The following is a 56,467-nucleotide window of genomic DNA, read 5'->3' as shown; positions in this document are numbered from 1 at the left end:
CGAGACGGAGAGGAAGAACAGCGCCACCATCTGCGTCTGGAACGCGGCGGGCGCCAGCTTGGTGGCCAGCGACAGGCCCACGGGGGAGAGCAGCAGTTCTGCCACCGTGAAGAGCAGCAGAATGAAGACAATGGCCAGCATGGGCACCGCGGCCATGCCCGCAAACGGGATGAACGCCAGGTAGGCGGCGCCCATCACCATGAGCGACACGGCGAACTTCACGGGCGTGCCGGGCTGGCGGTTGCCCCATTTGGTCCACAGCGCGGCAAACACGCCGGCAAAGACAATGATGAACACCGGGTTGATCGAGCCCACCCAGCTGGCGGGCATCTCCCAGCCCAGCACGGTGCGGTCCAGGCGCTTGTCCGCGTACAGCGCCACCACCGTGAACTGCTGCTGGAACAGCGACCAAAACACGGCACTGGCAATGAACAGCGGGATGAAGGAATACACGCGGCTGCGCTCGGGGCCGGTCACGGTTTTGTTGGCCAGGATCACGGCAAAGTACGCCACCGCGGCCAGCACCACCACCGCCACAATGACCCACTTCAGGTTTTCGGCGGTGATCAGACCCAGGGCCACGGCTGCAATGATGAGTACGACGGCGGCACCCGCCAGGGCGCCCACCTTGCGGTAGTCCTTGGCTGGCAGCGGGTTTGGCACCTGGTGCGCCGATTCGGGCAGGTTTTTGCGGGTCAGGCCGTACTGGAGCAGGCCCAGTGCCATGCCGACGGCTGCGGCTGCGAAGCCGAGGTGGAAGCCCCACGTGACCTGCAGCCACCCGGTGACAAGTGGGCCCACCAGGCCGCCAATGTTGATGCCCATGTAGAAGATGGAGAAGCCGGCGTCACGGCGGCCGTCGCCCGAGGAGTACAGGGTGCCCACCAGCGAGGTTGCGTTTGCCTTGAGCCCGCCGGAGCCCACGCCTATCAGGATCAGGCCGGTGGCCAGGCCCGCCGCGCCGGGCAGCAGGGCCAGGGAAAGGTGGCCGGCCATGATCAGGATGGCGCTGTAGAAGAGCACCTTTTCGGAGCCGAGCAGGCGGTCCGCCACCCAGGCTCCCAGGATCGTGGACAGGTACACGCCGCCGCCGTAGGCACCCACAATGCCCAGGGCGGTGCCTTCGGCAATTCCGAGCCCGCCCTTGGTGACGGAGTAGTACATGTAATAGGCCAGGATGCCCTGCATGCCGTAGAAGGAGAACCGTTCCCACAGCTCAACACTGAAGAGGTTGAGCAGCATTTTCGGCTGTCCGAAGAACGATGTGTCGCGGTGGTCGGGGGTTGCCTCAGCCTCGGCGGCAGGGCTTTTGTATAAGCTCACTTGATCAATTTTTGCATTTATGACGTGGGACGTCACATTGGGGCGGGCCGCCGGGCGATACGCTTAACAGGATTGCACCCCTTTTAAGCAGGAGAAATGACCATGTCAGACATCATGAACGTCACGGTGGAGGAATTGGCTGGCGGCGCCGTGATATTGGATGTCCGTGAAGACTACGAGTGGGAGGCCGGGCACATTGACGGCGCCCTCCACATCCCCCTGGAGCAGCTCCCGGAGCGCCTGGACAGCCTGGACCCGGACGTGGACCTGAACGTCATCTGCCGCACCGGCGGACGTTCCTTCCGCGCCACGAATTGGTTGACCCAGAACGGCTACACGGCGTTCAACGTGGTGGGCGGCATGGGTGCCTGGCTTGAGGCTGGCAAGCCCATGGTCTCCGACAACGGCGAAACCCCGCGCGTCCTGTAAACCACATCCCTTCCACCTGACAGGCACCCCATGACTTCCGCGCCCGGCCCATCCACCCTGCCCTACACCTACCTGGGCCCGGAGGGGACGTTTACGGAGTCGGCCCTGCTGCAGGTTCCCGGCGCGGCCGCGGCGCCGCGCATCCCGTCCACCAACACTGCCGCCGCCCTGGCGAAGGTACGCGCCGGCGAGGCGCTGGCGGCCATGCTGCCCATTGAAAACTCCATTGAAGGCGGCGTTCCGGCCACCCTGGATGCCATTTCCGGAGGGGACGAACTGCGGATCCTGGCCGAGGCAGTGGTGCCGGTCAGCTTTGTCCTGGTGGCCCGGCCTGGCGTGTCCCTGGCTGACGTGACGCATGTGGGCACGCACCCGCACGCGTGGGCCCAGACCCGCGACTGGTTCCAAGCGAACCTGCCCGACGCCGTGCACGTGCCAAGCAATTCGACGGCGGCCGCCGCGTACGGCCTGCTGGAGGACCGCCCGGCCTACCAGGCAGCCGTTTGCGCGTCCCTGGTGGCGGAGCGGACCGGGCTGGCCGTGCTGGCGTCTGGCATTGAGGACAACATCGGGGCAGTGACCCGCTTTGTCCTGGTGGGCCGGCCCGGCCTGCTCCCGGCACCAACGGGAGCAGACAAGACCACGCTGTCAATTCCGCTGCCGGAGGACCGCCCCGGCGCCCTGATGGAGATCCTGGAGCAGTTTGCCAGCCGCGGCGTGAACCTCAGCCGCATCGAGTCACGCCCCACGGGCCAGTTCCTGGGCCACTACTCCTTCAGCGTGGACGTGGACGGCCATATCGGGGATGCCCGCGTGGCCGACGCCCTCCGCGGCCTGCACCGGGTGAGCCCGGGCCTGTCATTTCTGGGTTCGTATCCGCGGGCGGACCAACAGCCGCCGGTGGTCCACCCCTACAATGCGGACCAGGCGTTCGCGGAGGCCGACGCCTGGGTCAAGGCGCTGCTGGGCAGGTAGGGGCCGCCCCCTTTCAGGAAGTGCCGGGCAAGCCTATGCTTTGCATATCTGCGCAAGGAGTTTGCGCGGGTCGGGTGGAAACCACTGCGTTGCCACCCATGTCAGGGAAGGGGTGGCTCACAATGGTTTCTCCAGGAACCAAGGACAGCAGCGAGGAAGGCACCATTGTCAACCCGGGCACTATCGAGGGCCGGGACACCTCGGTGGGCGACGAGGGCGACGACGCCAATGAGCTGCGCTTTGACGAGGAAGAACGCCTGATCAAGGAGCAGTCGCTTCGCCCCGAAACCGACTAGCTCCGCGGCTGTTCGAACCGCAACAGCCGGAAAGTGCTACGCGGGCGTGTTGGGGGCCGCCACGCGCACCAGCACGGCCTTGTGCTCAACACTGACCTTGACCACGGTGGCCGTGCCCGACGGGTCGCCGTCGACCTGTGTCTCCACGGGCATCACGGTCCGGATGACCAGCTGCTGGGAGCGGTAAAAGTCAATGACAGGCAGGCGGTTATTGTGCTGGAAGACCACCTTGCCGACCATTGCCATCCAGCCGAGGGCGCTGCGCGGGCTGATGACCACCACGTCCAGCACGCCGTCGTCGATCAGGGCATTGGGGACAAAGTCGATGCCTCCCGGCAGCAGCCCGCAGTTGGCAAACAGCACCGAGCGGACCTTGCGCTGCTGGGCCGGCTGGTCGTCCAGGGCAATGCTGACCTTTTTGCGCCGGCCCGCCATGTGGCGCAGGCCGGCCTCGCTGTAGGCCAGCCAGCCCACGGACTCCTTCAGCTTGGAATTGGTGTCGTTCATGACTTCGGCGTCCATGCCCAGCCCGGCAATCACCATGAACGACTTCTTTGACACCGCCCCGGTGACTTCGTTCTCCAGCTCCATGAGGCCGGCGTCGATGTGCCTTTGGTGTCCGAACAGGGCCACCTGGACATTGCCGGCAATGTCGTTGACGTCCAGTTCCAGGTTGCGGGCCAGCAGGTTGCCCGTGCCCAGCGGGATGATGCCCAAGGGAACTTCGGTGTGCCGCAGGGCCTGGCCCACAGCGCGCACTGTGCCGTCGCCGCCGCCCACAATAACGACGTCGGCCTTCGCCTCCAGCGCCTGGCCCGCCATGGCGACCCCCGGGTCCTCCGCCGTTGTCTCCAGGAAGATGGGCTCCGGCCAGCCCGCCAGGCTGGTGGAGCGCAGCAGCAGGGTCTTGGCTGCGTCGGCACCTATCTTGGTGGGGTTGTAAATAAACGCCACCTTCTGCGCGTCCGCGCGGATTTTGTGGGGGGATTCGGCCACCGCGCTGCGCGTGTGCTTTTGGGCGAGCTTGCGCACACCCAGCCAGCTGAATCCCACAGCAAGCACGATGATGAGCACGATGATGGCGACGAGGGCTTCGGTAGGCATGATTCTCTAACCTTAGCCGTTCGACTTGGATTGATTCGATAGGCTTAGGGCGTGATCGATGTCAGAGACCTCAGCGAAAATCCCGAAAAATATCGCGCCAGCCAACGCGCCCGTGGGGCCGAGCCGTCAGTGGTGGATTCAATCATCGCCGCGGATGCAGCCAGGAAGTCCTCGATCAGCAGCTTTGAGTCCCTGCGTGCCGAGCAAAAGGCCTTCGGCAAGAAGGTGGCCGCAGCCAAGGGCGAGGAAAAGCTGGCCCTCCTGGCCGAGGTCAAAGAGCTGGCCGCCGCCGTCAAGGCAGCCTCCACAGCCGCCGACGACGCCGGTGCGGCCCAGGACGCCCTGGTCCGGGCCCTGCCCAACCTGGTCTCGGACGGCGTGCCCGAAGGCGGCGAGGACGACTTCATCACCGTCAAGACCGTCGGCACGCCGCGCGAATTCCCCGACTTCAGCCCGCGCGACCACCTGGAAATTGGCGAGCTCATTGGCGCCATTGACATGGAACGCGGCGCCAAGGTCTCCGGCTCGCGCTTCTACTTCCTGAAGGGTGTTGGCGCGCGCCTGGAAATGGCGCTGCTGCAGCTGGCCATGGACCAGGCCATCGAGGCCGGCTTCATCCCCATGATCACCCCCACCCTGGTCCGCCCGGAAACCATGGCCGGCACAGGCTTCGACGTCAAGCACGACGCCGAAATCTACCGCCTCGCCGAGGACGACCTTTACCTGGTGGGCACTTCCGAGGTGGCCCTGGCCGGCTACCACGCCGATGAGATCATCAACGTCGACGAACCGGTGCGCTACGCCGGCTGGTCCTCCTGCTACCGCCGGGAGGCTGGCGCCTCAGGCAAGGACACCCGCGGGATCATCCGGGTCCACCAGTTCAACAAGGTGGAAATGTTCGTCTACACCACGGTGGAAAAGGCCGCAGAGGAACACCTGCGGCTGCTGGCCTGGGAAGAGGAAATGCTGGCCAAGGTGGAACTGCCGTACCGCGTCATCGACACGGCCGCCGGCGACCTCGGCAACTCCGCCGCACGCAAGTTTGACTGTGAGGCCTGGGTGCCCACCCAGGACGCCTACCGTGAGCTGACCTCCACCTCCAACTGCACCACGTACCAGGCCCGCCGCCTGAACATCCGTGAGCGTGTGGCGGCGGACGACGGCGGCAAGGGCGGCACCCGCGCCGTGGCCACCCTGAACGGCACGCTGGCCACCACGCGCTGGATCGTCGCCATCCTGGAACACCACCAGAATGCAGACGGCTCCGTCAATGTCCCCGTGGCGTTGCAAAAGTACCTGGGCGGCATGGAAGTGTTCCCGGTCCTGTAGTCCCCGCGGCCCAAGATGGACGCCGGGTTAATACTCACACTGTGCACTTCGCTGTGAGTATTCACCCGGCGTTCATGGGTTTAAGGGCTCCTGCCTTGGCCTTATGCAGGCGGCGTCTGGTTCACTGGAGATATGACAATGACAGCAAATACAGCCGTCCCTGGCATCGATGACCAGGAAATCGCAGTCCCGGCAACTGCAGCAGCAATCAACCGCCACCTGGTGGCCCTGGATGTCGACGGCACCCTGGTGGACCACGACGGCAACATGAGCAGCGGCGTCCGCAATGCCGCCCGGGCCGTGGTGGATGCGGGCAACGAGGTTATTTTGGCCACGGGCCGCTCCCTGGGCGCGGTGCTTCCCATCGTGGAAAGGATCGGCCTGGAGCGCGGCTTTGCCGTCTGCTCCAACGGCGGGGTCACCCTCAGGCTGGACCCGTCCCTGGAGCGCGGCTACGAGATCACCGAACGGGTCACCTTCAGCCCCCGTGCAGCGTTGAACACCCTCCGGGCCAAGGTTCCCGGTGCCCGTTTTGCCCTGGAAGACGCCAACGGCAACTTCCTCTCCACTTCGCGTTTTCAGGACGCCAGCTTCGGCATCGAGGCCCAGGGAGTTGACTTTGCCCGCCTGCTCGACGCCGAAGCCGTCCGCGTGGTGGTCAACAGCGCCGAAGCCAGCATGGAGGACTTCTCCGCCGCCATCGAGGCCGCGGGCCTGCACGGCGTCACCTACGCCGTGGGCTGGAGCGCCTGGCTGGACATCGCCGCAAACGGGGTAACCAAGGCCACGGCGCTGGAAAAGCTGCGGGCCCGGCTGGGCATCCACCCCGCCCTGACCGTCGCCGTCGGCGACGGCTCCAACGACATTGAAATGCTCCGGTGGGCCGGCCGAGGCGTGGCCATGGGACAGGCCGACGCCGGCGTGCGGGCCGCCGCCAACGAGGTCACCGGCTCGGTGTACGACGACGGCGCCGCCACGGTCCTGCGCAGCCTCCTGTAGTTGGCCGCCACCGCTTATGGGGCGGGCCGTGACCTTGACGTTGGCCAGGCCCTTGACGGCGTTGGTGACGGTGTTGGAGGAGAACACGTTTCCGCAGCCCCACCCGGCGATCTGCGTGTGGATTTCGTAGCCGTTGGCAAACACGCCCGGCAGTGCGAAGGTGCCGGTGTTGCCCTCGATCAGGTAGTTGTTGCACTTGACGTCGATCCAGGAATCGCCGGAGTTCTCGCCCGTGATGCCCTGCCCGTCGAAGAAGTTCCCACGAATCACGCCGTCGTAGGTGCCTTCCTTGATGTCAACCGGCTCTGCGGCAATGAACGGCCCAAGGTGGTTGTTGAGCACCTGGACGCGGTCCGAGCCGTCCACGCCGTTGCTGCTGCCAAAGCACTTCCAGTTGGAGTTGGCCGAGCCAATGTAGACCGCCTCGCCGTAGCCGGGCTTCACCAGCCCCGTGTGGGCGATGGTGGAGTTCTTGAGGACACCGTCGCTGGAGGAATCGCGGAAGTGCACGCCTTCTTCCTCAATGCGGGTCATGGAAATGCCGTCAACCGTGACGAAGGGGGAGGCGTCGATGACCAGGCCTTCTTGGAATCGTTGATGGTGAAGCCGGACAGCTCCCAGTGCGGGGCGTGGGAGAGCCACAGCCCGTAGCCGGAATTCTAGCCCTCGGTGGGCGCAGGGCAGGCAGGGGCCGCGCCGGACGTCCCGGAGTTGATGAGAATGCTGTCCGCGGTGCCAACCAGGCGGATCGGCTTTTCCGCCGTGCCCGCCCGTGTGGTGGAGAAGTTGCCCACGTAGGTGCCCTTGGCCAGCTGGATGGTTTCACCCGGGGTGACGATGGACAGGGCCAGTTCCAGCTGAGCGGCGGTCTTGACGGGGATGGTGCGGTGCCCGTTGTCGTTTCCGTGCCGGTTGTCGCTGCTGAGGCTGCCGCTGGTGTTCGCGTTGCTGCTTGCGCTCGTGTTTGCGCCGGGTGCTGTGCCGGACTGCTCATGGCCCAACGGGGCATCGGACGGGGCGGCCCACCCCGTCCCGGAAGCCTGGTCCCGGCCCCGCACACCAGCGAAAATCAGCGTCACCGTCCCGGCCCTGACCCTCCTCGGCACCAGCGAGGAACCCGGCCACTTCGAAGGCTACGGACCCATCCCACCCGCACAAGCCCGCGAACTCGCCGCCGGCTCCCGCTGGTGGGAACGCCTCCTCACCGACCCCGCCACGGGCTGGACCATCGGACCCCACACACCCGGCCAAACCAAAACCACCACCCCCACCGGCCGCACCTACATCCACACCCAAAACACCGAACCCTACCCCTTCTAAAACCGGCACAAAACTGGGGGCGGCGGCCACAAACGCCTTTGTGCCCGGAGACGGCTCAGTCCAAAGCAGTCCGTTCTGTCAGGACACGAGGCGGCAGCGCCCTTGCACAGATCCGGGCCGCTCCCGGGACGCCCGACTTCATCATGGCCTGCTCGATGGTGCGGACCAATGGTGCGGGATCTTGGGAGGTCTCAAAGGTCCAGAAGCCAGGCGCTGACGTCTGTCCGGCCGCCGAAGCCTTGTTGGGCCGGGGGAGGCCCTCGAAGACCACGGCATACTTCCCCCGGACGCCGAGCTTGGTCAGCCGTTTGGCAGCCAACAGTGAGGTCGGGCCAGCTGGGCCGGCGGTCACAGCCATGACGGAGGCGGGGTTCACGTCGGCCCAGGGAAAAACGCGCGTCGTGGACTGCTGGGCATAGGTGGTGACCATTCCGCCGTCGAACACCAACAGTTTGCGGAAGGCGATGGCAAAGGTCAGGGCCCACAAAACCAAACCCGTGAGCACCGACGTCACGAGGAACAGCGGGATGTTCCCAAACCTGTCGGGCGTGGTAGCCGATGATCGCGGCGAGATGACGAACTGCCCGATCACGCCGTACACGAAACCCAGGACCATGCACGGCAGCAGCCAGGTCCAGCGGATCCGCCTCGAAGAGGCAATGTAGACCAGGCCCCCCATCTCCGTGGCCAGCCGGGCCTCCGCCCGCCGCACCAGCCAGTTACGCCCTTCCATCAGGGTCCTTCCCGTAGAGCTTGGGTAATTGTGCGTGCGCCTGGGCCTGCGCCTGTTCGCGCGCAAGAAGGGCGGCGTCCTCCACCGGCTGTCTTCCCTTGGCCAGTCCGGACTCGAGGTCAAGAGGCACGTACCCCGGCGTGTGGTCCACACCGCCGTCGAACAGGCTGGCGATCATGAAGAAGATGTAGAGGGGAAGGAAGGACCATGCAATGGCCCGCCATCCCCCAATCCAGGGTCCTGAAAGCGTGCCGTCGGCGATGCGGACGCTGCGCATGCGCGCCGCCCTATCTCCGGCCAGCCCCCATGTTCCCCAAACCATGCCGTAAACGTAGAGAAGCACAAACCAGAGGACCACCAAGGAAACTACCGGGATGCCGCCGCCTCCCGCCGCGAGCTGGCCGGCGGCCAGCAGCACGGCCAACAGCAAGTAGGCGGCAAGAAACACTGCGCCATCCAGGATGCGGCCCCAGAAATGCCGCGTGGCAGTGGCGCGCACGTAGTAGTGGCCACTGGCGGTGAACTGGCACACGGGGCGGCCATTGGCTGCGTCCACCAGCCGGGTGGGGCCGCCGAACGTATTTTTCTTGGCCATGTCGTCCTTATGTCTTGTGCTGAACGGTGCGGTGCTGATAGGCGCTGTGCAGAAGTTTGGTGCGGGGTGAAACGCGCTGGCCCCGTGGTGCAATGGCTGGCGTAGCCTTGGTCGGGACTACTTCGGCGGGGCGTTTACTGCGCGGTCAGAAGTCCGCTCAACGCTTCTTCGAGGGACGCCGAGGAAACTTCCCGCAGTGACAATGCCAGGGTGCCGTCCCGCAGTTCCGGGGTGAGGACGTGCACCGAGTCCGGGGCCGTGTAGACGGTCAGCGTCCGCACGTCACCGCGATCGGTCTGGAAGACGGCCATGTTGCTGGCTGCCTGTGTTTGTGCCAGCAACCCTGCCTCGCCCGCGGCCTCGAACTCCGCCTCGGTGTAAGCCTTGGGTGCAGACTCCTCGGCTGCGGCGCCGTTGGGATCGGCGAAGGCGGCGAGCCGTTGTGCGGACTGATCCGGGGAAACCACTGTAAAGCCGTGGAGGCCGCTCTCATCGATCTCCTCGAGGAGGGCGCCGTCGTCGTGGATGTAGATGAACAGCCAGCGCTTGCCGGTGGACACCGTCCGCTCCAGGGAAGCCACCTGCCGGCTGGTGCGGCGCAGGGCCAGGGTGCCGGTGATCTCCTCGGTGGCGTGCAGACGCGAAGGCTCGGTCTCGCCTTCGAAGATGACGGGGTAGGCCCATTCCTTGGCCAGCAGGCCTCGCAGGGCCACGCCGCACAACACGTCACGGTCCGCAGTCTGGGCCGAGAGCCAAGGAGTGGGGACGGCCTGTTCGCGTTGGACGCCGTCCAGGGCCGTAATTTCTTCGTCAGTCAGCGTGGGCAGGGCTGTACCTTCCGGGGATGCAAGGCCGAGCACGCCGGCTGCGCATTCCACGTCCCGTTCGGTCCACTGGACTGTGTTTGTGCTCATCAGAAGATCCCTCCCAGGAATTTGCCGACCGACTTGGCCGCACTGCCTATGCCATCCACCACTTTACTGCCGGCGTTTTTGGCCATGTTGCCAACATCCTTGAGACCCTCGCCCAGGTATTTGCCCGGATCCTTGGCGAAGTTGGTGATGCTGCCCCAGTTGTCGGCAACCAGGTTGCCCAGGGCCCAGGCGCCGGCCACGATGCCGGCCCCGATGACAATCGGCGCGCCGATCGGGCCCAACATGGCGGCACCCCCAGCGGTCATCAGCATGATGCTGCCCACTCCGCCCACCACGGACAGCCCCCCTGCCACGCGGTCGCCGTCACCCCGCCAGCCGCCGTGGGGAGGTGAGATCATGTCGTGGATGCCGCCGGCGATATTCAGCGGGGCGGCCAGGCCGCCCGCGAGCCGCATGCCCTTGGAGAATTTGGACGCTTCCTCAAAGGCCGCGCTGTACGGAATGCCCGCCTTGAGATCGTTCAGGACATTGCCGGCCTTGCCACCTGCGCGGAGTTCATCCAGGCCGCCCTTGAGCCACTTCCCGGCGTCGTCCCAATTGGTGAGGACCTCCCTGGTCTTGCCCCACTCATCCAGCCCCAGTCGGTGGTATTTCCAGGCCTGCCAGAGAGGTGAGCCGAGTCCCTTGGCTCCCATGCCGGTGTCGAAGACGTCCTTTAGGACGGGCAGGGCGGCACCCCCGCCGCCGGTCGCGCCGCCACCCAGGCCCGCAGCGGAGCTGGCAGTCTCCTGCTCCTGGGCGTTCTTTCGCAGCAGGTCCGAAACGGTCTGGAGGGAGCAGGCCGTTGAGGCCATGGTGGGCCGGTGGCTGGAATTCCAGGTCTGCCGGAAACGGTCGGCATCCGGGCCCCGCCAGCCGCGGATTGAATTGACGGCACCCGAGATCAACTGGGCCTCCTGCAGCAACGCATGGGAGGCCTTGTCCATGGTCTTGGCGAAATCGCGGAGGTCCGCAACATCCGCACCAATGAATCCGTCCATGTGGGTCCTTACCTTGTTCCGGGTTGCCCGCAGTGGTGCGGCGTGAACATCGTAGGCAGGGCCCGTTGCGCCACGCCATGGGCAGAACTGCCCACGGCCGGTGAACGCAAAAAGGCGGCGCCCCACCGGGATGCCCACCGACCCAATGGCCGGTGGTCCCACGGGGCGCCGCCGTCGTGCTTGAGGACTAGTGGCCTTCAGCCCCGAATCGCTTGATGGAGGCTTCCAGCTCCGCCTCGGCGGCGGCGCGGTCTGCCCAACCGTCGGCCTTGACCCACTTGCCCGGCTCAAGGTCCTTGTAGGTGGTGAAGAAGTGCTCGATCTCCTTGATCAGGAAAGGATCCAGGTCAGAGGCCTCCTGGATGTGGTCGAAGCGCTTGTCGGCGGGCACGCACACCAGCTTCGCGTCTCCGCCGGACTCGTCCTCCATGTTGAAGATGGCGATGGGGCGTGCATCCAGCACGATTCCCGGGAAGAGGTCGACGTCGGGGTACCAGACCAGGGCGTCCAGGGGGTCGCCGTCCTCGCCCAGGGTGTTGTCAAAGAAGCCGTAGTGCGTGGGGTACTGCATGGAGGTGAACAGCACGCGGTCCAGGCGGACACGGCCCGTCTCGTGGTCAACCTCGTACTTGACGCGTGAGCCGCGCGGGATTTCTATGGTGACGTCATGCTTCATGGGGTGCTCCTCATCAGGTGGACGGCGCGGCTTGGCGCGGCCGATCGCGTAAAATTTCCTCTAGTATGAGGATATAGGCCGATTTTGCTCCACAGAAACTGACTGCTGCGTGCACCGGCCCCACCCACCCCGCGTCATCCGGCCGGGACCCGACCTGCCTGCGCGCTCTGACTGCCGGGCCGCACAGCCCCGAAGGAACACACCAGCACCATGGGACGCACGTCTAAAGTTGTGACGGGCGGATTGCTGGTGCTTGCCCTGGCCGCCGTCACCGTTCCTGCCGGGCTGAACCTGTACCCGGCCCTGCTGCCCCGCGATGCGGCCACCGCCGCCGTAGTCCCCGCAGCCCAGCTGGCCCCCACCACCCTCCAGGGCATTTCCGGCGTCTCCGCGCTTTCCGCGGCTGCGCCGCTGCCGGACCCTGCCGCGCTGACCGCCGGGCTTGACGCGGCGCTGGCGTTCGACGGCGGCACATTCAGCGCCTATGTGGCGGACGCCGCCACCGGGAAGGTCCTCTATTCCAAGGACGGGGACGCCGCCCGGACGCCGGCGTCGAACCTGAAGCTGCTGACGGCGACGGCGGCACTGAAGTCCCTGGGCGCCAACACGCGCATGGACACGTCAGTGGTCCAGGGATCCGTGCCGGGGACCCTGGTGCTCAAGGCCGGCGGCGACTCCATGCTGGCCGCGGGGGAGAGCGATCCCCAGGCCGCCATGGGGCACGCGGGCCTGGCCACCCTGGCCCAAAAGACTGCCGCGGCCCTGGCCGCCGCCGGAACCACCGGCCCCGTCAAGCTGGCCATTGACGACTCCCTGTTTACCGGCCCGGCCCTGAACCCCGGCTGGGACATGGGAGACGTCGACGCCGGCGAAATCGCCCCGATCTACCCCATGGCCCTGTATGGCGGGCGCACCAGCCCCGGCAGCACCTCCGGCCCGCGCCCCCAGGACTCCGCCGTTGCCGTGGCCGAGGCATTTGCCGCAGCCCTGGAGAAGGCGGGGGTTCCCACCACGGGGACCATCACCCGGACCACCGCCGGCACCGGAACCGTCCTGGCCAAGGTGGAATCGGCCACCGTGGCGCAGCAGGTGCAGTACTTGCTGGCCGAATCAGACAACTACGTGGCCGAGGTCATGGCGCGCCTGGTGGCGGTGAAGCAGGGGCAGGAAGCGTCCAACACTGGCGCCGTCACGGCTGTCCGAGCCGTGCTCGCCAGCCTGGGCCTGCCGCTGGACGGCGTCTCCACGGTGGACAACTGCGGGCTGGCCGTGGGCGACCTGATCAGCGCCCACCAGCTGGTGCAGGTGGTTTCCTTCCTGGTGGCCCATGCCGGCACTGACGAGGGCCAGGCCCTGGGTGGGCTGCCCATCGCCGGGCTGACGGGCACCCTCGGCGCACGCTTCACCGGTCCCGTCACGGCAGCCGCGGCCGGCCTGGTGCGGGCCAAAACCGGCACCCTCCACACCGTGTCCACGCTGAGCGGATACGTGGTCAACTCAGAGGGCCGCCTGCTGGTCTTCTCCATCATGGGCAACAAACTGGCGGGCGGGCCGGCGTCGGCCATGCCGTCCATCGACACCGCCGCGGCCATCATCGCCAAGAGCTAAGTCCCATGCAGGGAAGTGTGATCTGATGGGAAACATGAGCCAGCCCAGCAGCCCAGCAGCCCCATCCGCCTCCATGATCAACTGGGAGCTGGCTGCCACGACGGCGGGCAGCCTCGCCCCGGCAGGCCCCGCCATGAACGGCGCCGAAATCGCCAAGGCCGTTGAGAACCTGCACCTCATGGCCGACAAGTCGGTGCCCTACGTCCACGACATCAGCCGCCTGGAGGCCGCTCGCGACCTGCGCGATTCCGAGGTGCTGGTGGTGGACAGGGCCTCCTGGGCCAAGGCCAACACCCAGAGCTTTTCCGTCATGATGGATCCCATCATGACGGCGCTCGCAGCCAAGCAGGCCGCGTCCCGGAACGGCACGTCCGCCGGCGCCCTGGCCGTCAGTTCCACCGTGACCGGGGCCCAGCTGGGCGCCGCACTGGCATTCCTCTCCAGCAAGGTCCTGGGCCAGTACGACCCCTTCGCCGCACTGGCCCCGGCACCCGGCCAGAGCGCGAACGCCCCGGCCCCCGGCGGGCGGCTGCTGCTGGTGGCGCCCAACATTCTCACGGTGGAGCGGGAACTCAAGGTGGACCCGGCCGACTTCCGCCTGTGGGTGTGCCTGCACGAACAAACCCACCGGGTGCAGTTTGCCGCGGCCCCGTGGTTGCGGCACCACATGCTGGGCGAAATTGAAAAGCTCGGTGAATTGCTGGTGGGGGACACTGAAAACCTGGGGGAGCGGCTGTTGCAGGCGGTGAAGGCCATGGGCGGGCGGAAGTCGTCGCCGAGTGGCGGCGACGCGATGCCAAGCCGGGGAGGCATCCTTGACCTGCTGCAGGATCCGACCCAGAAGGCCGCGCTGTCCCACGTCACCGCCGTCATGAGCCTGCTGGAGGGCCACGCCAACGTGGTCATGGACGGCGTGGACCAGGCCATCGTGCCCACCGTGCGGACCATCCGGCAGCGCTTCAACAACCGTGGGAAGGAGCGCGGCCTGATTGAAAAATTCATCCGCAACCTCATGGGCCTGGATGCAAAAATGCGGCAATACAGCGACGGCGCCAAATTTGTGCGCGACGTGGTGGCCCTGGTGAGCATGGACGGCTTCAACACGGTGTGGGTGCAGGCGGAAAACCTGCCCACCGAACCGGAAATCCACAGTGCACGCCTTTGGGTTGAGCGGATGGGACTCTAAATGCCGGAGGCCGGCATCCGCCCCCGCGGCCGCCTTGACCCGACGGTGGGCAAGGCCCGGAAACTGGTGGCCGGGCTCCTGGGCCTAACCACCACGGGCAGGCGCCATCCTGTGGACAACCCGCCGCTGGTGCTGGTGGGGTGCAGCGGTGGCCCGGATTCGCTGGCACTTGCAGCCGTTACGGCGTTCTTTGCCACCCGCGGCGAAATCCGGGCGGGCGCCATTGTGGTGGACCACCAAATGCAGCCAGGCAGCGCGGAGGTTGCCCAACGGACGGCGGCCCAGTTGCGCAGACTGGGCCTGGATCCCGTGCAGCTGCGGACTGTTGACTTGCACGACGGCGGCGACGGCCCGGAAGCTGCCGCCCGGGCAGCCCGCTTTGCCGCGCTGGACGCGGCCGCCCGTGAGCTGGGGGCGGAGACCGTGCTGTTGGGCCATACCCTGGACGACCAGGCGGAATCCGTACTGTTGGGACTGGCCCGCGGCTCCGGCACACGGTCCCTGGCCGGCATGCGCGAACGCCGCGGCGTTTACTGCCGGCCGTTCCTAGCCCTGCGCCGGGATGAGACATTGGCCATATGCGAGGCCCTGGGCCTGGAGCCGTGGCATGACCCCGCCAACCTCGACGACGCCTACCTGCGCGTGCGCGTGCGGCACCACGTACTGCCGTTCCTCGCGGCGGAGCTGGGCCCGGGAATCGTTGAATCACTGGCGCGCTCGGCAGCCATCCTGGGTCCGGATGCCGACTACCTGGATGAGCTGGCCGGCGCCGAATATGCCCGCATTGCCGAGGCTTCAACCCCAGCCGGCAGCGCTGAACCGGCGGAAATCAGGCTCGGTGAAAATGACTTGGCGGCCCTGGCCCCGGCCCTGCGGATGAGGGTCCTGGCGCTGGCCGCCGTCGCGCTTGGAGGCGTCCAGCCCAGCCAGGAACGGCTGCTGGCGGCGGCGGCCCTGCTGGATCGGAAAGGCTCCGCCGGGCCTGTGCAAATGGCGGGAAAAGTCAGCGCGTACCGAATTTCCCGCAGCCAGGCAGTTCCACACGAGGGCGCCGCCTATGGGAAGCTTGTCCTGAGACGCAGTGCAGGCGTGCCCTAGACTCGCCCGAATACACTGCCCAGCAGCAACACACATGTCACAAAATCCTTCACAAACAGGAGCAATTGGTGGATTCACAAGACGTCCAAGCCGATCTCAAGCACGTTCTCTACACCAAGGAACAAATCCAAACGCGTGTAGCCGAGCTGGCCGCGGAAATCGATGCAGATTACGCCGGCCGCGACGTCCTGCTGGTCGGTGTCCTCAAAGGCGCGGTGATGGTTATGGCCGACCTCTCCCGCGCACTCCACAGCCACATCACCATGGACTGGATGGCAGTGTCCTCCTACGGCTCCGGCACGCAGTCCTCCGGCGTGGTGCGGATCCTCAAGGACCTGGAAACGGACCTCATGGGCAAGCACGTGCTCATTGTTGAGGACATCATCGACTCCGGGCTGACCCTGTCCTGGCTCAAGGCCAACCTCATCTCCCGCGGCCCCGCCTCGGTGGAGATCTGCACGCTCCTGCGCAAGCCGGACGCCGCCAAGGTGGAGATTGACGTCAAGTACGTCGGCTACGAGATCCCGAGCGAGTTTGTGGTCGGCTACGGCCTGGACTTTGCCGAGAAGTACCGCAACCTGGACTTCATCGGCACGCTGGCACCGCACATTTACGAATAGCATCCGCACCGGCTGCGCCGGTTCCCGCTTTGCCCGCCCGTTCCAACGGGGGGCGGAAAGCGGGAACGGGCGCATTTTTGGCAATGCGCCGCAATTCGTTATGCCCTCAGGGAACTATTGCCGCTTCCCGTACGTGTTGGACTGTGAACGGTGTAAAGCTAGTATCGCGTGCAAGCGGCTGTGCCGCCGGTCGTTTTTTCACATTGGTTGAGCGGGAGGGACGGGGCCTGGCCCCGAACACATGAAAGTCAAGAAACTCTTCAAGGGTCCATTCATCTGGATCATTGTGGTGGTCATCCTCATTGGCGCAGGCCTGGCCACGCTGGCCGGCGGAGGCCAGACGAAGATCAACACCTCCGACGGCCTGGCCCTGCTGAAGAACGACCAGGTGGTTTCGGCGAAGATCTTTGGCTCCGAGGGCCGGGTGGACATGATCCTCAAGGACGACTACACCACCCCGGACGGCACCAAGGCCGGCAAAACCGTGCAGTTCTACTACGGCGGCTACCGCGCCACCACGGTGGCGGCCGTGATCGACGGCGCGAACCTGAAAAACTTTGACGACCAGCCGGCATCCAACAACTTCTGGTCCAGCATGCTGTCACTGCTGATCCCGTTCGTGCTGATCGGCCTCATCTTCTGGTTCCTGTTCTCCCGCATGCAGGGCGGCGGCTCCAAGGTCATGCAGTTTGGCAAGTCCAAGGCCAAGCTCATCACCAAGGACCACCCCCAGGTCACCTTCAATGACGTGGCCGGTGCCGACGAGGCCGTGGAGGAACTCCACGAAATCAAGGAATTCCTGCAGGATCCGGGCAAGTTTGCCGCCGTCGGCGCCAAAATCCCCAAGGGCGTGCTGCTGTACGGCCCTCCCGGGACGGGCAAGACCCTGCTGGCCCGCGCGGTTGCCGGCGAGGCGGGCGTGCCGTTCTACTCAATCTCCGGTTCGGACTTTGTGGAAATGTTCGTCGGCGTCGGCGCCTCCCGCGTCCGCGACCTTTTCGAACAGGCCAAGACCAACTCCCCGGCCATCATCTTTGTGGACGAGATCGACGCCGTGGGCCGCCACCGCGGTGCCGGCATCGGCGGCGGCAACGACGAACGCGAGCAGACCCTCAACCAGCTGCTCGTGGAAATGGACGGCTTTGACGTCAAGACCAACGTGATCCTGATCGCCGCCACCAACCGCCCCGACGTGCTGGACCCGGCATTGCTGCGCCCGGGCCGCTTTGACCGCCAGATTCCCGTGGAAGCTCCGGACCGACTGGGCCGCGAGCAAATCCTCAAGGTCCACTCCAAGGGCAAGCCCATGGCACCCGGCGTCGACTTGAACGCCGTGGCAAAAAAGACGCCAGGTTACACCGGCGCCGACCTGGCCAATGTGCTCAATGAGGCCGCCCTCCTCACGGCCCGCTCCAACGCCCAGCTCATTGACGACCGTGCCCTGGATGAATCCATTGACCGCGTCATGGCCGGGCCGCAAAAGCGCACCCGCGTCATGAAGGAACTGGAACGCAAGATCACCGCCTACCATGAGGGCGGCCACGCCCTGGTGGCGGCGGCCATGCACAACACGGCGCCCGTCACCAAGATCACCATCCTGCCGCGCGGCCGTGCCCTGGGCTACACCATGGTGGTGCCGGAGGATGACAAGTACTCGATCACCCGCAACGAGCTGCTGGACAACATGGCCTACGCCATGGGCGGGCGTGTGGCGGAGGAAATCGTGTTCCACGACCCCTCCACCGGTGCCTCCAACGACATCGAAAAGGCCACCGGCACGGCCCGCGCCATGGTCACCCAGTACGGCATGAGCGAACGCATTGGCGCCGTCAAGCTCGGCGCCGGCGCGGGTGAGCCCTTCCTGGGCGCCGGCGGCGGCAGCGAGCGGGACTACTCCGAATCGGTGGCTGCCATCGTGGACGAGGAGGTGCGCAAGCTCATCGACCAGGCGCACGACGACGCCTACGAGGCGCTCATCATGAACCGCGACGTCCTGGACCGGCTGGCCCTGGAACTGCTGGAGCGCGAGACCCTGAACCAGGCTGAGATTGCGGAGATCTTCGCCGATCTGCGCAGGCCGGCCCAGCGCAAGGTTTGGCTGTCCAAGGAGTCCCGGCCGGTCTCCGAACTGCCCCCCGTGGTCACCGAAAAGGAACGCCGCGAGGCCCTGGCTGCCGGTGAACCGTCCCCCGATTCCGTGGCGCCGCAGGACCAGCTGGCCAACGCCCACATGCAGGGCGAAGTGGATGCGCCGGGGCATGTGCCCGGCCGCGATCTGGGCAAGCCCGACGGCGAACAACTCCCGGGCCGGCCGCAATAGCGGATAGGATCACACCCGTGACCAATTTCGACGAACCCCACTTCACTGCGCCCGCCGCCCAGGCTTCCCCCCCGGACGGCCACGGCGGGCACATGGACCTGCCACGCATCGAGGCGGCAGTCCGTGAAATCCTGCTGGCCGTGGGGGAGGACCCTGACCGCAGCGGGCTGATGGACACGCCCAAGCGGGTGGCCAAGGCCTATGCCGAGGTTTTTGCCGGGCTCCACCAGGATCCGGGCGAAGTTTTGGGCACCACCTTTGACATCTCCCACGAGGAAATGGTGCTGGTGAAGGACATCCCGTTCTACTCCACCTGTGAGCACCACCTGGTGCCCTTCCACGGCAGCGCCCACGTGGGCTACATCCCGTCCTCCGACGGCCGCGTCACGGGGCTGAGCAAGCTGGCGCGGCTGGTGGACATTTACGCCAAGCGGCCCCAGGTCCAGGAACGCCTCACCAGCCAGATCGCCGATTCCCTCGTGGCGCACCTGAAGCCGCGCGGGGCCATCGTTGTCATTGAATGCGAACACATGTGCATGTCCATGCGGGGCGTGCGCAAGCCAGGGGCCAAAACCGTCACCAGCGCGGTGCGCGGCCTGCTTCACGAGCCCGCAACGCGGGCCGAGGCCATGAGCCTGATTCTCGGAAGGTAACACCACAATGGATTCCCTCGCAGCCGCACCGGGCACCGGTCCGGCCACCTCCCCGCTGCCCGTGCTGCGGGCACGCACCGCCATGGCAAGCTTTGCCGCCCTGCCCACCGACCGCACGCTGGTGATGGGGATCCTCAACTGCACCCCCGACTCCTTCAGCGACGGCGGCGAATACGACTCCATTGACACCGCCATAGCCCACGGCCTGCGGATGTTCTATGGCGGCGCGGACATCATTGACGTGGGCGGGGAGTCCACCCGGCCCGGCGCCCTGGATGTGGATGAGGAGGAGGAGCAGCGGCGGATCATGCCCGTCATTGCCACGCTTGCCAAGGCCGGCGCCCTGGTCAGCGTTGACACCCGCCACGCCTCCACCGCGGCGCTGGCGCTCGACGCCGGTGCCGGGCTCATCAACGACGTATCCGGCACCAATGTCAACCCTGACATGATCGCCCTGATCGCCGAACGCCAGGTTCCCTACGTGCTGATGCACAGCCGCGGCGATTCACGCCACATGGATTCGCTGACCACCTACACGGATGTGGTGGACGACGTGGTGCGTGAGCTGGGCGAAGTCCGCGAACGGTTCTATGCAGCAGGCGTGAAGCCGGAAATGCTGATTGTGGACCCGGGCATCGGCTTCTCCAAGAACGCCGAGCAAAACTGGGAACTGCTCGCCAACCTCCACCGGGTGGCGGAAATGGGCAACAAGGTTCTGGTGGGCACCTCCCGCAAGCGCTTTTTGGGCTCGCTGCTGACCACGGCAGGCAAGGCCGCGGCCCCCAAGGAGCGCGACGACGCCACCTCGGCCACCACCGCCCTTGCCGCCGCACAGGGGGTCTGGGGCGTCCGCGTGCACGACGTCGGTGCGAGCCTTGACGCTGCCAAGGTCGCCGCCCGCCTGCTGGTGGGAGGGCGCAACCGTGAGGCGCGCCTGGCCGGGCAGGCCGGGGCCGCCCTGTGAGCCGGCCCGACACCATCACCCTGACGGGCATCACGGCCATTGGCTACCACGGCGTGTTTGACCACGAAAAACGCGACGGCCAGCCGTTCATTGTTGACGCCGTGCTGCACGCGGACCTGGCCGAGGCGGCCGCCACTGACGACCTCGCCCACACCGCCCACTACGGCGAGGTGGCCGAGGCCATTGCCGCGCTGATCCGCGGGGACGCCTTCGACCTGATTGAAACCCTGGCCGTGCGCATTGCCGAACGCATCCTGGCGGACTTCCCCCCGGTCTCCGCCGTCGAGGTGACCGTGCACAAGCCCAAGGCACCCATCCAGGTGCCGTTTGGCGACGTGAGCATCAACGTTTTCCGGAGCAGGGCATGAGCGGGCCAGGCTCCTGGACGCGGGCCATCCTGGCCTTGGGCAGCAACCTCGGGGAACGGCGCGGAACCCTCTCGGCCGCCGTCGCCGACCTGGTGGACCGCCCCGAAGTGCGCCTGGTGGATGTCTCGCCGGTGGTTTCCACCAAGCCCGTGGGCGGACCCGAGGGCCAGCCCGACTTTTTGAACATGGTCATTGCGGTGGACACCACGCTGGCCCCGCTGGAACTGTTGGCCCACTGCCAGGGCGTGGAACTGGCGCACCACCGCGAACGCAAGGTCCGCTGGGGTGCGCGCACCCTGGACGTGGACATCATCACGTACGGCGAGCTGGTCAGCGACGACCCTGCCTTGACGCTGCCGCATCCCCGGGCTGCCGGGCGGGCCTTTGTGCTCTACCCGTGGTCCCTCATGGACCCCGGCGCCGTCCTCTCCGGCCAGCCCGTGGCCGCCCTGGCCGCGGCCGCGGCGGACATGGCCGGCATTGAACATGCCGAGCTGGAACCACCGGGCCTTGGCACGGCGCTGCCCTAAGGAAAAAACTGTACGGTTGAATCATGACAAGCAACGCAAACGGGTGAGGCAATCATGAAGGGCACAATGCGGACCATCCGGCCTGCATGGCTGGTGGTGGTGACAATCGTCCTGGCGGCGGTTGGGTGGGTGGCAACGGAGCTGACGCAGCGGGCCAGCCTTGCCCTGCCCGTGCTGCCACTGAGCTCCCTGGCCACGATGGGACTCATCGTGGCCGTATGCCTGATCCTCGGCTTCAAGGTCCGGCGCTGGCGCGACGGAAACCGCAACAAGCACCTGGACCCGTTGCTGGCGGCCCGCACACTGGTCCTGGCCCAGGCCTGTGCCTACGCCGGCGCCGTGCTGCTGGGCTGGCATGCGGGCATTCTGCTGGACCAGCTGCCCACCATTTCCCTGCGCCCCGACCTCGCGGTCATCTGGCACATTGTGGTCATGATGGGGGGAGGCGCGGCCATGGTGGCCGCGGGCCTGGTCGTGGAACGTTTTTGCAAGCTGCCGCCGGAGGACACCGACGCGGCGCCGAAGCCGCGGGAGAAACGTGAAGGACGCGGGGAGGAAGAGTTTGCCTAGCCTCGAACACGGGAACCGGCACCAGGGAAGCGCCATTGACCCCGCGGATGTCACCTTCCTGCGCGTCTCCAGCAAGCTCATCACGGCCCGGCTCATCCAGCGCGGGCTGGGCGGGCTGGCGATTCTTGCCGTCTCGGCGCTTCCCCTTGTCTTCCTCAGCTCCGGCGTGTGGCCGGGCTTTCCTGCCTGGCTGGCCTGGGCTCTGCCATCCGCCGCACTGCTTGTTGTTGTGTGGGTGCTGGCCCTGGTGCCCCGGCAGGTGCACGCCATTGGCTACGCTGAACGCAATGAGGACCTGCTGATCCGCCACGGCATCATGTTCCACCGGATCATGGTGGTGCCCTACGGACGCATGCAGTACGTTGACGTCACCATGGGGCCGCTGGAGCGCCTGCTGGGCCTGAGCACCATCCACCTCCACACGGCCTCCCCCGGCACCAACGCCCTGCTGTTCGGGCTCCCCGCCGCGGAGGCCGCCCGCCTGCGCGAACAGCTGTCCGCGCGCGGTGAGGCGAAACTGGCCGGGCTGTGAACGCCCAGCCCCCTGTCGGCCTGGACGGCCGGCCGGGCCGGGAGGGCTTCCGCACCGACGGGCCCGAAGACTGGCACCGCGTCCATCCCGTCTCGCCGCTGGTGCGCGGCTGGGTGGCCGTGGCGGCCGTGCTGTTCATTTTTGGCCGCAACTCCCTGGACACGCTTTTTTCCGGCGGGCCCCGCGGGCAGGGCGGGCAAGGCCTTGCCGCCGGCGCCCCCGTGGGCGCCGTGCTCGCCGTAGTGGGTGCCGCCGTGGTGGTTTTCGGCCTTGGCTTCTTCCTTTCCTGGCGTTTTACCCGCTACCAGGTGACCGACCGCGACGTCCACATCAACTCCGGCGTCATCTTCCGCCAGCAGCGCCGCGCCCGCATCGACCGGGTGCAGGCCATCGACGTGGTCCAGCCCCTGGTGGCGCGTGCCTTCGGCCTTGCGGAGCTGAAGTTTGACGTGGCCGACGGCGGCAAGTCGGCGTTCAAGCTGTCCTTCCTCAAGCTGGCCGAGGCCAAACGGCTGCGCGCGGCCATCCTGGCCCGGGCAGCCGGCGTCGCCATCGACCCTGACGCCCCGCAGGATGTCACCGAGGCGCCCGAACGGGCGGTGCTGTCGCTGTCCCCGGGGCGCATCATCGGCTCCGTGGTGTTTGGCAGCCTGACCATTGTGGTCATTGCCGCGCTGGCGGCCGCCGTCGTGCTGGCCGTCTGGAGCCGGGAAATCGGCGTGCTGATCGGCTTCGTTCCCATCTTCATCGGCTTCGGCGCCTCCTACTGGAAGGCCATCACCGGCGACTTCAACTTCCGTGTGGCACTCTCGCCCGACGGCGTGCGGCTGCACTACGGGATGCTGGAAACCCGTGCCCAGACCATCCCCCCGGGCCGGGTGCAGGCAGTCGGCATCAGCCAGGGCCCCCTCTGGCGGCCGTTTGGCTGGTACCGGGTGCACGTCAACGTGGCCGGCTACGGCGACGACCGCTCTGACCACGGCAACCGTACGGTGCTGCTGCCTGCAGGGACGCTCGATGAAGTCATGGCCGTGCTGGCCCTGGTGTTCCCCGACCCCGGCGTGGACAACCCCTTTGACGTGTTCACGGCCGGGCTCAAGGGGCCGTTTGAGGGTCACGGCTTCATCCACAGCCCCCGCCCGGCCCGCTGGATTGACCCGCTTGCCTGGCGCCGCAACGCCTACTGCGCCACCCGGACCGCCCTGCTGTGCCGGCACGGCTTCTTTTTCCGCCGCCTCCAGGTGGTCCCGCACGAGCGCACCCAGTCACTGAGCCTGCGCCAGGGCCCCCTCATGGCAGCTCTTGGCCTAGTCGACTTTGAACTTCATTCCACCGCCGGCCCCATCCGCCCGGTGGTCCGCCACATGGCAGCCGACGCCGGGCGCCGCCTCTTCGACGAACAAGCCCTCCGTGCCGCCACCGCCCGGCGCATCCACCGCTCCGAGCATTGGCTGGCGCCGGCGATGGACCCCTTCATCCCACCAGCCCCGCAGGAGAACAACCATGGCCATTAAGCCCGGACGCCTAGGCGTGGGAATCATCGGCGCCGGCAAGGTGGGGGCGGTGCTGGGTGCGGCGCTGCGCGCTGCCGGGCACGCCGTGGTCGGGGTGGCGGCAGTGTCCGAGGCATCCCGGGACCGGGCCGAACTGCTGCTGCCCGGCGTCCCCGTCCTGGAGATCCCGGACATTGTGGAACGCTCGGAGCTGGTGCTGCTGGCCGTGCCCGACGACGCCCTGCCGGGGCTGGTTTCCGGCCTCGCCGCCACAGGGGCGTGGCAGGTGGGCCAGCTCGTGGCGCACACGTCAGGGCGCTACGGCACGGGCGTGCTGGCCCCCGTCAAGGCTGCAGGCGGCATCCCGTTGGCCCTGCACCCGGCCATGACGTTCACCGGCATGAGCCTGGACCTGACGCGCCTGCTGGACTGCACCTTCGGCGTCACGGCCGATGCGCCCATGCTGCCCATCGCCCAGGCCCTTGTGGTGGAAATGGGCGCTGAGCCCGTGGTCATTGCCGAGGCCGACCGCGTCCTGTACCACGCCGCACTGGCGCACTCGGCGAACCACCTCGTGACGCTGGTGGCCCAGGCCGCGCAAATCCTGGGCGAGATCGGCGTCGAGGCGCCCAACCAGGTCCTGGGCCCGCTGCTGCGCGCCGCGCTGGAAAACGCCCTTGCGTCGGGGGAGCAGGCGCTCACCGGGCCCGTGGCGCGGGGGGACTCCGGCACCGTCGCCGCCCACACGCAGGCGCTGCGCGAACACGCCCTGGACACCTCCGCCACGGACATTGTGGACGCGTACCTGGCGCTGTCCTCCGCTACGGCGGTCCGGGCCGTGCGCCGCGGACTGCTGTCCGCCGAGGCCTACCTGGGCGTGCAGGCCGCCCTGGGCATGGACGACGGCGGCGCGCCCGACGCGCAGCACCCGCAGGAACCAACCACCGAAGAAAGCGATTGACATGAGCACCACCCTGGTCACCACCGTTGCCGAACTGAAGGCCGCCAGTGCTTCCCTGCTGGCCGCCAAGACGTCCACCCACCCCGGCACGCTGGGCCTGGTGCCCACCATGGGCGCCCTCCATGAGGGCCACGGCGCACTGGCGCGGGCCGCCGTGGCCGAAAACGCGGTGGTGGTGGCCAGCGTTTTCGTCAACCCGCTGCAATTTGGCGACCCCTTGGACCTGGACCGCTACCCGCGCACCACGGAGGCCGACCTGGCACTGCTGGACGCTGCAGGCGTGGACATCATGTTTGCCCCTTCCGTGGAGGAAATGTACCCCACCGGCGAGCCGGCCGTGCGCATCACCGCCGGGAAGCTGGGAAGCCTTTACGAGGGGGCCTCGCGGCCCGGACATTTTGACGGCGCCCTGACAGTGGTGGCCAAGCTGCTGCACCTGGCGCACCCCGGCACAGGCCTTTCAGCGCGCGACGGCGGCACACGGCAGCCGTACCGAGCCTACTTCGGCCAAAAGGATGCCCAACAGCTGGCACTGGTGCGCCGCATGGTGGCCGACCTGGACTTCCCCGTGGACATTGTTCCCGTGCCCATCGTGCGCGATCCAGACGGCCTGGCCCTCTCCAGCCGCAACCGCTTCCTTTCGGGGAGGGAGCGGGAGGACGCCCTGGTGCTCTCCCGCGCACTGCGCCTGCTCAGACGGCGTGCCGACGCCCACGAACCCCTGGACATCCCGTCGGCGGAGGAACTTGTCCACATGATTCCCGGCGTGGAACTGGACTACCTGGAAGTGGTGGACCCGGAAACTTTGGCGGTGCGGGCCGAAAACTGCCAGGACACGCCCTTCACGGGACGGGCCCTCGCCCTGATCGCCGCCCAGGTGGGGCCGGTGCGCCTCATCGACAACGTCACGCTGGGGTAGCGGGCGCGGCGGAACTCCGCGCTGCACGGGATTTGGGGGCTGGTGCCCGCACCGCGCCGCCAGCCCCCAATTGCGCTCCGCGCTGCGGCGGCCCACCTCGGCGTTATTCCGTGATGGCCGCTTCCACTTCCGTTGCGGAGGGGTAGGCGGTCTGCGTGCCCTTCCGGGTGGCGGCCAGCGCGGCGGCGACCGAGGCGTAGCGCGCTGCATCCGCCAGGGCGTCGCCAGCCGCGAGGCGGGCCGCCACCGCGCCGGTGAAGGCATCTCCGGCACCCGTCGTGTCCACGGCGTCAACCTTCGTGGGGGCAATGCGCACCACGGGCTCGGCCGTGTTGTCCGCATCCAGCACCACCGAGCCGGCGGAGCCCAGCGTCACCAGGACCTTGGTGAGGCCCCGACCGGCAAAGGCGCCGGCGGCGGCCAGCCACTCGGGGAGGGGTGCGTCGGCGGACGGCATGTCCAGCCCGCCCAGGAACGCCGAGGCCTCGTGGGCGTTGACCAGCAGCACGTCGGTGAGGTGTGCCAGCGCATCCCCGACCGGGGCGTAAGGCGAGAGGTTCAACAGAACCGTTGCTCCGGCGTCGTGCCCGGCCTGGGCGGCGGCAAGGACTGTCTCCAGGGGGACTTCCAGGCACAGGCACACCACGCCGGCGCCGTCGAACAGGGCCGGGTCCATCGCCCCGGGGCCGAGCGTGCCGTTGGCCCCGGCGGAGATGATGATGCTGTTCTCGCCGCTGTCCTCCACGGAAATGACCGCCACGCCGGTGGGTTCGGGCACCCGCCGCACGTGGCTGACGTCGACTCCGGTACCGGCCGTGGACGCCACCAGCATGTCGCCGTTGGGGTCCGAACCCACGGCGCCGACCAGCGTGACGCGGCCGCCCAGGCGGGCCGCCGCCACGGCCTGGTTGGCGCTTTTGCCGCCGGGATTGACGGCAAAGCCGGTGCCGTGCAAGGTCTCGCCGGGCAGGGGCAGGCGTTCGCAATAGATGGTCAGGTCCGCGTTGAGCGAGCCCGCCACCACAATGCGTGCGCCCGGTTCCGCGGCGCTCATGGGGCAACCTCCGCGTCAACGGGCTGGGGCACCAGCAGCGACGCGGCCAGGGCGGCGACGGTGATGGCGAGGGAAACCACCACGACGGTCAGGTAGGAGCCCTGCCCGCCCAGGGGAGCCGTGGCCACCAGGATGGCGGGGAGCACCAGGAAGCTGAGGCCGGCGCCGAGGTTGAACGCGCCCGCGTTCATGCCGGGCAGGAAGCCGGGGTTTCCTTCGGGGGAGAGCACCACGCCAAGGCCGTTGAGCATGATGTTCACGGTACCGGCGTACATGATGCCCAGCAACACCGTGCCCGCAATCATGGCAGGCAGGCTGTGCAGCCCCAGGAAGCCGATGACGGCCAGTGCCGCCACGCTGCCAAGCAGCCCGATCCGCAGCATCTTCGTATAGCCCAGCACGGGTGCCAGGCGGCCGGTGATGGGTCCAAAGACCCAGCCCAGCAGCGCATAGGGGGTCAGGATCAGCAGGCTCATCTCGGTGGCGCCAATGTGGAAGCCGGGGTCTGCCGCCTGGACGTAGGCGGGCACAATGCCGTTGATGACGGCAAAGATGCCCGTCATGGTCAGCGTGGTGGTCAGCAGCGGCGCCCAGGTGGAGCGCTGGCGCAGGTGCACGATCTCCACCATGGGCTGCCGGGACCGCTGCTCCACGGCCCAGAACGCCATGAAGGCGGCAACTGCCACCACGGCCAGGCCCAGGGAGGCCACCAGCGGGCCCGCGGTGACTCCGCCCACCAGCTTGGTGGCCTCATTCAGGGCGGTCAGCAGCGCGCCCACGGCAACAACGATGAAGAGCACGCCCAGCCAGTCCATCCGGGTGCCCTCGCCGGGCTTGCTCTCCCCGGCCAGCAGGAACAGCAACAGCGTGGCGACGGCGGCGATGGCCACCATGAGCCAGAAGATGCTGCGGAAGCCAAAGTGTTCGGCGAAGTATCCGCCCACAAAAGAGTCAATGCCGGCGATGCCGCCGTTCACGGCAGTGATCAGGCCCATCAGGGCGCCGTACCGCTTGGGTTCCTTAACCGCGGAGCGCAGCATGATCAGGCACAGCGGCACCGTGGGGCCTGACACGCCCTGGATGATCCGGCCCACGAACAGCCAGGTGATGTCCGGGGCCATGGCCGAGACGACGGAGCCGATCCCCATCAGGGCCATCATGGCGATGAGCACCTTCTTGCGTCCGACGATGTCGCTGAGGCGGGGCAGGAACAGGGAGAAAACGGCGGCGGCCGTGAAGAACCAGGTCTGGGACAGGCCGATGGCCGCCTGGTTGGTGTGCAGTTCCTCGCCCATGGTGACCAGGGCGGGGCTGAGCATCGATGCGTTGAGCTGGAAGGCAATGCAGGCGGTCAGCAGGGCCACCATGAGTGCCGTGACATTGCCGGAACCCTTCCGCGCCCCGGCCAGGGCCTGGGTGGCGCTCATGCGTCCACCTCGCCAATGCGCACCAGGGCGTCGGTGACTAGGTTCCAGAATTTTTCGTGGTCAAGGTCCACGGCCACGGAAGTCTTGCAGTCCGCGGGGGTAGGGGCGCGGAAGTCGGCCACTGTCATGCCCAGCGTCAGCGTGCCTGTGAGCTCAATGTCCACGGGCACCTTGCGGGTGGTCATGACGGTGGGGTCGATGACGTAGGCCACGGCGCAGGGGTCGTGGACGGGCGGGTAGTCGAAGCCCTGGGCGTCCTTGTACGTCTTGGTGAAGAATTCCATCAGCTCCATGACGAACTTGGCCGGCTTGGTGCCCACGGCCTCGATCCTGGCCACCACGTCCGGGGTGGCCAGCGCCTGGTGGGTGAGGTCCAGGCCCACCATGACCACGGGCCAGCCGGCGTTGAACACAATGTGCGCCGCCTCCGGATCGATCTTGATGTTGAACTCGGCCACGGCGCTCCAGTTGCCCACGTGGTAGCCGCCGCCCATGAGGACAACCTCCTTCACGCGCTCCACAATCCGCGGCTCCTTGCGGGCGGCCATGGCAATGTTGGTCAACCCGGCCGTGGGCACCAGGGTCACGGTGCCTGGCTCATGGGCCATGACCGTTTCAATAATGAGGTCGACGGCGTGGCGCGGGTCCAGCTCGATCGTGGACTCGGGCTGGTCCGGGCCGTCCATGCCGCTGTCGCCGTGGATGTCCGGGGCGTTCTCGATGGTGCGCACCAGGGGGCGGTCGCAGCCGGCAGCGAACGGGACGCCGGTGATGCCGGCGATGGTGCCAACGGACAGGGCGTTGCGGGTGACCTTTTCCAGCGTCTGGTTGCCCACCACGGTGGTTACGGCCAGCAGCTCAATGTTCGGGTTGCCGTGGGCCAGCAGCAGGGCCACGGCGTCGTCATGGCCGGGATCGCAGTCCAGGATGATCTTGCGGGCAGGGGCGCCGGCGGGCTGAGGGGGCAGCGTCGTGCTCAATTTTTCTCCACGTCTTTGGGGCGGGCGGCCTGGGTGTGCGCCAGGGGCGTTCCCCGGCTGTCCCGGGGTTCCGAAAATCCAGTGTGACACCCTGCGGGGATTTACGTCAAACGCTTAACGTGATTTTCGTCAAGCGCTTGACGCGATGGGGGCGCCGCTGTGGCTTCCAGGGCCGGTACCATCGATGCATGCACCCCGCCTCAATGCCGCCGTCCGACGGCGCGCGCCCGCCCCGCATCACGGCGGCCATGGTGGCCGCCCGGGCGGGGGTTTCCACGGCCACGGTTTCCCTGGTCACCAGCGGCAAGACGGCAGGGCGTGTCTCCACCGACAACATTGCCAAGGTGGAGCAGGCGGTCAGCGAGCTTGGCTACGTTGTGGACGGTTTGGGCAGCTCACTGGCGCGGGGGCGAAGCAACATTGTGATCCTGGTGGCGCCCGATGTCTCAAACCCGTTTTTCGCCAGGGTGATCGACGGCGTCCGCTCCGAGATCGGCGCCGCCTTCCAGCTGCTGCTTTCCGTGACGGAGGCCGGCCAAATGCCAACGCCGGCCGAGGTGCGGACCCTCCTGTCCCTGCGGCCGGCCGGACTGCTGGTGGACGCCCCGAGCGCCGAATTCCTGGCGGCCCTGCCGGCCGCCGGGCCCATGGTGCTGCTGGACACTGCGGGGGTGGAGAGCGCCGCCCCGTCGGTCAACTTTGACGTTGCCGCCGGCGCCGTCCTGCTGGCTGACCACCTGGCCGGGCTGGGCCACACCACGGTGGCCTACCTGGACAGCACCACGGGCACTGAAACATTCCGCGTGCGCAGGGAGGCCTTTTGCCGGCATGCCCGCACCCTCGGAATGGAGGTCGCGGCGCAGGCAGGCACCACCATCGACGTCTCCGCGGCCGCGCAGGCCTTCGCGGGGGCGTGGCCGCAGTGGCAGCGCCAGGGCGTGACTGCCGTGGTGTGCTGCACCGACACGCACGCCTACGGGGTGCTGCAGGAGGCCCGGGTGGCCAGGCTGGACGTGCCGGGGCAGCTGGCCGTCACGGGGTTTGACGACCTGCCATATTCTGAAACGTCGAGCCCGGGCCTGACCACCGTCCGGCTCCCCGCAGCGGAGCTGGGCCGTGCGGCCGGGCGGCAGTTGCTGCGCCTGCTGGCAGGGGAGGAGCTGGACGGGCCCGGTGCTGCCGGCCGCTCGCTGACCCTGGACAGCGAGCTGGTGGTGCGCGGCTCCACCGCGAGTTCAGCTGCCCCGGGCCCGTAGCCGGCGCCGGGACACTTCCAGCCGGCTGTCGCCCTCCACGGAGGGTTCATTCAGATTCACCAACTAAACTATTGACTTGTGAGCGCAGAAAAAACCGTGACCCTCGAGCCCAGTGACGTTTCCGAGCAAATGCATGTCCGTTTGGAAAAGCGAGCCAAATTGCTGGAGCGGGGTGAAGAGGCATACCCCGTTGGGGTGGCACGGACCCACACGCTGGAGGAAATCCGGGAGAAATACCCCGAATTGGAGGCTGACTCCACCACGGGTGACATTGCCGGGGTGAGTGGCCGCGTGGTCTTTGTCCGCAACACCGGCAAATTGTGCTTTGCCACCCTGCAATCCGGTGCCGGCACCCGCCTGCAGGTCATGCTGTCGCTGGCCAATGTCGGGGAAGCCGCGCTGGCGGACTGGAAGGCGCTGGTAGACCTGGGCGACCATGTGTTTGTCAAGGGTGAGATCATCAGCTCCCGCCGCGGCGAGCTGTCCATCATGGCCGATTCCTGGCAGATGGCCTCCAAGGCCCTGCGCCCGCTGCCGGTGCTGCACGCAGAACTTTCCGAGGAAATGCGGGTGCGCCAGCGCTACGTGGACCTGATTGTCCGCGACACCGCCCGTGAGCAGGTGCGCAAGCGCTCCGCCATTGTCAAGGCTCTCCGGGACACCCTTCACGGCGAAGGCTACATTGAACTGGAGACCCCCATTCTCCAGCTGGTCCACGGCGGTGCCGCGGCCCGCCCGTTCAGCACGCACCTGAACGCCTTTGACCAGCCCATGACCCTGCGCATTGCCATTGAGCTGTACCTCAAGCGCGCCGTGGTGGGCGGCCTGGACAAGGTGTTTGAACTGGGGCGCATTTTCCGCAATGAGGGTGTTGATTCCACCCACAGCCCGGAATTCACCATGCTGGAACTATATGAGGCCTACGGCGACCAGTTCACCATGGCAAAGGTCATGCAACGGATGATCCTGGCCGCTGCCGACGCCGTCGGATCCCGCACCATCGAGACCGCCCGCGGGCCCATCAGCCTGGACGGTGAATGGCCCTGGCTGCCTGTTTACAAGGGGTTGTCAGATGCTGTCGGCGAGGAAATTACCCCCGCAACGACGGCGGCCCAATTGCGCACCGTTGCTGCCGCCCGCGAGATCAAAATTGACCCGGCCTGGGATGCGGAAAAGCTGGTCATTGAATTGTTCGGGGAAATCGTGGAACCCACGCTGATATCCCCCACCTTTGTTTGCGATTACCCGCCGTCGGCGCAGCCCCTGGCCCGCCCCCACCGGGACAAGCCGAATCTCATTGAAGCCTGGGATTTGATCATTGACGGCAAGGAAACCGGCACGGCCTTCTCGGAATTGATTGACCCGGTCATCCAGCGTGAACGCCTGACTGCCCAGTCACTCGCGGCAGCCGCGGGCGATCCCGAGGCCATGGCCCTTGATGAAGACTTCCTGCGCGCCCTGGAATATGGCGCCCCGCCCATGGGCGGCATTGGCCTGGGCGTTGACCGGCTGGTCATGCTCTTTACCGGCGTGGGAATTCGCGAGGCAATCCTCTTTCCATTGATGAAACCAGAGTAGAAGCGGCACCGTTATGGACTATGTTGCAGTTATTGTCCCCTCATTAGGCGTGGGAGTTCTTTTTTACTTCGCCATGAAGGCCATTTTTAATGCCGACCGTTCAGAGCGTGACGCCCTGGCGCAGGCCGAGCGTGAGGCCGAAGGCAGTGAAGAACGTCCCCTGTAATAAGCTTTAGGCGTTTCTCCTTTGACGGGGGCTCATTTACCGACCATAATTTGGTGTGAAGCAAAATGCTCCGATTATATGTGAGGCGACTATTCCCCATGGCACAGAAGATTCACGTAACACTCGTCGATGACATTGACCAAACTCCGGCTGATGAAAACATCACCTTTGGCCTGGATGGAATCAATTACGAGATTGACCTGTCCGCTGGCAATGCCGCAGCCCTGCGCGAGGCATTGGCCAAATACATTTCGGCCGGGCGCCGGGCAGGCGGGCGTGCAGTGCGCGGCCGCGGACCGGCGGTCGTCAAGGCCAAGAGCGATGTTGGGGACATCCGCGCCTGGGCCAAGGCCAATGGTTATGAAGTCCACGAACGCGGCCGCATCCAGGCCGAAATCCGCAACGCCTACCAGGCTGCGCAGGGCTGACCAACACGCAACAACGGCCCGGGACTGCCCTTGACGGCAGCGTCCGGACCGGCACGACGGCGGGGCACCCACCTGGGGAGGCCCCGCCGTCGTGCTTTAAACTGCGCGGGCGCAGGGCGCCCTTATTTCCCCTGTGGCGAACATGCCCCCACGGCGGGCCGGCACTGCGTAGCATCAAGGTACGCAGTAGCTAGGAGTGTGGCGAAATGTTTGAGCGATTTACTGATCGAGCCCGACGCGTTGTTGTGCTGGCCCAAGAAGAGGCCCGCATGCTCAACCACAATTACATCGGCACGGAGCACATTCTGCTCGGCCTCATCCACGAGGGTGAAGGTGTTGCCGCCAAGGCCCTGGAGTCCTTGAACATCTCGCTGGACGGTGTCCGGGAGCAGGTTCAGGAGATCATCGGCCAGGGGCAGCAGGCCCCCAGCGGGCACATCCCGTTCACTCCGCGCGCCAAGAAGGTGCTGGAGCTCTCGCTCCGGGAAGCACTCCAGCTGGGCCACAACTACATTGGCACCGAGCACATCCTGCTGGGCCTGATCCGCGAGGGTGAAGGCGTGGCGGCGCAGGTGCTGGTGAAGCTGGGTGCCGATCTGGGCCGTGTGCGCCAGCAGGTCATCCAGCTGCTCTCGGGCTACCAGGGCAAGGAGCCGGTTGCCAGCGGCGGCCAGCAGCAGGAGGGAACCCCTGCCGGATCCGTGGTGCTGGACCAGTTTGGCCGCAACCTGACCCAGGCTGCGCGCGAAAACAAGCTTGACCCCGTCATTGGGCGCGAGCACGAGATGGAACGCGTCATGCAGGTCCTCTCCCGACGAACAAAAAACAACCCAGTCCTCATTGGCGAGCCGGGCGTCGGCAAGACGGCCGTCGTCGAAGGCCTGGCCCAGGCCATTGTGCGTGGGGACGTCCCGGAAACCATCAAGGACAAGCAGCTGTACACGCTTGACCTCGGTTCCCTGGTGGCAGGCTCCCGCTACCGCGGCGACTTTGAGGAACGCCTGAAGAAGGTGCTGAAGGAAATCCGCACCCGCGGCGACATCATCCTCTTCATCGATGAGATCCACACGCTGGTGGGTGCCGGTGCGGCTGAGGGCGCAATCGACGCGGCCTCCATCCTCAAGCCCATGCTGGCGCGCGGGGAACTGCAGACCATCGGCGCCACCACCCTGGACGAGTACCGCAAGCACATTGAGAAGGACGCGGCCCTTGAGCGCCGCTTCCAGCCCATCCAGGTGCAGGAACCCACAGTTCCGCTGACCATTGAGATCCTCAAGGGCCTGCGCGACCGCTACGAGGCACACCATCGCGTGTCCATCACGGACGGTGCCCTGACGGCGGCCGCCACGCTGGCGGACCGCTACATCAGCGACCGTTTCCTGCCGGACAAGGCCATCGACCTGATCGACGAAGCCGGCGCCAGGCTGCGCATCCGCCGCATGACGGCCCCTCCGGAGCTCAAGGCCATGGACGGTGAAATTGCGGCTGTAAAGAAGCGCAAGGAAGACGCCATTGACGCCCAGGACTTTGAGGGTGCCGCGGCGCTGCGTGACGACGAGCAAAAGTTGATTTCGGCGCGTGCCGAAAAGGAACGCCAGTGGAAGTCCGGCGGGCTGGATGACATTTCCGAGGTGGATGAGGAACTCATCGCCGAGGTGCTGGCCAACTCCACCGGAATCCCCGTGTTCAAGCTGACCGAGGCGGAGTCCTCGCGCCTGCTGAAGATGGAAGACGAACTGCACAAGCGCGTCATCGGCCAGGACGAGGCCATCAAGTCGATCTCCCAGGCCATCCGGCGCACCCGTTCCGGACTGAAGGATCCCAAGCGCCCCGGCGGCTCGTTCATCTTCGCCGGCCCCACCGGCGTGGGCAAGACCGAGCTGGCCAAGGCACTGGCGGAATTCCTGTTCGGCGACGAGGACGCGCTCATCACGCTGGACATGTCCGAATACTCGGAGAAGCACACGGTCTCCCGCCTATTCGGTGCCCCTCCGGGCTACGTGGGCTACGAGGAAGGCGGGCAGCTGACCGAAAAGGTGCGCCGCCGCCCGTTCTCCGTGGTGCTGTTCGACGAAGTGGAAAAGGCCCATGCGGACCTGTTCAACTCGCTGCTGCAGATCCTGGAAGACGGCCGCCTGACGGACAGCCAGGGCCGGGTGGTGGACTTCAAGAACACCATCATCATCATGACCACGAACCTGGGCACCAGGGACATTTCCAAGACCGTGGCCACCGGCTTCCAGTCAGGTTCGGACACCCAGACCGGCTACAACCGGATGCGTGCCCGGGTCACGGAAGAGCTCAAGCAGCACTTCCGCCCCGAGTTCCTCAACCGTGTTGATGACGTGGTGGTGTTCCCGCAGCTGACCCAGGATGAAATCATCGAGATCGTGGACCTCATGGTGGCCCGCCTCGAGGGCCGCCTGGCCGACAAGGGAATGGGCATCGAGCTCACTCCCGCGGCCAAGGTGCTCCTGGCCACCCGCGGCTACGACCCCGCCATGGGCGCCCGGCCGCTGCGCCGCACCATCCAGCGCGAGATCGAGGACCACCTCTCCGAGAAGATCCTCTTCGGCGACATCAAGGCCGGCGACGTCATTGCAGTGGACGTCGAAGGCGAAGGCGACGACGCCCAGTTCACATTCGTGGGCACGGCCAAGCCGTCCATCCCGGATGCCATCACCGCTTCCGCCTAAATAAAGCACGACGCCGGTGACCCGCCTTCCCAAGGCGGGTCACCGGCGTCGTGCTTTAAGGGGCGCTTCAAGGTGCAGGGCCGGCTCCGTCATAGACTAAACACGTGACCGCTGAAGCTACCGCCCTTGACATTGCACTCCGCCCCGCCCGCACCTCCGACGTGCAGGCCATCAAGGAACTGGTGGCGCCGCTGGCCGAGAAGCGAATCCTGATTTCCAAGGAGTCAGTCACCTACTTCGAGTCCATCCAGGAGTTCCTGGTGGCAGAACTGGACGGGGAAGTCGTAGGCTGCGGCGCGCTGCACGTCATGTGGGAAGACCTGGCCGAAATCCGCACGCTGGCCAGTGCCGACGCCTGGCGGGGCAAGGGCGTGGGCCATGCGCTGGTGGAACGGCTCCTTGAAAAGGCGGTGGACCTTGGCGTCCGCCGCGTGTTTTGCCTGACGTTTGAGGTGGACTTTTTTGTCCGCCACGGCTTTGAGGTCATGGCGGACCAAAGCGCCGTGGATCCCGCGGTGTACTCGGAACTGCTGCGCTCCGCCGACGAAGGCATTGCCGAATTCCTTGACCTGGCCCGGGTCAAGCCCAACACCCTGGGCAACACCCGCATGATCCGCAACCTCTGAGCCGGCCCGTTTCGCTTTCCCACAGCTTCCACACATCCTGCGCTTAAGATGGCGGTACGAACGCCAAGGAGGATGGGACCATGGCACAACCACAAGGCACAGATGCGTTTCTGGGCAAGCTGCGCACCCTTTCCCATCCCGACGGATCCCCCATCAGGGCACTGGTGGCCGACGACGACCCCCACCTTGCGGAGCTGATCGGCATCGGCCTGAGGATGGCCGGCTGGAGCGTGGAGCTGGCCTCGGACGGGCCGGAGGCCGTCAGCCTGGCCAAGGAATTCCGGCCCGACATCCTGGTCCTGGACGTCATGATGCCCACCTTTGACGGGCTGGAAGCCCTGCAGCGCATCCGCAGTTTCCAGCCCGGCGTCCTGGCCCTCTTCCTGACGGCCAAGGACTCTGCCGAGGACCGGGTGGGCGGGCTGGCGGCCGGAGGCGACGACTATGTCACCAAGCCGTTCAGCATGGAAGAGGTGCTCCTGCGCCTGTACCGGCTCATCAGCAGGTCAGGGCTGGCCGACCTTGGCGGCAATGAACTGGTGGTCGGGGACCTGGTCCTCAACGAAGAAACCCGCGAAGTTCGCCGGGGCGGTGAGGAAATCGCGCTGACCGCCACGCAGTTTGAACTGCTCCGCTACCTGATGGGCAATGCCCGGACGGTGGTAAGCAAGGGACAAATTCTCGACAATGTCTGGCAGTCAACGGGAGGGGACCACGGAAACATTGTGGAACTGTACATCTCCTACCTCCGCAAGAAGGTGGACGCCGGGCGGGACCCGCTCATCCACACGGTTCGCGGGGCGGGCTATGTGCTCAAGCCGGCAAGATAGTCCCTGCCTGGGAGTTGCCTTGTGGCGGGAAGGACTCCAGAAGTGAGCCGCCGCGGCCCCTGGCCGGTCCGGCGCCGCATGAGGCTGCGCACCAAGTTGATAGCTGTTTCGCTGCTGCTGTTGGCGTTCGTCGGCGCCGGAATCGCCGTGGTGAGCTATCTGTCCATGGAAACGTACCTGACGGGCCAGCTCGACCTGCAGTTGCGCCGCTCCGCCCATGCCGCCACCGACCACGTGCCGGACCCCGGGCAGCCGGGCGGTTCCGGGGCTGTTCCGCCCAACCCGCTTCAGGCCCCCGGCCAGGGCGAGGGGATCCTCATGATGCGGGTGACCGACGGCGTCGTGGACACCGCCCGCTCCGGCTGGATCGACCTGCAATACCAGCAGCATGTGATTGGCTCCGCGGACGTTGCAGCGCTGCGGGCACTGACCCCCGGCGCGTCGCCGTCGAACGTGGACCTGGGGATTGGCGCCTACCGCGTCGAGTCGCTCGAGGCCTCCGACGGCAGCATCGTGACGGTGGGCCTGCCCCTCGGGACGCTCGACGGGACGCTGTCTTCCCTGGGCCTGACCATGGCGCTGGTGGCCGCGGCGGGCCTGCTCGCGGCCGGAGTGGCCGGCACCGTGCTGATCCGCCACAACCTCAAGCCGCTGGAAGAGGTATCCACCGTGGCCAACAGGATTGCCGAGCTGCACCTGGATTCGGGCGAGGTGGAACTCGTGGAACGCATTGAGCCAAGCGACAATGACACCGAAGTGGGCCGCGTGGGCAATGCCCTGAACCGCATGCTGGACAATCTTTCCGGCGCCCTGTCGGCACGGCAGGAAAGTGAAAGCAAGGTGCGCCGCTTTGTGGCGGACGCCAGCCATGAACTGCGTACCCCGCTGGCATCGATCCGGGGCTATTCGGACCTGGTGGTGCGCACGCAAAAGCTGGACGACGGCGGCCGGGACTCGATGGACAGGGTGCGGTCCCAGGCCCTGCGCATGCAAAACCTCGTGGACGACCTGCTGCTGCTGGCCAGGTATGACGAAGGCCGGCCACCGGCCCTGGCCGACCTCGACCTCACCGAGCTGGTGGTCGAGGCGGCAACCGATGCCGAAATAGCCGACGCCGCTGCCTCCGCACGCACGGGAACGGTGCCGCACCGCTGGAACATCGACGTCCCCGCGGAAGCCGTCATGGTGCGCGGCGACGAGTCCCAGCTGCACCGGGCGGTGGCCAACCTGCTTAGCAACGCCAAAAAGCACACGGACCCGGGCACTTCCGTCACGGTGGTCCTGGAAACGCGCCCGGAGGGCACCGCCGCCGTCACTGTCCGCGACTGCGGCAAGGGGATGGACGCGGCATTCCTGCCACGCATCTTCGACAGGTTCGCCCGCGCGGACACCGCCCGCTCCGGCACGGACGGGACCACGGGGCTAGGGCTGCCCATCGTCAAGGCGATCGTCGAGGCCCATGGCGGGACCATCGCCGTCGCCAGCGGTCCCTCCGGCACCGAATTCACCATCGCCCTGCCTGCGGCCCGTCCCTGACGCACACGGCCCGGGCCATCCACGGCCCGGGCCATCTCAGGACCGGGCCATCTCAGGACCGGGCCGGGAAAATATGCACAGCCAGCACTTAACTTCGGTTTAAACTGGGCTGATTTTGCCCCGCGATGGTTGAACCATGACAACAACATCGAACCCCCCAACCATGCTGGAGGCCCGGCCGCGCCCCGGGCACGGGCCGCAGGGCGTCCTTTCCGGCAGCAGCCCAACCCCCACGGCTCCAGCCCTGGTGGACATCACCATCCCGGTGTACAACGAGGAACGGAGCCTGGAACTTTGTGTCCGGCGGCTGCACAGCCACCTCGAAGGGAACTTTCCGTACACCTGCTCCATCACGCTGGCGGACAATGCCAGCACCGATTCCACGCTGGCCATCGCACGGGCCCTGGCGGGCGAGATCAGCGGCATCCGCGTGCTGCACCTGGACATGAAGGGCCGCGGGCACGCCTTGCGGACGGCGTGGCTGACGTCGCCGTCGCCCATTGTGGCCTACATGGACGTGGACCTGTCCACGGACCTGAACGCGTTGGGCACCCTTGTGGCGCCGCTGGTGTCAGGGCATTCAGACCTGGCCGTGGGAACGCGGCTGTCGCGCACCTCCAGGGTGGTCCGCGGCCCGAAGCGGGAGTTCATCTCGCGGAGCTACAACCTCCTCCTGCGCGGGGTGCTGGCAGCGCATTTCAGTGACGCCCAGTGCGGCTTCAAGGCCATCCGCACCGACGTGGCCCGCCAGCTCCTGCCGCACACCACTGACGATGCCTGGTTCTTCGACACCGAACTGCTGGTGCTGGCTGAGCGGTGCGGGCTGCGGGTGCACGAAGTGCCGGTGGACTGGACCGATGACCCCGACTCCAAGGTGGACATTGTCGCGACGGCGGTGGCCGATCTGCGCGGCATTGCCAGGATCAGCCGGGACCTGGTCAACGGCCGCATACCCGTGGCCGAACTTCGGGCGGCCCTGGCCCGAAAACCCCTCGAGGACGACGGCGGTGCGGCGCGGCACAGGCTGTTCGGCCAGCTCATGCGCTTTGGCGCCGTGGGCGTGGCATCCACACTCTTCTATGTGCTGCTGTTTCTCGGCTTCCGGCTGGTGGCCGACCCCCAGTGGTCCAACTTTGCGGCCCTCCTGGTGTCCGCCGTGGCCAACACCACCGTCAACCGCAGCTTCACCTTTGGCCGGACCGGCCCGGAGGGAGTGCTCCGCCACCAATTCCTGGGCCTGCTTGTCTTCGGCATCGGCTGGGTCCTGACGGCGGGCGCGCTGTGGGGCATCCACGGGCTGGGCAGCCCCAACCGGACCATCGAAGTGGTGGCCGTGGTGCTGGCAAACCTGGTGGCGACGCTGGTGAAGTTCCTGGCTTTCCGGCTCTGGATCTTCCGCACCCCCGCACACCACATCTCAACCACGGCAGAGGCAGACAAATGAGCGCCATGACAAGACCGACAGGCCTCACGGCGGCACCGGCCCAGGGACACCCTGGGTCCGGCCTGCCGGCGGCAACTGAACCCGAAATCAATTCATCCGCCGCCAGGCCGCGGTGGCAGCGCCCCGGTGCGTTGGCACTCATCGTGGCCACAGGCTTCCTTTACCTGTGGAACCTCAACAATTCGGGCTACGGCAACAGCTTCTACGCCGCTGCAGTCCAGGCGGGCACCAAGAATTGGACGGCCCTGCTCTTCGGCTCCCTCGACGCCGGCAATGCCATTACGGTGGACAAGCCGCCCGCGTCACTGTGGATCCCAGCCCTGCTGGGACGGGTGTTTGGATTCTCGTCCTGGACGGTCTTGCTGCCGGAGGCACTGATGGGAGTGGCCGCCGTCGCGCTTTTGTACGCAGCGGTGAAACGCGTCAGCGGGCCGGCGGCCGGGCTGATCGCCGGTGGGGCGCTTGCCGCGACCCCCGTGGCGGCACTCATGTTCCGATTCAACAATCCGGATGCCCTCCTGACACTGTGCCTGGTGGCCGCCGCCTATGCCGTGGTCCGGGCCATTGGCAAGCCCGGCTGGCGTTGGCTTGCACTGGCCGGCGCGCTGGTCGGTCTGGCCTTCCTCAGCAAGATGATGCAGGGTTTCCTCACCATCCCGGCCATGGGACTGGCCTACCTGTGGGCAGCCAACACCAGCCTGGGCCGGCGCCTGCTGCACCTTTTGGCGGCCGTCGGGGGAATTGTTGTTGTCGCCGGTGCCTACCTGCTGGCCTTTGAGCTCACTCCCGTGTCGATCCGGCCCTACATGGCAGGGTCCTCAAACAACAGCTTCTGGGACCTGGCCCTGGGCTACAACGGGCTGGGCCGCATCTTCGGAGGGTCCGGCAATGGCGGGGGCGGAGGCATGGGAGGCGGAGGCGCCGGTGGATTTGGGGCTGGCGGAACCGGGGCCGGTGGCGGCATGGGAGGTGGTGGGAACGTGGGCTTTGGCGGGGCCACCGGCATCCTGCGGATGTTTGGCACATCCTTTGGCGCCGAGGTGTCCTGGCTGCTGCCTGCCGCCCTGATTGCACTGGTGGCCGGGTTGTGGATCACGCGGCGGGCGGCACGGACCAGCCAGCCGCGGGCATCCCTCATTCTCTGGGGCGGCTGGCTGCTGGTCACTGCCCTGACGTTCAGCTTTATGGCAGGGACCATCCACCCCTACTACGTGGTGGCGCTGGCCCCGGCCGTCGCCGCACTGGTGGGGATCGGCGCCGTCGAACTGTGGCGCAGGCGGGCGCACGCCGCCTTCCGGGTGGTGCTGGCCGTGCTCGTGGCCGGGACTGCGGCCTGGTCCGCGGTGTTGCTGGCCCGTGACCCGTCCTGGCTGCCGTGGCTGAAGTTCGTGGTCATTGCCTGCGGCGTCCTCGCCGGTGCCGCCATCGTGGCGCGGCTGGACCGCTGGCGGATGGGGGCCTTCGAGGCCGGGACGGCTGCCGTTATTGTCTTGTCGGTGCTGGCCGGCGGCCTGGGCACCACGGCCTGGACGCTTGCAACGGCGTCGCAGGGGCACACAGGATCAATTCCCACGTCGGGCCCCACCGCGTCGGCGATGGGCGGCGGTTTCGGCGGAACCGGCGGAACTGGCGGCCGCGGCCTGGCTCGGCGACAGGGCGGCGGGATGGCTGGCGGACCCGGCGGTGCGAGCGGTAGCGCGGCCGGCGGCGCAACCGGTCAAGGAGGCAGCGCAACAGCGCCCGGCGGGGCTTCCGGGGCAGGGGCGGGGAATGCCGGCGCTTCGTCCACGGCGCTGAACTCGCTGCTGGAACGAACCACCACCAAATGGTCCGCCATCATCTCCGGTGCAAGCAGTGCCGCCGACCTGGAACTGGCTACCGGCACTTCCGTCATCGACCTGGGCGGCTGGAGCGGTTCCGATCCGTACCCCACGTTGGCGCAGTTCCAGGCGATGGTGGCCAAGGGAGAGATTAGCTACTACATCGCAGGCGGCGGCATGGGTGGCGGCATGGGCGGTGGAGCTGGGCGCAGCGCGAACAGTGCGAGCAGTTCAGGCAGCGCGGGCAGTGCGAGCAGTACGGGCAGCGCAAGCAGTGGCCCCGGCGCCACGCAGGACGGCAGCTCCAGCATCGCCACCTGGGTGCAGCAGCACTACACCGCCACTACCGTGGGCAACTCCACGGTGTACAAGCTGGTGGGCTGAGCCCAGCGGTGGACCGGTTGCCGCTTGGCCCCTACCAAGCGGCAACCCGTCCGGGTAGTGTTCAAGAGAGGGGCGGTTTCACAATAGCTGCGGCCGCCACCGTTTATGCTCACTGTTTAATTCGGAGGGTGCCGTCATGAAGAAGCTCATTAACGATCCCAAGGCCGTGGTGGATGAATCGGTGGAGGGCTTCGGCCTGGCCCACGCCGGGCTGGTCACCGTTCACCCCGACCCGCTCTTTGTCTCGCGCAAGGAGGCGAAGTCCGGCAAGGTTGGCCTGCTCTCCGGCGGCGGCAGCGGCCACGAGCCCCTGCACGCCGGCTACGTAGGCTTTGGCATGCTGGACGCGGCCGTTCCCGGCGCGGTCTTCACCTCACCCACACCCGACCAGATAATCCCGGCGACCGTCGCGGCCAATTCAGGTGCCGGCGTGGTGCATATCGTGAAGAACTACACCGGGGACGTCCTGAACTTTGAGACGGCGGCGGAGATGGCGCAGGCGGAAGGCATCGAGGTGCGCACCGTCCTGGTGAACGACGACGTCGCCGTCGAGGATTCCCTGTACACGGCCGGGCGGCGCGGCGTTGGCGGCACCGTCCTGGTGGAGAAGATCGCCGGCGCGGCTGCTGAGCGCGGGGACGGGCTCGACGCCGTCGCCGCCATCGGCCAGCGCGTGGTGGACAATGTGCGCACCATGGGCGTGGCCCTCTCTGCCTGCACGGTGCCCCACGCCGGCGTGCCAAGTTTTGAGTTGGGTGAGGACGAGATTGAAATCGGCATTGGCATCCACGGCGAGCCGGGCCGCCACCGCATCCCGATGGAAAACGCCGACGGCATCACCGACCGGCTGCTGGAGCCGATCCTGACGGACCTCAAGCCTGCCGCGGGGGACAAGGTCCTCCTGTTCGTCAACGGCATGGGCGGCACCCCCGCCAGCGAGCTGTACATCGTGTACCGCCGTGCGGCAAAGGTCCTGGCCGACGCCGGACTGAGCGTGGAGCGGTCCCTGGTGGGGAACTACATCACGGCCTTGGAAATGCAGGGCTGCTCCATTTCCGTGCTGCGCCTGGACGATGAAATGACCAGCCTGTGGGACGCCCCCGTCAATACGCCGGCACTGCGATGGGGGATGTAGCAATGGCGGATTCATTGGGGGCGGCGTGGGCCGTCGACTGGTTGCGCCGGAGTGCTGACGTTGTGGCGGCGAACCGGGTTGCCCTGAGCGAATTGGACAGGGCCATCGGCGACGGCGACCACGGGGAGAACCTTGACCGCGGCTACCAGGCGATTGTTGAAAAGCTCGACGCCGAAACTCCCGCCACGCCGGCTGCCGCCTTCAAGCTGGCCGCCATGACGCTCATGTCCAAGGTGGGCGGCGCGGCCGGGCCGCTCTACGGCACGGCGTTTCTGCGCATGGCCACCGCGACCGGCGAGGCTGCCACGCTCGACGCCGCCGCGCTCGCCGGGGCCCTGGCCGCCGCCCGCGACGGGGTGGTGGCCCGCGGAAAGGCCGAAGTTGGCGACAAGACCATGATCGATGCGTGGACGCCCGCCGTGGAAGCTGCCACCGCGGCGGCAGCCGGTCCGTCTGCCTCGGCCGGGTCGGTATTGGCGGCGGCCGCGGCTGCCGCCGAGGCCGGTGCCGAGTCCACCGATCCCCTCATCGCGCACAAGGGCCGGGCCAGCTACCTCGGCGAGCGAGCCATTGGCCACCGCGATCCGGGCGCCGCTTCGTCGGCGCTGATTTTGCGGGCCGCCGCTGAAGCCGCCGGCGCCCCGGGGGCCGCCGAATGAGCGTTGGACTGGTGGTGGTTTCGCACAGTGCGCAGCTGGCCGCCGGCGTGGTGGAACTGGCGGCCCAGATGGCCCGCGACGTGGTGCTGGTAGCCGCCGGCGGCACGGACGACGGCGGCATTGGGACTTCGCTGGACAAGGTCACAGCGGCGCTGGGCCAGGCCGAGACCGGCAGCGGGGTGGTGGTGCTGACGGATCTCGGTTCAGCCGTCATGACGGCCGAAACAGCACTCGAATTCATGGGCAACCCGGACACCATTGTGCTTGCCGATGCGCCCCTCGTGGAGGGAGCCGTCGCCGCTGCGGTGTCCGCCCAGTCCGGCGCTGACCTGGCAGTGGTGCGCAAGGCCGCAGAAACTGCCTTGCATGCCGGCGTCGAGCCAGCCCTTCCGGTACCGGATGGCGGGAGTGCAGCCGAAGTGACGGCCGTGCTGACGCTGATCAACCCGATCGGGCTGCATGCCCGGCCCGCGGCGGCCCTTGCCGGTGCGCTGGGAGCCATGGATGTCGACATTGACATCAATGGTGCGGACGGCCAGTCAGTCTTCTTGCTGATGGCCCTCGGCGCCGGACAGGGCACCGAATTGCGCGTCAGGGCCAGCGGGCCGGATGCGCAACGGGCCGTGGACCTGGTGCGGACCGAGGTGGAGAGCGGCTTCGGCGAGCTCTGAGAATCCGGCCCGTCAGTGCGGCAGGTGGTAGCCGCCGTCGGACAGCTGGGCCAGGCCGTCGGCGACCAGGCTGGCCAGGGAGCGCTGGAGCTGGGGTGCGTGGACGTTGAGGTTGTGCAGGCTTTTCAGCGCGTCCGCCACTTCCCCCGGGTGGCTGAGGTGTTCCTTGAGGGCAGCCAGTTCTGATGCGGGCCCCCAGAACAGCTCTGCATGGACCGGCGACTCGGCGGCCCGCAGCACCGCCATGACGGCGCCGCGCACCTGCCTGTCCGTGCCGGCCCAGGGCTGCCCCTTGGGAACATAGCTCGGTTCAGGTTGACCGGCCGCAATCCAGGCGCACTCACGGCGGACCGGGCAAATCCCGCACTGGGGGCTGCGGGCTGTGCACACCAGTGCACCCAGCTCCATGACGCCGGCATTCCATTCCACGGATGCGGCGGCATCTTCCGGCAGCAATTCCTTTGCCAATGCCATCTCAGCGGCCGTCAGGGAGGGTGCCGGCAAAGCTTGGCCTATCACCAGGCGTGCGAATACCCTGCGGATATTTGTGTCCACCACGGTCTCGCGCCTGCCAAACGCAAAAGCCGCCACTGCTGCTGCCGTGTAGGTGCCTATGCCGGGAAGCGCCAAAAGTTCCTCGAAAGTGTCCGGCACAGCGCCGTCGTGCTTCTCCACAATCACCCCGGCGGCGGCATGCAGGCGAAGGGCACGCCGGGGGTAGCCCAGCCGGCCCCAGGCACGGAGCACTTCCGCCTGCGGCGCCGCGGCGAATGCCGCCGGATCCGGCCAGCGTGCCATCCATTCTTCCCAGACGGGCCGCACCCGCACCACGGGCGTCTGCTGCAGCATGATTTCGCTCACCAGGATGCCCCACGGGGAGCAGCCGCCGCGCCACGGGAGGTCCCGGGCAGACTCGCGGAACCATTGCAGGACTTGCTGGTGCACCGATTCTCCTTGGGGTTCGCTGGGGCAGTTCCACTGTATCCGGGCGGCGTGGTTGGCGTGGCACCGGCCGTGCGTTGGATACTCTGGAGGGGTGGCGGCATCGGGACAGAACAGGCAGGGCGGAACGGCGCGCCAGCCTGCCCCTCGGACCAGGGTTTCCGCGAAAGTTTACCGGCGCAGGCGACAGGTCGCTGCGGTTTTGGTGTTGCTCGTGGTGGCCGCGATGGTGGCTGGCGCCATGGCGTTGGCGAATGCTTTGGGCGGGGCGGGCAAGGCGGGCCCGGCAGCGCAGGATGCAGGCGCAGCAGTACAGACGTCGTCGGCAACTGCGTCCACCCCTTCAGCCACCCAGCCTGCCGACAAGCCCACCCCGTTGGCATCGTCAGTGTGCGATGAATCCGGGATCAAGGTTAGTGGTTCCGTCGACAAACCTTCATACGATGCCGGCGCAGACCCAAAGCTGACGCTGCGGGTGACCAACACGGGCCAGGCGCCGTGCGACATCAACGTCGGCACCAGCCAGATGGAATTCAAGATCACCAGCGGCAACGATGTCATCTTCAATTCCCGGGACTGCCAGTCCGGCTCCACCGACCTGGTCAAGAACCTCAAGCCCGGGGCATCTGAAACCGCAAACTTTACCTGGCTGCGCAACCGCAGCACGCCCGGCTGCACCAAGGTCGCGGCAACGCCGGGGGCCGGGACCTACGTGTTTGTCACAACGCTCGGGAAGTGGTCAAGCGAGAAGGTTGTTTTCACCCTTAAGTAGGGCGGAAAGGGACGCAAGCCGTTTGGCGGCTTACAGGAACCGGTCCAGCAGGCTGGCCTCGGCAATGCGGGAAAGGCCCTCCCTGACGGTCCTCGCACGCAATTCGCCAATGCCATCGACCACCATGAGCTCGTCGATCGTGGCGGCCATGAGGTTTTGCAGGCCGCCAAAGTGGTCAACCAGGCGCCCGGCAACCGCGCGCGGCACTGCCTTGAGTTCCGACACGAGGCGGTAGCCCCGGGGCTGGATGATCTTTTCCAGCGAGTCGGCTGTGGGGAGCCCCACGATCCCGGCTATCAGGTTCAGGTCGATCAGGTTTGCCTGGTCGATTTCCTGCAGGGCCGCGACGGCGGTGTCGGTGTTGGTGAGCTCCGGATCGGTGTAGTCGCGGATTACCATGTCCGCGCCGGATCCCCGGGACGCCGAAAGTTCGTCAAGCTGGAGCGACAGCAGCCGGCCGTCGGCGCCAAGCTCCAAAACATACTGGGAGATTTCCTCGGAGATGCGCCGTACCATCTCGTGGCGTTGCAGCGTCACTGCAACATCGCGGACGGTGACCATCGCCTCGATTTCCAGGGCTGAGAGCGAACTTGTTACCTGGTCCAGCCTTGCACGGTATCTTTCGAGCGTGGCCAGGGCCTGGTTGGCGCGGGCCAACACCTTTTCGGAGCCTTCCAGCACGTGGCGGAGGCCATCCACATAGAGGGCGATGATCTGCATCGACTGGCTGACGGACACCACGGGCACGCCCGTTTGAATTGCCACGCGTTCCGCAGTGCGGTGGCGGGTTCCGGACTCTTGGGTTTCAATGCTGGGATCCGGCACCAATTGCACGGCTGCGCGCAAGATCCGGGTAACGTCCTTGTCGCAAACAATGGCGCCGTCCATCTTTGCGAGTTCCCGGAGTCGGGTCGGGGCAAAGTCAATGCCGATCTCAAACCCGCCCGAACAGAGGCTTTCAATTGTCTTGTCGGAACCGAGCACAATCAGCGCACCCGTGCGCCCTCGAAGGATTCGTTCCAGCCCATCACGTAGCGGGGTTCCCGGGGCGACTAGGGCAAGGGTAGCCTTCAGGGCCTCTTCGGGGCTGCGAAGCATTGACGATTCCTTCTTTTCAAGCACGGGAACCCGCACAAGTCACATACCCCATATTAGTGTGACGCGCCTGCGTTGAGGTTGCAGGCGCGTCACCCGGAGGTCGAAGTAGAACCTGTGGGAGCAGAGGTGTGCTGGTGCATTGGTTTTAGAAGGGGCAGGGGTCGGTGTTTTGGGTGTGGATGTAGGTGCGGCCGGTGGGGGTGGTGGTTTTGGTTTGGCCGGGTGTGTGGGGTTCGATGGTCCAGCCGGTGGCGGGGTTGTCTTTGAGGTGGTGGCAGTAGCTGTCGCGGGGTCGGAGGTTGTCGATGCTGGTTTCGCCGTGGGGCAGGGGTGTGCCGTCGGGCCCATACCGGTTCATCCAGTAGGGGATGGTGTGGTCGAGTTCGCGGGCTTGTGCGGGTGGGATGGGTCCGTAGCTTTCGAGGTGGCCGGGTTCCTCGCTGGTGCCGAGGAGGGTCAGGGCCGGGACGGTGACGCTGATTTTCGCTGGTGTGCGGGGCCGGGACCAGGCTTCCGGGACGGGGTGGGCCGCCCCGTCCCCCGCGCCCCCGACGCCCGCATTGCTGGGGCCGCCGGTCGTGGTGGTGGGGTGGAGGAAGGCTTGGTGGAGGAGGTCGGTGAAGGTGTCGGCGCGGTAGTTGTCCAGGGAGCGGGAAGGCTTCCCGGTGGGGGTGGTGGCGGTGCTGGGTGTCCGCCCGGGTTGGGTGCCTTCGTGTTGGGCGTGGCGGGCCCAGGCGTCGAGGGCGTCGTAGAGTGTTTTGGCGGGGCCGCCGTCCCGGTCTCGGCGCGTTCGCAGGGCTCACTGCTCGACCACCGGGGTGCTGCTTGGGTCTCGACGCGTTTGCAGAGCTCACTGCTCGACCACCGGACCGCGCCACGGATTCCTAGCTGTGCAGCAGCAGCTCGGTGGCTTCAGCAATGTGCTCGATTTGCTTGACCGTGAAATTCGGCGGGATGGTCCCCGGGCCGTTCGGGCTCAGCGGCACCAGGGCATGCGTGTAGCCCAGCCGGCTGGCTTCCTGGATGCGCTGGTTGATCCCCGGTACCGGACGGACCTCCCCTGCCAGTCCCACCTCGCCAAAGGCCACCATTTTGGAGTGGACGGGCTTGTTGATCTTGGCGGAGGCGATGGAAAGCGCAATGGCCAGGTCCATGGCCGGTTCGGTCAGGCGGGCACCGCCCACGGTAGCCACGTAACTGTCGTCTGCATCGAGCCGGACGCCCGCGCGCTGCTGCAGCACGGCCAGGAGCATCCCAACCCTGGTGGAGTCGAGGCCGCTGACGGTGCGGCGGGGCTGGGATCCCGCGGAAGGCGTCAGCAGGGACTGGACCTCGGCGAGCAAGGGGCGGCGCCCCTCCATGGTCACCGAAATGCACGTGCCGGAGACGGGGTGGGAGATGCGGGAGGTAAACAGCCCGCTGGGATCGGCCAGGCCCTCAATGCCGTCGTCGGTCAGGTCAAAGCAGCCAACCTCGTCCGTTTGCCCGTAGCGGTTTTTCACCGCCCGCAGCAGGCGCAGGCGCGAGTGGCGTTCGCCGTCGAACTGGCAGACAACGTCCACCAGGTGTTCAAGCAGGCGGGGCCCGGCAATGGAGCCGTCCTTGGTCACGTGCCCCACCAGCAGGGTGGTCATGTTCAGCCGCTTGGCCGCCGCAATGAGCGACGCAGCCACCTCACGCACCTGTGAAACCCCGCCGGCGCTCCCGTCCACCAGGGTGCTGCTAAAGGTCTGGACGGAGTCGACAACCAGCAGCACAGGCTGGATGGCTTCCACCTGGCCCAGGGCCGTGCCAAGGTCGGTTTCGGCGCCAAGGTAAAGGGTGTCCGCGACGGCGCCGATGCGTTCGGCGCGCAGCTTTACCTGGGCGGCGGATTCCTCGCCCGTCAGGTACAGCACCTTGTGGGGCGCCCGGCCGTGCTCATTGCGGGCAAACTTCGCGGCAACATCGAGCAACAGCGTGGATTTTCCGACGCCGGGTTCCCCCGCCAGCAGGATCACGGCGCCGGGCACCATGCCGCCCCCCAGCACGCGGTCAAGTTCCGGCACGCCAGTCAGGTTGTGGGCAGCCTTGGACGCGTCCACCTCAGAAATCAACTGGGCCGGGCGCACCACAGTGGTGGCCGCCGTCGTCCGCACCGTGACGGTTCCAATTTCCTCCAGGGTGCCCCACTCCTGGCACTCGCCACAGCGGCCCACCCACTTGACCGCCGTCCAGCCGCATTCGGTGCAGCGGAAGTTCTGGCCCGTGGACTTGGTGGCCTTGCTTGTCTTTGTTGCCATGGTTCAACCCTAATGCCGGGCACTGACACGCCCGCCGCAGCCGGGCATCAAGTGTGGAAAACTACAGCCGTGGCAGAAGTTCCCGGGCCTCGGCAGGATCCATGTTGGCCGTTTCGAGCAGGTCCACCATGAGAGTGCGGAACAGCAGCACCACTGCCTCGCCCTCGAGCCGGGTGACCTCCAGCCTGGCCGGGTGGAGCCGGGTTGCGATGTCGGCCAGGGCGTCCCGGGCATGGCTGAGGGAGGCGCGGGCGGTGCCGGACCGGTCGTGGGCCAGGGCTGCGGCGAGTTCGTCGACAGCCGCCGCCGATTCACTCATGACGTCGGCCAGGTGCGCGGCGCCGGAGCCGGACAGGGCGGAATTGTTGATGACGCTGGTCAGGCGCCGCGACAGCACCCGGCTGGACCGCATGGCGTAATCGACCCGTTCCATGACCTTCGCGAGACCGTCGACCTCCTCCAGGTGGCGCCGGTACAGGGGGGAGAGGCGGGCAATCTCGACGGCGCCGCGCAGTCCCTGGCGCATGGCATCGATGCGGGGCTGCTGGCTGCGGGCGCGCACCAGGGCGTGCCAGGCGGCGGTGGCATCATCGTAGGCCAGCGCCGACGCGCATTCACGCAGCACCAGCGACAGCTCGCCGAGCATGACCTTCAGATCGTCCTTGGGTGCGCGGCGGGGGTCGCGGGGCACCAGGACGGTGGCGGCGAGGGCAAAACAACCACCCACGACGGCGTCAATGCTGCGGGTGAACGGGCCTCCAGGGGATGCCGGCAGCAGCACCACCAGGAGCGACTGAAGGGCCAGCTGCGTGGTGAAGATGGCGCCGGAATCCAGGAGGCGGGCCAGCAGAATGGACGCGAAAACCACCAGGGCGGCCTGCCAGATGCCCGATCCCAGCCAGTGGAGGAGGAAATCGCCGAGTGCGATGCCGATGGTGCAGCCGAGACCGACCTCCAGCACCCTGCGCAGGCGCGGGTCCCTCGAAAAGCCGAGGGCAATGATGGCACTGGTGGCCGCGAACAGGGGGCCCGTGTGGCCCAACACGCGTTCGGAAAAGTAGTAGGCGCCCACGGCGCAGACGGTGATCAGCAGCGCCGGGACCACCGAATTCCAGCTCCGGCGCAGCCCCAGGCGGGCGCGGCGCTTGAGAAAACTGACGGCTTGGACGGGCCTGTCGGGCGCTGGCATGGACACCAGTCTATGCGCGCGGCGGGCCGGGTTTAGTCGCCGCTTTCGTTCAATCGGGCGAGGAGGTCGGCCAGGCGCCGGACTTCGTCGACGTCCCATGTTGAAAGCCGGTCAAAGAGCAGCTGCCTGGCGTGCGACTGGGTTGCCGCATAGCGTGCCTGGGCTTCCGGGGTCATGACCACCAGCTGGCCGCGGCCGTCAGAGGGATCCGCGGTGCGGGTGACCAGTCCAAGGGCCTCGAGCTGCTTGATGGTGCGGCTCATGACTGCCTTGTCCGTGCCGACCTCGTGCGTCAGGGCCACCTGCTGCACGGCCCCGGACAGCGCCAGCAGCATGAGCACCTTGAAACCCATCGGCTGCAGCTCCGGGTGGATGGCGGCCGCCCGGGTCTTCAGGGACTTGCGGGTCTTGACCAGCATGGTCCCGAGCTCGATCTCGGCAGCCCGGATGGCTTGGGCCATGCCGGTGCCGGCACCCGCAGTTCCCGAACTGGTTGACGCGTTCGACGGCGGCACGGCGAACGGCGTGCGTGTGCAGTCCATGTCAGCTGCGCGCCGGGGACTTGTCGGCATCGCGGACTTCGTCTAGGTTGCCGGCGGGGGCCGGCGTTGCCGCGACCAGGGCTTCGCTGGCGTCAACCAGGATCTGCTCGGCGTCATCGAGCCCGTCGAGCCCGTGGCGGGCTTCGCCGGCGTCGGCCTTTTCGCGCTGGTCGCGCGTCTGGTTGCTCAACTCGAGGTTCGGCAGGAAGACGACAGCCAGGATGGTCAGGATGCTCAGCGGCGCGGCCACCATGAAGACGAAGGCCACGGAGTCGCCGTAGCTGGACTCGATGATGGACCGGACGGAATCGGGCAGCCCGTTCACGGCGGGGATGTTGCCGCTGGCCAGGCTGGCGGCAAGGGCCTTGCCCTGGGTGCCAAGCCCGGCGATCGCGGCGTGAAGTTCAGCCGCCCTGCCGCCCAGGGTGTCCACCACCTTGGTGGCCATCAGGGCGCCCAGGACGGAGACGCCGATGGTGCCGCCGAGGGAGCGGAAGAAGGCGATGCCGGAGCTGGCAACACCGATTTCCGCCGGGGTGACGGCGTTCTGGACGATGAGGACAAGGTTCTGCATGACCATGCCCAGGCCTGCGCCGAGGACGAACATGTACACGGAGACCAGGACGAAGTTGGTGTCGTAGTGGATGGTCCCCAGCAGGTAGAGGCCGGCCAGCTGGAGCACGGAGCCCGTCACCATGATGGCCTTCCATTTGCCGAACTTGGAAATCATGGCGCCGGCGATCGTGGAGATGATCAGCAGCCCGGCCATCATGGGGATGGTCATCAGCCCGGACTGCGTGGCGTTTGCGCCGCGGGCCAGCTGCATGTACTGGGCCAGGAAGACGGAGGTGCCGAACATCGACACGCCAACGGAGATCGAGGCAACCACTGACAGTGTGAAGGTGGCGTTCTTGAACATGGACAGCGGGATGATGGGCTCGGCGGCCTTGACCTCGACGATCACGAAGGCAATGAGGGCTGCTACGGCTCCGCCAACCATCAAGGCAGTGGTGGAACTGGCCCAGTCGAACTGGTTTCCGGCCAGGGACACCCAGATGAGCAGGAGTGAGACGCCGGCGGACAGCAGTGCGATGCCGGCGTAGTCGATGGAGACCTTGCGCTTGGCCTGGACCGGCAGGTGGAGGGTCTTCTGGATGAGGATGATGGCGATGGCCGCGAAGGGAAGGGCCACGAAGAAGTTCCAGCGCCAGTTGATGGCGTCGGTGATGAAGCCGCCAATCAGCGGCCCTCCCACGGTGCCTAGCGCCATGACGGCGCCGAACAGGCCCATGTACTTGCCGCGTTCACGCGGGGAGATGATGTCCGCCATGACGATCTGGCTCAGTGCCGTCAGTCCGCCGGCGCCCAGGCCCTGGAAGACGCGCATGGTGATGAGCATTGAGGTGTCCTGCGAAAAGCCGGCGATGGCGGAGGCGACCACGAAGACCAGCAGGGACAGCTGCAGGAGCACCTTGCGGTTGGAAAGGTCCGCCAGCTTGCCCCAGATCGGGGTGGAAATGGTGGTGGCCAGCAGGGTCGCCGTGACCACCCAGGTGTACGCGGTCTGGTCGCCGTGCAGGTCGGAGAGGATCACGGGAAGTGAGGTTGAGACCACGGTGCCGGCCAGGATGGAGACGAACATGCCCATGAGCAGTCCGGTCAGGGACTGGATCACCTGGCGGTGGGACATGCCCGAGTCGGACAGGCCGGGCCCGGCCTTGGTGGCGGTGGAAGTTTGCGACAAAACGGCTCCAAAAAATGGGGGAGAAAGGTTGATTGATGTCAACTATATGCAATTAGTTGCCTGAGGACAACAAATAGGGACGTGAGCTATGTCGCACTGTGAAAACCAAGAATCCCATTAGCGTTAACCTTCTGTTCACTTTGGGTGGACCGTCGCGTCACCTGCCGCCCGTAGCTTCAAATGGTAAGGAATCCCCAGACACCCATCGAAGAGGTAAATCGCGTGAAGGCACTTCACATTGGCCGCGTGGCAGCAGTTCTCACCGTCGGCGCTCTCGCCCTGACTGCCTGCGGCACGGACAACGCCGTGACCCCTGGCAACGGCGGCTCCTCCACCAGCGCCGCAGCCGGCGCATCCGTCACCGGCACCCTGACCGGCACGGGCGCCACCTCCATCTCCGCCGCCATGGACGCCTGGAAGGCCGGATTCGAATCCGCCAACTCCGGCGCCACCGTGCAGTACTCGCCCGAAGGTTCCGGCGCAGGCCGCAAGGCACTCATCGCCGGCGCCGTGCAGTTCGCCGGCTCGGACGCCTACATGAAAGACGCCGAGCTTGCCTCCGCGAAAGCCAAGTGCGGCGCCGCCGGCGCCATCGACGTCCCGTGGTACATCTCCCCGATTGCCGTGGCGTTCAATGTCCCCGGTGTCAAGGACCTCAAGCTCGACGCCGACACCATCGCCAAGATCTTCCGCGGCGACATCAAGAACTGGAACGACGCCGCCATCAAGGCATCCAACCCGTCCGTGACGCTGCCGAACCTGGCCATCACGCCCGTGCACCGCTCCGACAACTCGGGCACCACGGACAACTTCACCGACTACCTGGCCCAGGCCGCCAAGTCGGTCTGGACCGACGCGAAGTCCGGCGACTGGCCCGCAGCCCTCCCCGGTGAAAACGCCAAGGGCACCTCCGGCGTGGTCAAGACCGTGACCCAGACCGCCGGCGCCATCACCTACGCCGACGATTCCGCCGTCACCGACGCCCTGGGCAAGGTTGAGCTGAAGGTTGGCGACAGCTACGTGCCCGTCACCGCCGAAGCCGCAGCCAAGGCCGTGGACCAGGCCAAGCCCGTTGCCGGCCGCTCCGCCAACGACCTCTCCCTGAAGCTGGACCGCACCACCACGGTTGCCGGCGCCTACCCGGCAGTCCTGGTCTCCTACGCAGTCTTCTGCGGGAGCTACCCCGATGCCAAGACCGTTGACCTGGTCAAGGCATTCGGCCACTATGCAGTGAGCGACGCCGGCCAGCAGGCCGCAGTCTCCGCCGCAAAGAGCGCCCCGCTCTCCGCAGCGCTCGCCGCGAAGGCCAAGGCCGCGATCGACTCCATCACCGTCGCGGCAAAGTAAGCGGCGAAGCAACATAAAAGGCAATAGATTGTCCACCACCAAGTCCGCGCGCCGGGCCGGAACGGGGCGCACCGGAGACAAAGTGTTCTCCGGTGCGGCCCTGGGCGCCGGCGTGCTCATTGTCGCAGTGCTGTTTGCTGTCGCCATGTTCCTGGTCATCCAGGCCCTGCCGACATTCAGTGCCGCCCCGGCCGACATTACGGGGGGCAAGGGGTTCGTCTCCTACATCTTCCCCATTGTCGTCGGAACGCTGATTGCAGCAGCCATTGCGCTGGTCATTGCCACACCCATCGGGGTGGCGGTGGCCTTGTACATCTCCCATTACGCGCCTCGCAACATGGCGCGCGGGCTTGGCTACGTGGTGGACCTTCTTGCCGCCATTCCCTCCGTCATTTACGGCGCCTGGGGGGCCACCTTCCTGGCTTCCCAGCTGAAGGTGCCCTACCAGTGGCTGGCGGACAACGCCGGGTGGATCCCCATTTTTGGCGGTCCGGCATCTGGGACCGGGAAGACCATCCTGACGGCCGGCATCGTGCTGGCGGTCATGGTGCTGCCTATCATCGCCTCCCTGACCCGCGAAATTTTCCTGCAGACGCCCATGCTGCACCAGGAGGCCGCACTGGCCCTGGGTGCCACGCGCTGGGAAATGATCCGCATGGCAGTGCTCCCCTTTGCCCGCGGCGGCATCATCAGCGCCGTCATGCTGGGCCTGGGGCGTGCCCTGGGTGAAACCATGGCCGTGGCCCTGGTGCTCTCCTCCGGACCGATGATCGCCTCGCTGATCCGCTCCGGCAACCAGACCATCGCTGCCGAGATCGCACTGAACTTCCCCGAGGCCTTCGGCCTGCGCCTCAATGAACTCATCGCCGCCGGCCTGGTCCTGTTCCTCATCACCTTGCTGGTGAACATGGTGGCCCGCTGGATCATCAGCCGCCACAAAGAATTCTCGGGAGCCAACTGATGGCCACGCTCATGACCGAACGGAAGCGCTCCGCCCTGACCCGCGGGCGCCTGCCCAAGTCCACCCCCTGGGTGGTGGCCGCCTCTTCCATCGTGGTCGCTGCCGCACTGATGTCCCTCATCGGCTTCAACGTCTTTGGCTGGGCAGTGCTCTCCGCCGTGCTGTTTGCCGCGGGCAACGTGGTGAGTTCCGCCGTCGTCGAAGGACGCCGCAAGGCCACCGACAAGCTGGCCACCTCGCTGGTGCTCGGCGCCTTCCTCGTGGCGCTGCTGCCGCTTGTCTCGGTGATCTGGACAGTGCTGGTCAACGGCGTCCCCGGCCTGCTGGCCCCCGGCTTCCTCGGCACGTCCATGAAGGGCGTCACGGGTGCCATTGACAACGCCTCCGTCGCCAACCACACCCCGGTGCTGGGCGGCGTCTACCACGCGTTCCTGGGCTCCGTGCTCATCACGCTGTGGGCCACGCTCATCTCCGTCCCCGTGGGCCTGCTGACCTCCATCTACCTGGTGGAATACAGCGACGGCAACAAGTTCTCCAAGGTCATCACCTTCCTGGTGGACGTCATGACGGGCATCCCCTCCATCGTGGCGGGCCTGTTTGCCGCCGCGTTCTTCGGCCTGGTCATGGGCCCCGGGACGAAAACCGGCTTCGTTGCCGCCGTCGCCCTTTCAGTGCTCATGATCCCGGTGGTGGTCCGCTCCAGCGAGGAAATGCTCAAGATTGTCCCGAATGAGCTGCGCGAGGCCGCGTACGCGCTGGGCGTGCGCAAGTGGCGCACCATCCTCAAGGTGGTCATTCCGACGGCGATCTCCGGAATTGCGTCCGGCGTCACCTTGGCCATTGCCCGCGTCATTGGCGAGACGGCGCCGCTGCTGGTCACGGCCGGCTTTGCCACGCAGATCAACTCGAATGTGTTTGCCGGATGGATGGCGTCCCTGCCCACGTTCATCTACACGCAAATCATGACGCCGACCTCGCCGTCGAACCCCGACCCGTCCAACCAGCGCGCCTGGGCCGCGGCCCTGCTGCTGATCCTGCTGGTCATGCTCCTGAACCTCGGCGCCCGCCTCGTGGCCCGCATCTTCGCGCCCAAGACCGGCCGCTAGAACTCCAGAACGGAAACACCCACAATGTCCAAACGCATCGACGTCAGCGACCTCAACGTCTACTACGGCGACTTCCTCGCCGTGGAAGATGTCAACATCACCCTCGACGCCAAGAGCGTCACCGCCTTCATCGGCCCCTCCGGCTGCGGCAAGTCCACCTTCCTGCGCACCCTGAACCGCATGCACGAGGTCATCCCCGGCGCCCGTGTCGAGGGCAAGGTGCTGCTGGACGGTGACAACCTCTACGCCGACGGCGTGGACCCCGTCACGGTGCGCAG

57 protein-coding genes (2 of these 57 cut by a window edge) are annotated in these 56,467 nt (G+C 66.8%); 39 read left to right on the top strand and 18 right to left on the bottom strand.

Annotated features, from left to right (window positions below):
- Positions 1-1,323, bottom strand: partial view of a peptide MFS transporter gene (locus tag G6N77_RS02760; RefSeq protein ID WP_262453874.1) — the 5' portion only. The gene continues 156 nt to the left of window position 1, outside the view; only the first 1,323 of its 1,479 coding nucleotides appear in the window; the start codon lies at positions 1,321-1,323; its stop codon lies beyond the left edge, outside the window.
- Between the two features lie 102 nt (positions 1,324-1,425).
- On the opposite strand from G6N77_RS02760, the gene G6N77_RS02755 reads away from it, so the two are divergent.
- The 3 genes from G6N77_RS02755 to G6N77_RS02745 all read left to right on the top strand — a co-directional run bounded on the left by G6N77_RS02755 (position 1,426) and on the right by G6N77_RS02745 (position 3,023).
- A complete protein-coding gene (locus G6N77_RS02755) occupies positions 1,426-1,752 on the top strand; it encodes a rhodanese-like domain-containing protein (RefSeq protein ID WP_165180500.1) in 327 nt (108 codons plus the stop codon).
- Between the two features lie 30 nt (positions 1,753-1,782).
- Complete coding sequence (pheA, locus tag G6N77_RS02750) at positions 1,783-2,727, top strand: prephenate dehydratase (RefSeq protein WP_165180454.1); 945 nt, start codon at positions 1,783-1,785, stop codon at positions 2,725-2,727.
- Between the two features lie 122 nt (positions 2,728-2,849).
- Entirely contained in the window at positions 2,850-3,023 is a 174-nt protein-coding gene (locus G6N77_RS02745; protein WP_165180453.1) for a hypothetical protein, read from the top strand.
- 36 nt (positions 3,024-3,059) lie between these two features.
- Here G6N77_RS02745 and G6N77_RS02740 read toward each other — a convergent pair whose 3' ends face one another.
- Positions 3,060-4,127, bottom strand: coding sequence for a diacylglycerol/lipid kinase family protein (locus tag G6N77_RS02740; protein ID WP_165180452.1), 1,068 nt, complete (start codon positions 4,125-4,127; stop codon positions 3,060-3,062).
- Between the two features lie 51 nt (positions 4,128-4,178).
- Here G6N77_RS02740 and serS point away from each other — a divergent pair, with 51 nt between their 5' ends.
- The 3 genes from serS to G6N77_RS02725 all read left to right on the top strand — a co-directional run bounded on the left by serS (position 4,179) and on the right by G6N77_RS02725 (position 7,106).
- On the top strand, positions 4,179-5,456 hold the full coding sequence (gene serS, locus G6N77_RS02735) for a serine--tRNA ligase (RefSeq protein ID WP_165180451.1): 1,278 nt from the start codon (positions 4,179-4,181) through the stop codon (positions 5,454-5,456).
- 132 nt (positions 5,457-5,588) lie between these two features.
- Positions 5,589-6,455, top strand: a complete 867-nt coding sequence (locus tag G6N77_RS02730) for an HAD family hydrolase (protein ID WP_165180450.1) — start codon at positions 5,589-5,591, stop codon at positions 6,453-6,455.
- Positions 6,456-7,106: a hypothetical protein gene (locus G6N77_RS02725; RefSeq protein ID WP_165180449.1), complete on the top strand. Its 651-nt coding sequence runs from the start codon at positions 6,456-6,458 to the stop codon at positions 7,104-7,106. It begins immediately after the preceding gene.
- An 8-nt stretch (positions 7,107-7,114) separates the two neighbouring features.
- Here G6N77_RS02725 and G6N77_RS02720 read toward each other — a convergent pair whose 3' ends face one another.
- Positions 7,115-7,456 carry a hypothetical protein gene (locus G6N77_RS02720; RefSeq protein ID WP_165180448.1) on the bottom strand — a complete coding sequence of 114 codons (342 nt, stop codon included), beginning with the start codon at positions 7,454-7,456 and terminating at the stop codon, positions 7,115-7,117.
- Here G6N77_RS02720 and G6N77_RS02715 point away from each other — a divergent pair.
- The gene (locus tag G6N77_RS02715) at positions 7,434-7,775 is read left to right on the top strand and encodes a hypothetical protein (protein ID WP_165180447.1); all 342 of its coding nucleotides are present in this window, start codon (positions 7,434-7,436) and stop codon (positions 7,773-7,775) included. The genes G6N77_RS02720 and G6N77_RS02715 overlap by 23 nt on opposite strands.
- A gap of 55 nt (positions 7,776-7,830) precedes the next feature.
- Here G6N77_RS02715 and G6N77_RS02710 read toward each other — a convergent pair whose 3' ends face one another.
- From G6N77_RS02710 to G6N77_RS02690, 5 genes are all read right to left on the bottom strand, one after another.
- A complete protein-coding gene (locus G6N77_RS02710) occupies positions 7,831-8,508 on the bottom strand; it encodes a hypothetical protein (RefSeq protein WP_165180446.1) in 678 nt (225 codons plus the stop codon).
- A complete protein-coding gene (locus G6N77_RS02705; protein WP_165180445.1) occupies positions 8,495-9,103 on the bottom strand; it encodes a hypothetical protein in 609 nt (202 codons plus the stop codon). Before G6N77_RS02705 ends, G6N77_RS02710 begins: the two co-directional genes overlap by 14 nt.
- 134 nt (positions 9,104-9,237) lie before the next feature.
- Entirely contained in the window at positions 9,238-10,017 is a 780-nt protein-coding gene (locus tag G6N77_RS02700) for a hypothetical protein (RefSeq protein ID WP_165180444.1), read from the bottom strand.
- Entirely contained in the window at positions 10,017-11,018 is a 1,002-nt protein-coding gene (locus G6N77_RS02695) for a WXG100 family type VII secretion target (protein WP_165180443.1), read from the bottom strand. Before G6N77_RS02695 ends, G6N77_RS02700 begins: the two co-directional genes overlap by 1 nt.
- A gap of 187 nt (positions 11,019-11,205) precedes the next feature.
- A complete protein-coding gene (locus G6N77_RS02690; protein ID WP_165180442.1) occupies positions 11,206-11,694 on the bottom strand; it encodes an inorganic diphosphatase in 489 nt (162 codons plus the stop codon).
- Positions 11,695-11,904: 210 nt separating this feature from the next.
- Between G6N77_RS02690 and dacB the strand changes: the two genes are divergently transcribed.
- The 14 genes from dacB to panC all read left to right on the top strand — a co-directional run bounded on the left by dacB (position 11,905) and on the right by panC (position 25,516).
- Positions 11,905-13,302 carry a D-alanyl-D-alanine carboxypeptidase/D-alanyl-D-alanine endopeptidase gene (gene dacB, locus G6N77_RS02685; protein ID WP_165180441.1) on the top strand — a complete coding sequence of 466 codons (1,398 nt, stop codon included), beginning with the start codon at positions 11,905-11,907 and terminating at the stop codon, positions 13,300-13,302.
- Between the two features lie 25 nt (positions 13,303-13,327).
- Positions 13,328-14,488 (top strand): zinc-dependent metalloprotease, encoded by a 1,161-nt coding sequence (locus G6N77_RS02680; RefSeq protein WP_165180440.1) that lies wholly within the window; start codon positions 13,328-13,330, stop codon positions 14,486-14,488.
- Positions 14,489-15,586: a tRNA lysidine(34) synthetase TilS gene (tilS, locus tag G6N77_RS02675; protein ID WP_165180439.1), complete on the top strand. Its 1,098-nt coding sequence runs from the start codon at positions 14,489-14,491 to the stop codon at positions 15,584-15,586. It abuts the gene before it with no gap.
- Positions 15,587-15,654: 68 nt separating this feature from the next.
- Positions 15,655-16,206: a hypoxanthine phosphoribosyltransferase gene (gene hpt, locus G6N77_RS02670; protein ID WP_165180438.1), complete on the top strand. Its 552-nt coding sequence runs from the start codon at positions 15,655-15,657 to the stop codon at positions 16,204-16,206.
- Positions 16,207-16,447: 241 nt separating this feature from the next.
- On the top strand, positions 16,448-18,526 hold the full coding sequence (gene ftsH, locus G6N77_RS02665; protein WP_165180437.1) for an ATP-dependent zinc metalloprotease FtsH: 2,079 nt from the start codon (positions 16,448-16,450) through the stop codon (positions 18,524-18,526).
- Between the two features lie 17 nt (positions 18,527-18,543).
- Positions 18,544-19,179, top strand: coding sequence for a GTP cyclohydrolase I FolE (gene folE / locus G6N77_RS02660; protein WP_165180436.1), 636 nt, complete (start codon positions 18,544-18,546; stop codon positions 19,177-19,179).
- 7 nt (positions 19,180-19,186) lie between these two features.
- Entirely contained in the window at positions 19,187-20,143 is a 957-nt protein-coding gene (gene folP / locus G6N77_RS02655; protein ID WP_165180435.1) for a dihydropteroate synthase, read from the top strand.
- Positions 20,140-20,511, top strand: a complete 372-nt coding sequence (gene folB, locus G6N77_RS02650; protein WP_165180434.1) for a dihydroneopterin aldolase — start codon at positions 20,140-20,142, stop codon at positions 20,509-20,511. Before folP ends, folB begins: the two co-directional genes overlap by 4 nt.
- Complete coding sequence (gene folK, locus G6N77_RS02645) at positions 20,508-21,041, top strand: 2-amino-4-hydroxy-6-hydroxymethyldihydropteridine diphosphokinase (protein WP_165180433.1); 534 nt, start codon at positions 20,508-20,510, stop codon at positions 21,039-21,041. Before folB ends, folK begins: the two co-directional genes overlap by 4 nt.
- A 66-nt stretch (positions 21,042-21,107) precedes the next feature.
- A complete protein-coding gene (locus G6N77_RS02640; RefSeq protein WP_165180499.1) occupies positions 21,108-21,611 on the top strand; it encodes a DUF3180 domain-containing protein in 504 nt (167 codons plus the stop codon).
- Positions 21,604-22,143 (top strand): PH domain-containing protein, encoded by a 540-nt coding sequence (locus G6N77_RS02635; protein ID WP_165180432.1) that lies wholly within the window; start codon positions 21,604-21,606, stop codon positions 22,141-22,143. The genes G6N77_RS02640 and G6N77_RS02635 overlap by 8 nt, the downstream gene beginning before the upstream one ends.
- Positions 22,140-23,657, top strand: a complete 1,518-nt coding sequence (locus tag G6N77_RS02630; protein WP_165180431.1) for a PH domain-containing protein — start codon at positions 22,140-22,142, stop codon at positions 23,655-23,657. Before G6N77_RS02635 ends, G6N77_RS02630 begins: the two co-directional genes overlap by 4 nt.
- Positions 23,647-24,597, top strand: a complete 951-nt coding sequence (locus tag G6N77_RS02625) for a Rossmann-like and DUF2520 domain-containing protein (protein ID WP_165180430.1) — start codon at positions 23,647-23,649, stop codon at positions 24,595-24,597. The genes G6N77_RS02630 and G6N77_RS02625 overlap by 11 nt, the downstream gene beginning before the upstream one ends.
- Position 24,598: 1 nt before the next feature.
- A complete protein-coding gene (gene panC / locus G6N77_RS02620) occupies positions 24,599-25,516 on the top strand; it encodes a pantoate--beta-alanine ligase (protein ID WP_165180429.1) in 918 nt (305 codons plus the stop codon).
- A 103-nt stretch (positions 25,517-25,619) separates the two neighbouring features.
- On the opposite strand, the gene G6N77_RS02615 is transcribed toward panC, so the two are convergent.
- The 3 genes from G6N77_RS02615 to uriH are packed head-to-tail and all read right to left on the bottom strand — an operon-like array spanning position 25,620 to position 28,977.
- Entirely contained in the window at positions 25,620-26,570 is a 951-nt protein-coding gene (locus G6N77_RS02615; RefSeq protein ID WP_165180428.1) for a ribokinase, read from the bottom strand.
- Positions 26,567-27,997 carry a uridine transporter UriT gene (uriT, locus tag G6N77_RS02610; RefSeq protein WP_165180427.1) on the bottom strand — a complete coding sequence of 477 codons (1,431 nt, stop codon included), beginning with the start codon at positions 27,995-27,997 and terminating at the stop codon, positions 26,567-26,569. Before uriT ends, G6N77_RS02615 begins: the two co-directional genes overlap by 4 nt.
- On the bottom strand, positions 27,994-28,977 hold the full coding sequence (gene uriH, locus G6N77_RS02605) for a uridine-preferring nucleoside hydrolase UriH (RefSeq protein ID WP_240901606.1): 984 nt from the start codon (positions 28,975-28,977) through the stop codon (positions 27,994-27,996). Before uriH ends, uriT begins: the two co-directional genes overlap by 4 nt.
- Positions 28,978-29,165: 188 nt before the next feature.
- Between uriH and G6N77_RS02600 the strand changes: the two genes are divergently transcribed.
- From G6N77_RS02600 to dhaM, 13 genes are all read left to right on the top strand, one after another.
- Positions 29,166-30,233: a LacI family DNA-binding transcriptional regulator gene (locus tag G6N77_RS02600; RefSeq protein WP_240901605.1), complete on the top strand. Its 1,068-nt coding sequence runs from the start codon at positions 29,166-29,168 to the stop codon at positions 30,231-30,233.
- A gap of 129 nt (positions 30,234-30,362) precedes the next feature.
- Positions 30,363-31,811 carry a lysine--tRNA ligase gene (gene lysS / locus G6N77_RS02595; RefSeq protein ID WP_165180496.1) on the top strand — a complete coding sequence of 483 codons (1,449 nt, stop codon included), beginning with the start codon at positions 30,363-30,365 and terminating at the stop codon, positions 31,809-31,811.
- 13 nt (positions 31,812-31,824) lie between these two features.
- Positions 31,825-31,977 (top strand): hypothetical protein, encoded by a 153-nt coding sequence (locus G6N77_RS02590; RefSeq protein ID WP_165180426.1) that lies wholly within the window; start codon positions 31,825-31,827, stop codon positions 31,975-31,977.
- A 98-nt stretch (positions 31,978-32,075) separates the two neighbouring features.
- Positions 32,076-32,405: a histone-like nucleoid-structuring protein Lsr2 gene (locus tag G6N77_RS02585; RefSeq protein WP_165180425.1), complete on the top strand. Its 330-nt coding sequence runs from the start codon at positions 32,076-32,078 to the stop codon at positions 32,403-32,405.
- A gap of 206 nt (positions 32,406-32,611) precedes the next feature.
- Positions 32,612-35,101, top strand: coding sequence for an ATP-dependent Clp protease ATP-binding subunit (locus G6N77_RS02580; protein ID WP_165180424.1), 2,490 nt, complete (start codon positions 32,612-32,614; stop codon positions 35,099-35,101).
- A gap of 104 nt (positions 35,102-35,205) precedes the next feature.
- Positions 35,206-35,727 carry an amino-acid N-acetyltransferase gene (locus G6N77_RS02575; protein WP_262453859.1) on the top strand — a complete coding sequence of 174 codons (522 nt, stop codon included), beginning with the start codon at positions 35,206-35,208 and terminating at the stop codon, positions 35,725-35,727.
- Positions 35,728-35,807: 80 nt separating this feature from the next.
- Complete coding sequence (locus G6N77_RS02570) at positions 35,808-36,557, top strand: response regulator transcription factor (RefSeq protein ID WP_165180423.1); 750 nt, start codon at positions 35,808-35,810, stop codon at positions 36,555-36,557.
- A 42-nt stretch (positions 36,558-36,599) separates the two neighbouring features.
- Positions 36,600-38,093, top strand: coding sequence for a sensor histidine kinase (locus tag G6N77_RS20270; protein ID WP_165180422.1), 1,494 nt, complete (start codon positions 36,600-36,602; stop codon positions 38,091-38,093).
- Between the two features lie 136 nt (positions 38,094-38,229).
- Positions 38,230-39,537 carry a bifunctional glycosyltransferase family 2/GtrA family protein gene (locus G6N77_RS02560; protein ID WP_165180421.1) on the top strand — a complete coding sequence of 436 codons (1,308 nt, stop codon included), beginning with the start codon at positions 38,230-38,232 and terminating at the stop codon, positions 39,535-39,537.
- A 5-nt stretch (positions 39,538-39,542) separates the two neighbouring features.
- The gene (locus G6N77_RS02555; protein ID WP_165180420.1) at positions 39,543-41,741 is read left to right on the top strand and encodes a glycosyltransferase family 39 protein; all 2,199 of its coding nucleotides are present in this window, start codon (positions 39,543-39,545) and stop codon (positions 41,739-41,741) included.
- 136 nt (positions 41,742-41,877) lie between these two features.
- Positions 41,878-42,876: a dihydroxyacetone kinase subunit DhaK gene (gene dhaK, locus G6N77_RS02550; RefSeq protein WP_165180419.1), complete on the top strand. Its 999-nt coding sequence runs from the start codon at positions 41,878-41,880 to the stop codon at positions 42,874-42,876.
- A gap of 2 nt (positions 42,877-42,878) precedes the next feature.
- Positions 42,879-43,535, top strand: a complete 657-nt coding sequence (gene dhaL / locus G6N77_RS02545; RefSeq protein ID WP_165180418.1) for a dihydroxyacetone kinase subunit DhaL — start codon at positions 42,879-42,881, stop codon at positions 43,533-43,535.
- On the top strand, positions 43,532-44,206 hold the full coding sequence (gene dhaM, locus G6N77_RS02540; RefSeq protein ID WP_165180417.1) for a dihydroxyacetone kinase phosphoryl donor subunit DhaM: 675 nt from the start codon (positions 43,532-43,534) through the stop codon (positions 44,204-44,206). Before dhaL ends, dhaM begins: the two co-directional genes overlap by 4 nt.
- A 12-nt stretch (positions 44,207-44,218) precedes the next feature.
- Here the strand turns inward: dhaM and G6N77_RS02535 are convergent, their stop codons facing one another.
- Complete coding sequence (locus G6N77_RS02535) at positions 44,219-45,151, bottom strand: HhH-GPD family protein (protein WP_306987217.1); 933 nt, start codon at positions 45,149-45,151, stop codon at positions 44,219-44,221.
- A gap of 238 nt (positions 45,152-45,389) precedes the next feature.
- Between G6N77_RS02535 and G6N77_RS02530 the strand changes: the two genes are divergently transcribed.
- Positions 45,390-45,920: a DUF4232 domain-containing protein gene (locus tag G6N77_RS02530; RefSeq protein WP_205677907.1), complete on the top strand. Its 531-nt coding sequence runs from the start codon at positions 45,390-45,392 to the stop codon at positions 45,918-45,920.
- 30 nt (positions 45,921-45,950) lie between these two features.
- On the opposite strand, the gene disA is transcribed toward G6N77_RS02530, so the two are convergent.
- The 6 genes from disA to G6N77_RS02500 form a co-directional block, all read right to left on the bottom strand.
- A complete protein-coding gene (gene disA / locus G6N77_RS02525) occupies positions 45,951-47,018 on the bottom strand; it encodes a DNA integrity scanning diadenylate cyclase DisA (RefSeq protein WP_165180415.1) in 1,068 nt (355 codons plus the stop codon).
- Positions 47,019-47,163: 145 nt separating this feature from the next.
- Positions 47,164-47,376, bottom strand: coding sequence for a hypothetical protein (locus G6N77_RS02520; protein WP_165180414.1), 213 nt, complete (start codon positions 47,374-47,376; stop codon positions 47,164-47,166).
- A 526-nt stretch (positions 47,377-47,902) separates the two neighbouring features.
- Positions 47,903-49,300, bottom strand: coding sequence for a DNA repair protein RadA (gene radA / locus G6N77_RS02515; RefSeq protein ID WP_165180413.1), 1,398 nt, complete (start codon positions 49,298-49,300; stop codon positions 47,903-47,905).
- A 61-nt stretch (positions 49,301-49,361) separates the two neighbouring features.
- The gene (locus tag G6N77_RS02510) at positions 49,362-50,489 is read right to left on the bottom strand and encodes an FUSC family protein (RefSeq protein ID WP_165180412.1); all 1,128 of its coding nucleotides are present in this window, start codon (positions 50,487-50,489) and stop codon (positions 49,362-49,364) included.
- A 32-nt stretch (positions 50,490-50,521) separates the two neighbouring features.
- Complete coding sequence (locus tag G6N77_RS02505; RefSeq protein WP_165180411.1) at positions 50,522-51,031, bottom strand: MarR family winged helix-turn-helix transcriptional regulator; 510 nt, start codon at positions 51,029-51,031, stop codon at positions 50,522-50,524.
- A 1-nt stretch (position 51,032) separates the two neighbouring features.
- A complete protein-coding gene (locus tag G6N77_RS02500) occupies positions 51,033-52,721 on the bottom strand; it encodes an MDR family MFS transporter (protein WP_165180493.1) in 1,689 nt (562 codons plus the stop codon).
- Between the two features lie 276 nt (positions 52,722-52,997).
- On the opposite strand from G6N77_RS02500, the gene pstS reads away from it, so the two are divergent.
- The 4 genes in view from pstS to pstB are tightly spaced (at most 28 nt apart) and all read left to right on the top strand, a layout consistent with a single transcriptional unit that may run on beyond the window.
- Positions 52,998-54,122, top strand: coding sequence for a phosphate ABC transporter substrate-binding protein PstS (gene pstS / locus G6N77_RS02495; RefSeq protein WP_165180410.1), 1,125 nt, complete (start codon positions 52,998-53,000; stop codon positions 54,120-54,122).
- Positions 54,123-54,150: 28 nt separating this feature from the next.
- Entirely contained in the window at positions 54,151-55,083 is a 933-nt protein-coding gene (gene pstC, locus G6N77_RS02490) for a phosphate ABC transporter permease subunit PstC (RefSeq protein WP_165180409.1), read from the top strand.
- A complete protein-coding gene (pstA, locus tag G6N77_RS02485; RefSeq protein WP_370875223.1) occupies positions 55,083-56,189 on the top strand; it encodes a phosphate ABC transporter permease PstA in 1,107 nt (368 codons plus the stop codon). The genes pstC and pstA overlap by 1 nt, the downstream gene beginning before the upstream one ends.
- Before the next feature lie 24 nt (positions 56,190-56,213).
- Positions 56,214-56,467 carry the beginning of a phosphate ABC transporter ATP-binding protein PstB gene (pstB, locus tag G6N77_RS02480; protein WP_165180408.1) on the top strand. 526 nt of this gene lie beyond the right edge of the window, so 254 of the gene's 780 nt are visible here — the first part of the coding sequence; it begins with the start codon at positions 56,214-56,216; its stop codon lies beyond the right edge, outside the window.

It is taken from the genome of Arthrobacter silviterrae (genome assembly GCF_011045165.1).
Lineage (GTDB): Bacteria > Actinomycetota > Actinomycetes > Actinomycetales > Micrococcaceae > Specibacter > Specibacter silviterrae.
The sequence above is the reverse complement of the archived record's forward strand: the minus strand, read 5'-3'. Positions and strand labels throughout refer to the sequence as shown.

Coding starts and splice junctions, on each gene's coding strand:
- G6N77_RS02755 (WP_165180500.1), top strand. CDS start 1,426: ATGTCAGACATCATGAACGTCACGGTGGAGGAATTGGCTGGCGGCGCC.
- pheA (WP_165180454.1), top strand. CDS start 1,783: ATGACTTCCGCGCCCGGCCCATCCACCCTGCCCTACACCTACCTGGGC.
- G6N77_RS02745 (WP_165180453.1), top strand. CDS start 2,850: ATGGTTTCTCCAGGAACCAAGGACAGCAGCGAGGAAGGCACCATTGTC.
- G6N77_RS02740 (WP_165180452.1), bottom strand. CDS start 4,127: ATGCCTACCGAAGCCCTCGTCGCCATCATCGTGCTCATCATCGTGCTT.
- G6N77_RS02730 (WP_165180450.1), top strand. CDS start 5,589: ATGACAATGACAGCAAATACAGCCGTCCCTGGCATCGATGACCAGGAA.
- G6N77_RS02710 (WP_165180446.1), bottom strand. CDS start 8,508: ATGGAAGGGCGTAACTGGCTGGTGCGGCGGGCGGAGGCCCGGCTGGCC.
- G6N77_RS02705 (WP_165180445.1), bottom strand. CDS start 9,103: ATGGCCAAGAAAAATACGTTCGGCGGCCCCACCCGGCTGGTGGACGCA.
- G6N77_RS02700 (WP_165180444.1), bottom strand. CDS start 10,017: ATGAGCACAAACACAGTCCAGTGGACCGAACGGGACGTGGAATGCGCA.
- G6N77_RS02695 (WP_165180443.1), bottom strand. CDS start 11,018: ATGGACGGATTCATTGGTGCGGATGTTGCGGACCTCCGCGATTTCGCC.
- G6N77_RS02690 (WP_165180442.1), bottom strand. CDS start 11,694: ATGAAGCATGACGTCACCATAGAAATCCCGCGCGGCTCACGCGTCAAG.
- dacB (WP_165180441.1), top strand. CDS start 11,905: ATGGGACGCACGTCTAAAGTTGTGACGGGCGGATTGCTGGTGCTTGCC.
- G6N77_RS02680 (WP_165180440.1), top strand. CDS start 13,328: ATGGGAAACATGAGCCAGCCCAGCAGCCCAGCAGCCCCATCCGCCTCC.
- tilS (WP_165180439.1), top strand. CDS start 14,489: ATGCCGGAGGCCGGCATCCGCCCCCGCGGCCGCCTTGACCCGACGGTG.
- ftsH (WP_165180437.1), top strand. CDS start 16,448: ATGAAAGTCAAGAAACTCTTCAAGGGTCCATTCATCTGGATCATTGTG.
- folP (WP_165180435.1), top strand. CDS start 19,187: ATGGATTCCCTCGCAGCCGCACCGGGCACCGGTCCGGCCACCTCCCCG.
- folK (WP_165180433.1), top strand. CDS start 20,508: ATGAGCGGGCCAGGCTCCTGGACGCGGGCCATCCTGGCCTTGGGCAGC.
- G6N77_RS02640 (WP_165180499.1), top strand. CDS start 21,108: ATGCGGACCATCCGGCCTGCATGGCTGGTGGTGGTGACAATCGTCCTG.
- G6N77_RS02625 (WP_165180430.1), top strand. CDS start 23,647: ATGGCCATTAAGCCCGGACGCCTAGGCGTGGGAATCATCGGCGCCGGC.
- panC (WP_165180429.1), top strand. CDS start 24,599: ATGAGCACCACCCTGGTCACCACCGTTGCCGAACTGAAGGCCGCCAGT.
- G6N77_RS02615 (WP_165180428.1), bottom strand. CDS start 26,570: ATGAGCGCCGCGGAACCGGGCGCACGCATTGTGGTGGCGGGCTCGCTC.
- uriT (WP_165180427.1), bottom strand. CDS start 27,997: ATGAGCGCCACCCAGGCCCTGGCCGGGGCGCGGAAGGGTTCCGGCAAT.
- G6N77_RS02600 (WP_240901605.1), top strand. CDS start 29,166: ATGCACCCCGCCTCAATGCCGCCGTCCGACGGCGCGCGCCCGCCCCGC.
- lysS (WP_165180496.1), top strand. CDS start 30,363: ATGCATGTCCGTTTGGAAAAGCGAGCCAAATTGCTGGAGCGGGGTGAA.
- G6N77_RS02590 (WP_165180426.1), top strand. CDS start 31,825: ATGGACTATGTTGCAGTTATTGTCCCCTCATTAGGCGTGGGAGTTCTT.
- G6N77_RS02585 (WP_165180425.1), top strand. CDS start 32,076: ATGGCACAGAAGATTCACGTAACACTCGTCGATGACATTGACCAAACT.
- G6N77_RS02580 (WP_165180424.1), top strand. CDS start 32,612: ATGTTTGAGCGATTTACTGATCGAGCCCGACGCGTTGTTGTGCTGGCC.
- G6N77_RS02570 (WP_165180423.1), top strand. CDS start 35,808: ATGGCACAACCACAAGGCACAGATGCGTTTCTGGGCAAGCTGCGCACC.
- G6N77_RS02560 (WP_165180421.1), top strand. CDS start 38,230: ATGACAACAACATCGAACCCCCCAACCATGCTGGAGGCCCGGCCGCGC.
- G6N77_RS02555 (WP_165180420.1), top strand. CDS start 39,543: ATGACAAGACCGACAGGCCTCACGGCGGCACCGGCCCAGGGACACCCT.
- dhaK (WP_165180419.1), top strand. CDS start 41,878: ATGAAGAAGCTCATTAACGATCCCAAGGCCGTGGTGGATGAATCGGTG.
- dhaL (WP_165180418.1), top strand. CDS start 42,879: ATGGCGGATTCATTGGGGGCGGCGTGGGCCGTCGACTGGTTGCGCCGG.
- dhaM (WP_165180417.1), top strand. CDS start 43,532: ATGAGCGTTGGACTGGTGGTGGTTTCGCACAGTGCGCAGCTGGCCGCC.
- G6N77_RS02530 (WP_205677907.1), top strand. CDS start 45,390: ATGGCGTTGGCGAATGCTTTGGGCGGGGCGGGCAAGGCGGGCCCGGCA.
- disA (WP_165180415.1), bottom strand. CDS start 47,018: ATGCTTCGCAGCCCCGAAGAGGCCCTGAAGGCTACCCTTGCCCTAGTC.
- G6N77_RS02520 (WP_165180414.1), bottom strand. CDS start 47,376: ATGAACCGGTATGGGCCCGACGGCACACCCCTGCCCCACGGCGAAACC.
- radA (WP_165180413.1), bottom strand. CDS start 49,300: ATGGCAACAAAGACAAGCAAGGCCACCAAGTCCACGGGCCAGAACTTC.
- G6N77_RS02510 (WP_165180412.1), bottom strand. CDS start 50,489: ATGCCAGCGCCCGACAGGCCCGTCCAAGCCGTCAGTTTTCTCAAGCGC.
- G6N77_RS02505 (WP_165180411.1), bottom strand. CDS start 51,031: ATGGACTGCACACGCACGCCGTTCGCCGTGCCGCCGTCGAACGCGTCA.
- G6N77_RS02500 (WP_165180493.1), bottom strand. CDS start 52,721: ATGTCCCACCGCCAGGTGATCCAGTCCCTGACCGGACTGCTCATGGGC.
- pstA (WP_370875223.1), top strand. CDS start 55,083: ATGGCCACGCTCATGACCGAACGGAAGCGCTCCGCCCTGACCCGCGGG.